We start from the raw sequence: 57,671 nt of genomic DNA, 5'->3' as shown, positions 1-57,671 counted from the left end.
CGCTTTCCGCAATGTGGCGGTGCAGGTGGTGACAGTGGTGGCGCTTTCGTATGCATTTTTACTCGAAGGTGCAGTATTAACTGAAACTGTCTTCGCCTGGCCGGGCTTTGGCCGTTACCTGACCAACGCCATGCTGGCTGGAGACATGAACGCCGTAGTCGGCTGTTCGCTGCTGATCGGCGTGATTTTCGTCGTGCTAAACCTTATCTGCGACCTGCTGTATCGAATTTTCGATCCGCGCACCCGCCAGGAGCAATCATGACCGATTCTGCGAAAACTCAGGTTGACCGCTCTGCCCGTCGCTCACTACGCAGCTGGCTAGACGCGCCCATTCCTTCCACGCCCTGGCAGGCAAGGGTTCAGCAAAGCCTTGGCCAATGGCGACGCTTTCGACGCAACACTTCGGCGATGTTTGGTCTGATCGTCATCGTGATCATCGCCTTCGCGGCAATCTTTGCCCCTTGGCTGACCACCCATAATATTTATGCCCAAAATCTGCAAATTCGCCTGGCTCCACCAAGCCACGAATATTGGCTTGGCACCGACGAGCTGGGCCGCGATATCTTCAGTCGACTGATTTATGGCGCGCGCATCACTCTCTACATCACCTGCCTGAGCGCGCTGATTGTCGGCCCGATTGGCCTGCTGGTCGGCACTATCGCTGGCACCGTTGGCGGCTGGACCGATACCGTGCTGATGCGCATCGTAGATATTTTCCTCGCCTTCCCCAGCCTGATTTTGGCGTTGGGGTTCGTGGCGGCGCTGGGTCCGGGTATCGAAAACGCCATTATCGCTATTTCGCTCTCCGCATGGCCTCCCATCGCCCGTCTGGCAAGGGCAGAAGCCTTGTCGATTCGTAAAATGGACTATGTCGCGGCGGTGCGTTTGCAGGGCGCCTCGCAAATGCGCATTATTCTGCGGCACATTATCCCGATGTGCCTGCCGTCAGTCGTGGTGCGCCTGACGCTGAATATGGCGGGAATTATCCTTACTGCATCGGGCCTCGGCTTTCTCGGCCTTGGCGCGCAGGCACCCAGCCCGGAATGGGGCGCGATGCTGTCATCTGGTCGCCAATTCATGATGACTAACTGGACGATTGCCGCGATCCCCGGCCTGTCGATTCTTTTCACCAGCCTGGCGTTTAACCTGTTTGGTGACGGCCTGCGCGACGTATTGGACCTGCGACATGACTGAAAAATTGCTGGAAGTCGAGAATCTGAACGTGGTGTTCAAAGGCCATCGTCAGAATCATCACGCCGTGCGCGATATTTCTTTTTCCGTCGGGCGTGAAAAGGTCGCGATTGTCGGCGAGTCCGGTTCCGGCAAGTCGTTGACCGGACGCTCGCTGTTAAAACTCACTCCGCGCGGCGCTACCGTTAGTGCAACGAAAATGCGTTTCGGTGATATCGATCTTTTAAAATCCTCGGAGCGCGAAATGCGCAAGATCCGAGGAAAAAGGATTTCGATGATCATGCAGGATCCGAAATTCTCGCTGAATCCGCTGATGCGGGTGGGTCATCAAATTACCGAAGCCTATCGCATACACTTTAGCGTTAGTGAAAAGGACGCACGGATCAAGGCGATGCAGATGCTGGAAGCGGTAAACATTCGCGATCCGCAGCGGGTTTTCGAGCTTTATCCACACGAAATTTCCGGCGGTATGGGGCAGCGCATCATGATTGCGATGATGCTAATCCCTGAACCGGATTTGATCATTGCCGACGAACCCACTTCAGCCCTCGATGTCACAGTGCGCCAGCAGGTGCTTTCCGTGCTCGACGCATTGCTTGAACGCCGTAAAACCGGGCTGCTATTTATTACCCACGACCTGAGCCTGGTCTCAAGCTTTTGTGACCGTGCGCTGGTGATGTACGCCGGACGTATTCTCGAAGAAATCGCCGCCGACCAGCTGCATCTCGCTAAGCATCCTTATACCCGCGCCCTGCTGGCGAGCCAGCCTGACTTGCATCATCCGGTAGATATGCTGTCGATCCCCGCTCGTGATCCCGCCTGGTTGACCGGCCCGGTGTATCGCTATGGAGAAGCCCTATGAATAGTTTGGCCGAAGAAGCTAAACCGGTGTCAGATGAAGAGGCCAAGGCCGTCCCGCTGGCAGTCGACCGAATGATTGAAACCGTAGATTTAAGCATCGCTTTCGGAAAAGGCCATCGCCGACGTTTGATTGTCGATAAAGTTTCCTTGAACATTGCGCGCGGTGAAAGCTACGGGCTGATTGGCGAATCGGGCTGCGGAAAATCGACCATTTTACGCACCTTGACCGGGCAGAATACTCAGTACGATGGCGCGATACTTTATCAAAATCGTGAACAGCATCCGGTGCGCGATAAAGCCTATTATCGGCAAATCCAGATGGTATTTCAGGACCCCTACGCCTCGCTGCATCCGCGAAAAATGGTCTATCACACGCTGCTCGAGCCGCTGGTCATCCACGGTATGGACCGCCGCGAGGAGCGCATCAGCGATGTCCTCACCTCCCTCGGTCTTAGCGACGCTTTTCGCTACCGCTACCCGCACCAACTTTCTGGTGGTCAACGCCAGCGCGTTGCTCTCGCCCGCGCGCTGATTATCGAACCCCAGGTGCTGCTGCTGGATGAGCCAACTTCTGCGCTGGACGTTTCAGTCCAGGCCGAAATTCTTAACCTGCTGAAAACCTTGCGCCGCCAGCGCAATCTGACCTATCTGATGGTGACTCACGATTTAGCCGTGGTCACGCACTTGTGTGACCGCGTGGCGATAATGCATCAGGGAAAACTGCTGGAAGAGATGACCGCGGACGAGATCCGTCGCGGCGCGGCAACCCAGCCTTATACACAACAATTTTTGGCGGCGAGTAGCCACTAAGCTTCAGGACACATCCATGACTCACAATTTAATGCCCCGAAACGGATGGGAAGGGTTGCTGCGGCTGTGTGAAAACAGCCAATGCGATGCGCTGCTGGTGATTCAGGGCGGCGAAACGCGTTTTACTTACGGCGATATGCAGCAGCGTTTTCTTTGTCATTCAATGCGTAAAAGCTTTCTCAGCGCGCTGATTGGTATTCAGGTGGCGCAGGGGAATTTTGATTTATCGCTGACTTTGGCCGAACTTAAAATCAATGATATCGACCCGCTGAGCGAGGTTGAACTCAGCGCCACGCTGTACGATTTACTGGTCGCTCGTTCAGGAATATTTCATCCCGCCAACTATGAAACTCCGTGGATGACGCGCATCAAACCGCCGCGTCACAGCCAGCCGCCGGGTTGCCTGTGGAGCTATAACAACTGGGATTTCAATGCGCTGGGCACTGCCTTTCGGCAAATGACCGGCTTGGATATTCATCAGGCTTTTCTCGAGCAAATCGCCCGGCCATTGGGAATGCAAGATTACCGCTACAGCAACGAACGCCGAGATGGCTGGCTGGAATCTGGCGAAAAATCGCAGCATCCCGCTTATCCGTTCCGGCTTTCAACACGCGATTTAGCCCGCTTTGGTCAGCTTTATTTGCAGCAGGGAATGTGGGGCGGCAAAGAAATTCTGCCCGCCTCCTGGGTTCGCCAAAGCCTGATGCCCTATTCCGACGCGGGCGATCGCGGCGCCTATGGCTACATGTGGTGGCTGGCTCGTCAAGGCATCGCCTTCCCCGGCTGTGAACTGCCAGAAGGCAGCTTTTATGCCTACGGCGCGGGCGGGCATTACTGCCTGGTGATGCCTGCGCTGGACGCCGTGGTGGTTCACCGCGTGAACACTGACATCGCAGGGCGCAGCGTCAATCGGTTCCAGGTCGGCAAACTCATGGACCTGTTACTTTCCTGAATTTCATAACAATTTAAGCAGGTATCAAAATGAACGTGATTGAAGCCATTGCCGACTGGAGTTGCCGTCAAGACCAGTTTAGTCCGCGCGCAAGAGAGTTGGCGCGGATTGCCATTACCGATACGCTGGCCTGTCTCTATGCCGGACAAAATGATTTTTCGAGTCTGGCCGTGCGCCGGGCGTTCGAGGACTATCTCAATCCTGATGCTGGTGCCAGCGTGATTGGCGGCGGCAAAGCTCCGGCCGCGATCGCCGCACTGCTCAACGCCACCGCGGCCCACGCCATCGATTATGACGACAATTTCCAGCCGGGCATGAGCCACGCCTCGGCGGTGCTGGTTCCCGCCCTGTTGGCCGTTGCCGATGAAACTAATGCCAGCGGCAGCCGGCTGATCGATGCCTATTTGATCGGTTTGCAAGCTCAGGCTTTTGTCGGCATGGGCGTTGGGCCTTCGCATTACACCGCAGGCTGGCACGGCACCTCGACCGTGGGCTGTATCGGCACCGCGGCGGGCGTGGCTTGGCTGATGGGCCAGGATGAGGCAGGCATCTCGCGAACGCTGAGTAACGCGGTAAGTTTTGCCTCCGGCACCAAGGGGCAATTCGGCACACCGATCAAACCATTACATGCAGGATGGGCAGCCCGTAACGCGATAGATGCGGCGCGTTTTGCCGATCAGGGCATGCGCGGGCGCATCGACATTTTGGAAGCCCCGCAGGGATTTATGGAAATGTTTGGCGGCGCGTCGGCCACGGGTTGGGACATTGCAGCCATTCTTTCCACACAAAAACACGTCATTGAAACCACGGGAGTCATGCCAAAACGCCATCCGTGCTGCGGCTCCACGCATATGATTATCGATGCGTTGGCCGATCTGCGCGAACAGCACGATTTTGCCGATGCCGAGGTAGTCAGCGTAGATACGCTGGTCGGCATCGCCAATCAACGCAATCTGGCCTATGAGCTGCCTCAGGACGAAATGCAGGCTCGTTTTTCGATGCAATACTGTGTCGATACCGTGCTGCGCAATGGCGCATTAGGGGTCCGAGATTTTACGGCGGAGCGGGTTGCCCAGTTGACCGATCCTGCCAGATTGGCCCGCATCACCATGCGTGCCTACAGCGCCGAGCAGGAAAAGGATACCCCACCGGCTGAGCGCCTGCCGCATCGCATTACTGTCACCCTTAAAGATGGCCGCGTGCTGGAAGCCGAACGCAAACTGGCGAAAGGCAGCCTTGTAGAACCTTTCACCTCTGCCGATCGCCTGCAAAAATTTGTCGACTGCTGCGCCGCTCTGCCCAATGCCAGAGCCTTGTTTATGCAGCTTGAGATGCTGGACCAGCAGGAAGATTTGGGATTCTTGACAGACCTGTATTCTTAATGAGCAATATCGTAACGACAATGACATTACACGATGCTATGATTGAGCCAAATATCAGGAGGCTCAATCCATGCCGTCATTAAATATACAGCCTTATAAACGAGAGGCTTTAAACCTTCGCATCAAAGCAGAAGACCGGGATCTCATCGACCGGGCAGCGCAGATTAAAGGTAAAAATCGTACTGATTTCATTCTTGATGCAGCAAAATCTGCGGCGCAGCTCGCATTGTTGGATCAATCCGTCATCATGGCTAACCCAGAGGCCTACGCAGAGTTTATAGTGCAGCTCGATGCTCCTGCACAAATCAATCCAGCATTGCAGAAAACACTAGCCACTCCAGCACCTTGGGATGAATAAATATGACATTGGATGCTCCCTTACCGCTGAAGGAACAGCATAGGCTTAGTGATTTTGACTGTGGTGAAACAAGCCTGAATGAATGGTTAAACAAAAGGGCAAAGAGTAATCAAATTAGTGGGGCTTCAAGAACGTATGTCGTTTGTGACAACGGCAAAGTCGTGGCTTTTTATTCGTTGGCCTCGGGTGGGGTGACTAGCCTTTCCTGTTCTGGAAATATAAAACGCAACATGCCCAATCCGATCCCTGTGGTCTTCCTTGCACGTCTGGCTGTGGCAAACAGCCACAAAAGACGAGGAATAGGTCGGGCATTAGTTCGCGATGCCGTCATAAGAGTCGTAGCCGCTGCCGAAACTATTGGCATACGAGCCTTCGTTATCCATGCAATTGATAGTCATGCCAAAGAGTTTTACCAAAGCCTCGGTTTCGAATCTTCTCCGCTCGATCCATTGATGCTAATGGCTACTTTGACGAGTCTTCGTCTCAATCTTGTTGAGAAAATCTAAAATCTTCTCCCGGCGCTAAACGGCTGCATATCGATCTGCGGTTTTTCGCCGGTCATTAGCGCGGCTAAAAGCTCGCCGGTAGCGGGCCCGAGAGTGAATCCCTGATGGCCGTGACCAAAGGCGCACCACATTCCTGGCACATCTGGCACAGCACCGATCACTGGCTTCATGTCAGGCATACAAGGTCGTGCGCCTTTCCACGGCTCCGGGTCCACGCGATCGCCAATCGGCAGCAGGTCACGAGCAACGGCCTCGCAGTCGATTAACTGTTTCGGCGTTGACGGGCTGTCAATCAGCGCCAGCTCCGCACCGGTCGTTAAACGTAAACCGTTTTTCATCGGCGCAATCAGATAGCCGCGCTCTTCATCCAATACCCAATGGTTTAGCTTGCGATCGGGCAAGGCAGCGTAATGCATATGGTAACCGCGTTTAACGAACATCGGCGGTGCGAAGCCAAAACGTGCGGTCAATTTGGTGGTCCACGGACCCAGCGCAATCACTACCTCGGCAGCCGTCACTGTTTCGCCATCACGCGTGCGAACCTGCCAGCCAGCAGCGGTTTTCTCAAGGGTTAACGCATCGCCGAACAGCATCTCGCCTCCGCGCCGATTAAACAACTCGGCATAGGCTTTCACCAGATCGCCAGGACTGCGCAGCGTCCACGGATCGGTCCAGTGAACTGCTCCCACCAGCTGCCCTTTGGCAATGCCAGGTTCCAGTTCGGCCAGCTGTTGTTGATTCAATTTGCGATGATTTACCCCATGCTCCCGTTGCAGAGTGTCAGCCTCGGCATAGGCAGCCGCAAGGTTTTTCTGGCTGCGCATCAGCATCAACCAACCCTGCTTTTCAACCAGAGACTCGGCCTGTGCCGCCTTAATTAAATCGGCGTGGGTATCAATCGACATGGCGATCATTGAGGCATAGTCTGCCGCAATCTTCTCATAAGCTGCCGGAGCCGAATGGTTAAAATAGCGCAACAAAGGGCCAGCGACGCGTGGCAGCGCCGAGGCGTGATAACGCACGTCGAGACGACGATTGGTGGCGGCAGTGCCAATCACCGACAACGCCCGAGGAAAACTGTAAGGCCGCGCAGCTTCTCGCTGAATAATTCCGGCATTGCCAAATGAGGTTTCCTGCCCGGCTTCCTGGCGGTCAAACAGCGCAACCGATTTTCCTTTTGCCTGCAAATGCAGGGCGCAACTGACGCCCACCATTCCGGCGCCTAACACCAATACATCGTATTTCATGCCTTCAGACCCCATAAAACCATGCCATCAAATTCCATAAACTTGCTTGATGAGACACTGTAAAACGCCGCCTCTCACCGCCAAAAACAATGACGATTAGGCTGGAATTTTTGCTATCACCGTAATTTCCATTTTCGCGCCTTCGGCCATCATCCCTGATTCCACGGTAGTTCTGACCGGCAACGGTGCAGTGAACCAGCGGGCATAGGCTTTATTGAATTCGGCAAAATAGGCTTTGTCGGTCAAATAAACGGTGCAGGAAAATACGTCTTGCAGGCTAAGGCCATTTTCTTCCAAACGAGCTTTGACGCGACCCATCATGGTATCGGTCTGTTGAGTGACGTTCGAAGCAAAAGTGCCGTCGGCTTCAAACGCCACTTCACCGGAAAGATAGGCCAGGCCGTCAACGATGCGGATTGGCGAGAAAGGCAGATTGGTAGGAATACTCATGAAGTTGCTCCTTAAAGTAAATTAATTGCCGACCGGCAGATAAAAGTCAGGCATCTCGGCGATCGGACGTGTTGTTTTAAGACCTTCAATATTCGGCACTGGCCGACGAGTTTTTGCATCGTCTTTCAACTGCTCTTGCAGCGCATAAGCCATGCGCAACAGTTCGACATCGCCACCCCGTGGGCCGATGATTTGCAAACCAAAAGGCATTCCGTAACCGTCAACGCCCACCGGCAAAGAAATCGAAGGCAGTCCGCCAATGGTCGAAGCATAGGCCAGCGCCAACCAATGGTAATAGGTTCGTGTCGCCTGCCCGTTGATTTCTTTAGGATAAAGCTCAGTCCAGGCGCGCGGGCTGATAGTCACCGATGGTGCGAGCATAAAATCATAATCATCAAAGAAGGTCTGCCAGCGGCGATAAATCTGGGTTTGCAGATCCAGGCCACGGGCGATGTCCTGCGCGGTATAGCGCAGCCCCTCTTCAACGTTGAGTCTGACATTTTCCCCGACCTGGCTTGGATCACGCTGATAAAGCTCGCGCGTGCCGGTCAAAAACATCAGCGAGCGGATCTTTTCGAACGCCTCGTCAGTGCCGCTGCAATCAGGGGTGGCGTATTCAGCGCTTTTGAAAACATGACTGAAAAGATTAGTTTTATCAATAAAAGTCTCTGCCACGCCTTTTTCGGTTGGCGCAAAACCGAAATCAGTGGTCAGCGCCACTCTCTGGCGGGATAAATCCAGCGGTGCAATCGGGGTAAATTCTGCGGCATTGCGCATCTGTCGGCCGTGAACGGTATGCGAAAGCGGATCGCTTTTGTCTTCCCCCATCATCACGGTAAACAGTGTTGCCACGTCTTCCACAGTGCGCGCCATCGGCCCGAGTGTGGAGATTTGTAACCAGGCAGTGCCACGTTTTTCGGCCGGAATAAGTCCTGCAGTCGGTCGGAAACCAACAACGCCGTTAAACGCTGCGGGATTACGCAAAGAGCCGCCGGTATCAGAACCGGTGGCAATCGGGAACATGCCGCTGGCCAGGCCCGCAGCCGAGCCACCCGACGATCCCGCTGCTGATTTAGTGTTATCAAAAGGATTGCCGGTGGTGCCGTAGACCGGGTTACGCGAATTACCGCCCGCGCCCCACTCAGGCACGTTGGTTTTACCGATAATGTTGGCACCGGCTTCGCGCAGCACTCTGACCAGCCGCTCATCTTTTTCCGGAATGAAATTCTTGCGCGACAGGCTGCCGCAGCTGGTCGGTAAACCAGCGGCGTCGATCATGTCTTTAACGCCCAACGGCAAACCGTGCAATGCACCCAACTCATCGCCGCGTAATACTGCCTGCTCCTGTTGGCGCGCGGCGCGGCGGGCGGCGTCGAAATCATGGGCGACTACCGCATTAATCGCCGGATTCACCTGCTCAATACGGCGGATACAACTCTCAGTCAGCTCGACGGGTGAAATTTTTTTTTCCCAATCAAACTGCGGGCTTCGGTAGCCGACAGATCGCAAAGTTCGGTCATGACATCTCCTTATCGAAAATCATCTTAAGCGGGATTAAAACTGCCCTGCTTTAATCTGTTTACTGGTCGGTGTGCGCAGGGTCACGCTGATAATTACCGAGCAAGCGGCGGCTGCCATCAGGAATAGAAACGCCGCGGAATAACTAAAATGCTGTACTAAAATACCGATCGCCAGAGGAGCAACAAAACCCGCCGCCTGACCACCAAAGTTAATAATTCCGATCCCTGTTCCGACCATTTTTTCTGCCAGAATTTTAGTGGGCAAGGCAATAGCCACCGCAAAGACAAAGGATTTAAAGAAATAGACACAGGCCTGAGCGGCGATCACCGCCGAAATTGACTGCGCGCCGTACATAAAATAGAGGAAAAAGGCAGTCAGCGCGGCGCTCACCATCAGCATGTATTTTTCTTTACCGTCGAAGAATTTAATCATTACCCAACCGCCGATCATCGTGGCAATGCCCGCGGTCAAATACGGTATCGGTAATAAAATTCCCACAGCCTTAAGATTCATCCCGCGCTCGGTCATCAGGTAAATTGGCATCCATGAATCCAGCCCTTTATTAATCAGGCTAAGCCCAAACCATACGGCGGCCAGTTTCCACATTAAAGGTTTTCTGAGTAGCTCCTTGAGGTCGGCACCGTTCATGCGTTGATGAGCCTGAGTAGTGCTTTCTTTGCGACGGACTGTAAAGCCGTAAACCAGCACAAATAGAATGCCGAGGCCGCCAATCATCATAAATACGTGACGCCAGCCGAAATGAATTAATAACGGCGCAATTAACAATGGGGCAAGCATGCTGCCGATGTAATTGGAAGACATCAGGAAAGAAGACATTTTAGGCTTGTCTTCCAGACTGAAATTCTCGGTCACGCCTTTTATAGACGCCGACGGGAAAATCCCCTCGCCTATACCAAATAGCAAACGGATCGCCAGTAGCGAAGTCAGCGACCAGGCCGTGCCGGTGAACAAGGTAAATAGCGACCAACAGCCGATGCCGATCATCACGATCACTTTCGATCCAAAACGGTCAGCCAACCAACCGCCCGGCAGTTGCATCAGCCAGAAACCAAAATAAAATATACTTAAAACCAGGCCAATTTCGGTAGGTGAAAGACTCAACTCTTTGGCGATTGCCGGGGAGCTGAAACTCAGTACTACGCGGTCGATAAATGCGATGCACCAGGCGGTGTAAAGCAGGCCAAGTACCCAATACTTATTGTCTTTTGCTGTCTTATCAATAACTGCATCTACCATGTTCATTTTCTCCGTGCGGATGAAATAAGAACCCGTTTTGATTTAACAGTCGACCCAAGCAATGCTGCATGATTTTATTATTAATTGACCTTTTTAGGCCTGATTGCATCCTATCCAGCCCTCAGCCATACTTCCAGTTCAACTTTTTGAACACTTCATTGCCGAAACGGCAAACTTTGAGGCCCCACATTCATGAGCTCACGTATTCTTCAGGACACGGCCATCCGCTATTTTCTGGAAGTCGTGCGCTGCGGGTCGATTAGTGAGGCAGCCATTAAACTAAACGTTGCCGGTTCTGCCATCAGCCGCCAAATCAGCGGACTCGAAGCCAGCCTGAATACTCAGCTGTTTGAACGACGCAAGCGCGGCATGATCCCCAGCGCCGCAGGCGAGCTATTGGCCGCCTATGCATTCAAAAATCAGCTCGAAACCGAGCGCGTCAGCAATGAAATCATAGAATTACAGGGTATGAGGCGCGGCGAGGTGCGAATGGCCAGCACCACCGGATTTTCGATCGATTTTCTGCCGCAGGCGATTAGCGAATTCCGTGAGCGTTACACCGGCATTCATTTTCATCTTGATGTGGTCAATGCTAAAGAAGTTACCCGGCGGCTTCTCGAAGGGGAAACCGATATCGGCCTGACTTTTAGCCAAACGCCCGAGCCAAATATCAACGTGCAGTGTCGCCGAAGCGCGCCGATTTATGCAGTCATGAATCAGGCACATCCGTTGGCTGGAAAGCAGAGTTTGCGCCTCTCACAGCTTGCAGGTTACTCACTGGGCATGCCGACGCGTGAAATCATGATGCGCAGCGTGATTGATGCCTGCTGTAGTCGCCAGGGTTTGCTCATTGAGCCAACTTTCACCACAACGTCGATGATCTCGCTGCTATCTTTTGCCAGTTTGAATGGCGGGATCATTTTTTCCACTGAATTATTGGTTCGACACTATCTTGAAACCTACAAACTGGTGGCAATCCCCATTTCTGATCGTGATATGAATTCTTTAAACATGGAACTGCACACCCTGGCAGGCCGAACCCTGCCTAAGGCAGTCTCCAGTTTTGTCGATCTATTACAACAACGGCTGCAGCAATAAGCTGTTTAAGAAACGAATTTTCTCCACCGCTTCCGATTCCTCCTAATCCCAGCCACTAGCGTGGCATACCTCGGCATGACTGCTAGGCTTAATACTGTCCTGCTTTTTGTAGGGTCTTTGTTGAATAAACAACCACACAGAAAAGATAAGGAGCATGTCGTGGCATTTAAAAAAGCAATCAAGCTCTCGGAGCTGGGGAACAATCAGCTTAAACAGGTAGAAATCGACGACACCAAAATCGTGCTGGTCCGTCAGGACGACAGCGTGCATGCGTATCAGGCAAATTGCCCGCATGCAGGTGCGCCACTGGCCGAAGGCGCTGTGTGTGAAGGTAAGCTGGTTTGCCCTTGGCACAAAGCCGTGTTTGATCTTAACGATGGCAGCCTGGAGCAGCCACCTGCGCTCGAAGGTTTAAAACAGTACGCGGTGAAAATCAGCGGCGGAGTAGTGATGGTCGACCCTGATGGAGTGAGTCAGCATACTCACCTGCAAGCCGGTGATGACAGCGATCAGATAGTCATTCTGGGTTCGGGTGCAGCGGGTAGTGCCGCGCTGAGCACCCTTGAAGAAAGTGGTTATCACGGCAGAATCGTGGTTATCGATCAGGAAAAAAATGCCGCATACGATCGTACCGCACTGACTAAATTTGTGCCCGACGGCAGCATGGATGTTTCTGACGTTCCCTCCTTGCTCGACGATGGCGCCTTTAGCAAGAAAAACGTGCAACGTATCGTCAGCACGGTCACCAGCATTGATCGCAAAAAGAAAAAACTGCTTCTGGCCAACCAGCAGCACGTGTCTTTCAAAAAATTGCTGATTGCCACCGGTGGATCGCCTAAACGCCCTGAACTGCCCGGCGGTGCACTGAGCGGGATCCACGTTTTACGTAATTTGCAGCAGGAGAAAACGCTGCTTTGTGCCGTCGATGAGTTAAAGCAGCTGGTGATTATCGGTAACAGCTTTATCGGCATGGAAATGGCCGCGGCGCTGCGCAAACGTGATATCGCCATCAAGGTAATTGCTCCTCATCCACTGCCGTTTGAAACACAGTTCGGCGAGAAAATTGCGCAATATTTCCGTGCGTTGCATGAACATAACGGCGTTGAATTTATCGATGGCGAGGTAGTAGGCTTTAGCGGCGATCGTCGGGTAGAAGCGGTAAAATTGAAAGACGGTTCCAGCGTAAAAACCGACGTCGTACTGTTGGCAACGGGTGTCGAACCCGTGACCTCATTTGTTCACGATTTACCGCTTAACGATGACGGCAGTTTGCAGGTCGATGAATATCTACGCGCTGCCGAAGATATCTATGCGGTTGGCGACATTGCCAGTTTCCCGCTGGACGGCAAGTCTACGCGCATCGAACACTGGCGCGTGGCTCAACAGCAAGGGCGTACAGCGGCTAAAAACATGATTGGCGAACACGAAGCCTTTGATCGCGTTCCCTTTTTCTGGACTCAGCACTTCGGCACTCGTTTCGAGCATTTGGGCAACCCACAGCGATGGGACAAAATCGAGATTATCGGTTCACTTGAAGATCAGGATTTTGTCGTGCTGTATGGCCTGAAAAATCATCTGGTTGGCGTAGTCGCAACCGGTCGTGAACGCACTACCGGCAAGCTTTTACTGCAAATGCAGCATGATTTGACGTTGAAACAGGCGCACAAACTGGTGGATGAAACAGAAGAAGGCTGATCCACCGCCCCTCATCCACATCCTGAAAAGGGATTAACCTTCACGTAATCCGTGGATGTGGGGTTGCTCAGCCACTTCGTGCAGGCATCGCCCAATCAGCATATGCAGCGGCGATTGCCTGTTCGCGTGGCGCATCACTACTATCAACTCCCGGTTGAAAGTAAATTCGCCCAGCGATATCACCCGCAAATCTGCTTTTCTTTCAAGCCATAGCCCGGCGAGTGGCACCAGCGCGACGCCCAATCCGCTTTCCACCATTTTTACAATTGCATCAATCTCATCGATTTCCAGCGCGACCTTAGGTTCCAGCCGATGGGTACGCAAAAACTGACTCACCATACGGCCACCAAACGACGTGCGATCGTAACGGATAAACGGCTGTTCCCGAATTAGCGTAAAACAATCATCCCCCGCAGTTTTCGAAGGTGCAATCAACACAAACGGCTCGCGAGACAAGGTTTCGCTATGCAAATCCTTGGCCAGAGGAAATCCCGGTTTGATAACAATCGCCAAATCGATATTTCCCGCATCGACCTGCGTTAACAGATTGAAAGACACACCCGGAACGAGCTTGGTTTCAAGTGCCGGAGCATTCTGATGCAGTTTAACCAGCACTTTCGGCAGCAGCCCGGTCTGAAAAGTCGAAATTGCGCCAATCTTTATCACCCCACGAAAATCACTGAGGCTTTCCGGCTTTGACATGCTGGCAAAGATCTCGATAATTTGCTCAGCCATAGGCAGCACGCGGCTTCCGGCGGCATTGAGCACGGCGGTTCGCCCGGTGCGGTCAAACAACGCCATACCGAGATAATCTTCCAGCCCTCGGATTTGGGCACTGACCGCCGATTGCGTCAGGCCGATGCGCTGGCCGGCGGCAGCGAAGGTGCCATCCTGCGTTACTGCAATAAACGTTTTTAGCTCACGTAACATCGCCGCCCCACTCATCTATTTTATTAATGAATCACAACAATAATATTTGTTTTTAATTAAAAATTTTATCGATAAGAATGGATGAACACAACCTAACCTTACATTTCCTCCGTCATTGAAGTCTTATCGCGCTGCTTTAAGTTCGGCAAGCCAGTAAATCTCCGATGAATCTAACCGTCTCAGATTTGCCGGGAAAAAGCTGCACAGACTTGAGTTACCACGAGGATCAGGAGTAATAACATGGCGTTAAGTCCGTTCCATCTTGCAATTCCAGTTTACGATTTAGCAACCTGCCGCGCTTTTTACGGCGAAACCTTTGGACTCGCTGAAGGCCGTTCAAGTGAGCATTGGGTAGATTTTGATTTTTATGGTCATCAGTTGGTGATTCACGAGCATCCAAAGACTGTGACGCAAGAATCTGCGCATACCAACCCGGTGGACGGCCACGACGTGCCGGTTCCGCATTTTGGTATCGTGTTGGGCTGGCAAGAATGGGAAGCACTGGCGGAAAGGCTGAAGTCCTTCAACATCAAATTCGTGATCGAACCTTACGTGCGTTTCAAAGGCCAGGTCGGCGAGCAGGCCACCATGTTCCTGCTTGATCCCTGCGGTAACGCGCTAGAATTCAAGGCATTTAAGGATATGAGCCAGCTGTTTGCCAAATAATCGATAGCTGTCGATAAGGCGGGGATAAACATTTATCTTCCGCCTTTTAGCTCCCTCTCAGACTAAAGCTAATAAATTTTGAGCTACGGGAAGGCTGAAAGCGGAGTTACTGCCTGCGATACGCCAAATAGCAAAAAACCCGCGAGCCATAAGCTTGCGGGTTTTTCTAAATGTGGTCGGCGAGAGAGGATTCGAACCTCCGACCCACTGGTCCCAAACCAGTTGCGCTACCAAGCTGCGCTACTCGCCGAATTGGGCCGCATCTTACTGCCGCTGGTTGTGGCCGTCAATCCCTTTTTAGCCCCATTTCGTCAACTGCTTATAAAACACGCTAACTGATGCTAAAACGGTGATTTTTACCGCTAAAGAGAACAATTTTACTTGTTGAAGTACTCAAAATAATAAAAAGGGAGGCATTTGCCTCCCGATAATAACTGTGACTTTTTAACGGATTTATTTAACGGTCAGAGTCACGTCAATATTGCCGCGAGTAGCGTTTGAATAAGGGCAAACCTTATGCGCTTTCTCAACTAAAGTTTCCGCTACGCTGCGTTCGATACCTGGCAGGGTAATATCCAGCGCGACTTCGATACCGAAACCACCTGGGATCTCACCAATACCGACTGCGCCTTCAATTTTTGCATCAGCAGGAATACGTACTTTTTCCAGTGAGGCAACGTGTTTCAACGCGCCGAGGAAGCAGGCCGAGTAACCCGCAGCAAACAATTGCTCAGGGTTGGAAACTTCGCCACCTGCGCCGCCCATTTCTTTTGGCAGACCCAATTTCACATCCAGAACGCCGTCTGATGAGGTTGCACGGCCATCACGACCACCGGTAGCTGTAGCATGTGCGGTATAAACAACTTTTTCGATAGACATAATAATTTCCTTTAAACGATGAGTTCGATTATTTGTGATTGGCTAACCAATCGATGCTTGATTTGGAAAATAAAAACATTCTTTCATGAAATACGCTATTAAATCGTGCGCTATATTTATGAGTGTAGCAGAGGCGCAAATTCTTGCACCTTCACTCACTCAAAATCTTTTAGGCTTTCTTGTGCAGATGGCCCCTCAGGGTCTGCAATTGTTGCTTGATCGCCGTCATTTCTTCAACGCTGCATTCAGAGGCACAGGCAACCGCCTCAGGAATACTCAACGCTTTCTGCTGCAATGCGCGTCCCGCATCGGTCAGGGTGATAATCACCTGACGCTCATCGACCTGCGCACGGCGGCGAGTCAAAAGGCCGGCAGTTTCAAGACGCTTTAATAAAGGCGTCAGCGTTGCCGAATCCAGAAATAACTTTTCACCGATATCCGAGACCATCAGTTCGTCCTGCTGCCACAACACCAGCATCACCAGATACTGGGGATAAGTCAGATCAAGCTCGCCAAGCAGTTTGCGATAGACTTTATTCAACGCCAGATTGGCGGAGTACAGCGCAAAGCACATCTGCTGATCGAGATGGAGCATGGATGGCGATGTGTTGTCGGAATCAGTTTTTGTGTTCATGAACACAATATAGATAGCGCGCGATATTATAGCAAGCATATTTACAATTGGTGCTTTTGGTGCACGACGTGCTATAACAATTCAAGGCGTATTGATAGAGGAAAAGCGATGAGCAGCTTAGTCGATAAAGCAAGACGTTATGCCAGTAAAGCGCACGCTAGCATCGATCAGCGGCGAAAATACACTAATGACCCGTATATTGTGCATCCGCAGGCGGTGGCCGATATTGTCAGCAGCGTGCCGCATTCTGAAGAAATGCTCGCCGCAGCCTGGTTGCACGATACCGTGGAGGATACCTCAACGACTCTGGATGACATCAGCAACCATTTTGGCTCGCAAGTCGCTGAATTAGTGGGCATGTTGACCAATGTCAGCGTCAACTGCGCGGGCAATCGCATTGAAAAGAAAAATCTCGACCGCTATCACAGCGCCAAAGCTTCTGCCGATGCAAAAACCATCAAACTCGCCGACCTGATCGATAATCTCCGTTCGCTGGTCACTCACGATCCGGATTTCGCTAAAACTTACCTGATTGAAAAGCGTTTGTTGCTGGCGGTGTTGAAAGAAGGCGATCCCACGCTGTGGCGACAGGCAGAACACATCATTAATGACAGCCTGCAACGCCTCCACCAGCCGCCACACAACGTCCCCAGCAGCTGGTTTCAGGGCACCGAGCAGGCATATTTAGCAGCGAAATAATGTGGGTCATCAATGGCCTTTTGAACCTGTTCACGGAACCACCTGTCGTGAGCCATGCTATTCATAATAAGACCAGCGGGTAATCCTCCTTCACTGATTACAAATCATTTGAATGACAAAAACCCTTATAAATCGCCGATTAGTTGCCCTGAAATTGTACAAATGCCCCGCAGTGGGGATGCATGTTATCGTGCAATTTATCGCCCATCTTTTTAATATTCATTAAAATCATAAAGTTAAAAAATGGCACGCCGCTTGCTTAGATGAATTCAATCTTGTGTACTAGATGGAATTCAACTCATGGCCTCAGTATCGACTCCTTACACCGGTTTTCAGTTACGTGATTGGCAACACCATTATCAAAGCGCGCCGGACAGCCTGCGCAGTTCATTGGGTATCGTCCTTGGCAGCTTAAGCGCCGATGATAATGCCTGGCTTTATCGCGCCACTCCCGCCCAGCTTGAAGAGCAAATTACCCAACTTGAAACCTTGCGCGATCAGTCGGGCGGATCTCTCGCCGCGCTGCCGCTGTTTGGCGTACCGTTTGCAGTAAAAGATAATATCGACGTCGCGGGCTGGCCGACCACCGCCGCCTGCCCGGCTTTCGAATATATTGCCGAGCAAGATGCTGCTGTAGTCGCCAACCTCAAGGCCAAAGGCGCGGTGGTGATTGGCAAAACCAATCTCGATCAGTTCGCTACTGGTCTCGTCGGCACCCGCTCCCCTCACGGCGCGGTAAAAAATACCTTTAATCCTGAATACGTTAGCGGTGGATCCAGCTCAGGCTCTGCCTCGGTACTGGCACGCGGTCTGGTCGCCTTCTCACTTGGCACCGACACCGCCGGTTCTGGTCGCGTGCCAGCCGGTTTCAATAATATCGTCGGCCTCAAACCAACCAAAGGCTGGCTGTCGAATCGCGGCGTAGTTCCCGCCTGCCGCCTGAATGACGCCGTCTCCATTTTCGCCCTTACCGTTGCCGATGCCTATCAGGTCGCCACTGCGGCCGGGGGTTACGATCCACAAGACGCCTATTCTCGGGCCAATCCGCACACTGCTCCGGCGGCAATGTCTTCCCAGCCGCGCTTCGCCATACCGGATACGCTGGAATTTTTTGGCGATCGTGAATCTGAAAAAGCCTTCCAACAGGCTCTGGATAAGCTGGTCAGCAACGGTGTCAGTCTGGTGAAAATCGACTTTACGCCATTTAAAGAGTTGGCCGAGCAGCTGTATTACGGTGCATGGGTCGCAGAGCGCACCGTGGCGGTAGGCAAAATTTTTGAAGAAACGCCAGAGGTGATGGACCCGGTAGTGCGCGGCATCGTCGCTAACGGGCTGAAATATTCCGCTGTCGATGCGTGGAAAGCAGAATATCTGCGCGCCGAGCTGTCCCGCCAAATCAATCTTGCGCTGGAAGGTTTCGATGCGCTGGTGGTGCCGACCTCGCCGACCATCCGCACCCTCAAAGAGATGGCACAGGAACCGGTGCTGTTTAACTCGCAGTTTGGCACCTATACCAATTTCACTAATCTGGCTGACCTGAGTGCGCTGGCACTGCCCGCTACCCTTCGCGATGACGGTTTGCCATCTGGCATCACCCTTATTGCCCCAGCCTGGCACGATGGAGCCCTCGCCGCTTTTGGCCGCCAGTGGCAGCGCAGTCTCTCACTGCCTTTAGGCGCGACCGGCAAAACCCTCAATGCCGACAACGCGATGACCGGCCCTGTCGCAGCAAGCGGCGATCACGTCCGCGTTGCCGTCGTTGGCGCACATCTCACCGGCATGCCGCTGAATTTCCAGCTGACGACTCGCAACGCCGTTCGCGTCGAGCAAACCCGCACTGCCAACGATTACAAACTCTATGCCCTCGCCAACACCCAGCCGCCGAAACCGGGCCTGGTGAAGGCCGAAGGCGGTAGCAGCATTATTGTTGAACTGTGGGACATTCCACTGGCGCGCTTTGGCGAATTTGTGGCTGAAATCCCTGCTCCGCTGGGCATTGGTATCCTGCAACTGGCCGATGGTCGCAGCGTGAAAGGCTTTATCTGCGAGCCGTGGGCGATTGCCAGTGCCACTGATGTGACCTCGTTCGGCGGCTGGAGAAGCTATGTCGAGCATCTGAAATCAACCGCTGCCAAAAACGCCTGAGGAGCCACGAACATGTTCAATACTGTCCTGATTGCCAACCGGGGTGAAATTGCCTGCCGCGCCATTCGTACCTTGAAACGACTGGGTGTGACCAGCGTAGCGGTTTATTCCGATGCCGACAGCAATGCGCCACACGTTACCGATGCCGATATTGCCGTCGCACTCGGCGGTGAAAAAGCCAGTGAAAGCTACCTGCTGATTGACAAAATTTTGGCCGCCGCCAAAGAAACCGGCGCGCAGGCGATTTATCCGGGCTACGGTTTTTTATCCGAAAGCGCCGAATTCGCCGATGCCTGTGAAGCCGCGGGGATCGCGTTTATCGGCCCGACTGCGCATCAAATCCGTGAATTCGGCCTCAAGCACCGCGCCCGTGAACTGGCAGCCATTGCCGATGTGCCGATGACGCCCGGCACAGCCCTGTTAGACAGTATTGAAGAAGCCGTCACCGCTGCGGCGAATATCGGCTATCCGATTATGTTGAAAAGCACCGCAGGCGGTGGCGGGATTGGTTTAACCCGCTGTGACGATGAAGCCGCGTTGCGTGCCGCATGGGACAGCGTAAAACGCCTCGGCGAGCAGTTTTTCCGTGACGCCGGTGTGTTCCTCGAGCGTTTCGTCGATCGCGCCCGTCACGTGGAAGTACAGATTTTTGGCGACGGCAAGGGCAACGTGGTTGCTCTCGGCGAGCGTGACTGCTCTTTGCAGCGCCGCAACCAGAAGGTGGTCGAAGAAACTCCCGCGCCGAATCTGCCTCAGGCGACTCGCGAAGCCCTGCATCGTTCAGCGGTCAAGCTGGGAGAATCAGTAAACTATCGCAGCGCCGGTACAGTGGAATACATCTACGATGCCGCGCGCGACGAGTTTTATTTCCTCGAGGTCAATACCCGCTTGCAGGTTGAGCATCCGGTGACCGAGATGGTGACCGGTCTGGACCTGATCGAATGCATGCTGCGCGTCGCCGCCGATGAGCCGCTGGACTGGCCGCGTATGCAGCAGCCGCCGAAAGGCGCATCGATTGAAGTGCGTATCTACGCTGAAGATCCGCTGAAAAACTTCCTGCCATGTCCGGGTGTATTGACCGAAGTATTCTTCCCGGAAGATGTTCGCGTCGATGGTTGGGTTTCTACCGGCAGTGAAGTCTCGGCGTTTTATGACCCGATGATCGCCAAGCTGATTGTTTACGGCGACAACCGTGAGCAGGCGTTGGAAAAAATGTCTCAGGCACTGGCGGCCACGCGTTTGCACGGCATTGCCAGCAATATCGATTATCTGCGTCAGGTAGTGGCAACTCCGCTGTTCCATCAGCGCGAAATGTGGACTCGCATGCTCGACAGCTTCGTGTACAAACCACAGGCCGTAGAAGTGATCTCTCCCGGTACCTACAGCAGCATTCAGGATTACCCGGGCCGCCTCGGCTACTGGGATATTGGCGTGCCGCCTTCGGGTCCGATGGACGATTTTGCCTTCCGCCTCGCCAACCGCATCGTAGGTAATCACCTTGATGCCGCAGGTCTGGAATTTACTCTGCAAGGCCCGACTTTGCGTTTCCACTGCGATGCCACTATTGCACTGACCGGCGCGGCGTGTCCCGCCGATCTGGACGGCAACGAGGTTGCCTACTGGCAGCCGATTGATATTAAAGCCGGGCAAGTATTAACCCTTGGCCGCGCCACCAGCGGTTGCCGTACCTATCTCGCCGTGCGCAACGGGTTCGACGTGCCGGTGTATTTGGGCAGCCGCTCGACCTTTGCTCTCGGCCAGTTTGGCGGTCATGCTGGTCGCACTTTACGTGTCGCCGATATGTTGACCGTTTCGCAGCCAGAGCTTGCCGCCTGCACCACCCCGGCACCGGTAGATTTACCGCAGGCCGCTGCCGCTCATATCGTCCCGGCTTACGGCGATGACTGGAGTATCGGCGTGCTTTACGGCCCGCACGGTGCACCGGATTTCTTCACCAAAGAGTCAATCGACACGTTTTTTGATTCTGAATGGCAGGTGCATTACAACTCAAATCGCCTCGGCGTGCGTCTTACCGGTCCAAAACCGCAGTGGGCGCGGCTGGACGGCGGCGAAGCGGGCTTGCATCCTTCCAACGTTCACGACTGCGAATACGCGATTGGCGCAATCAACTTTACCGGCGATTTCCCGGTGATCCTGACCCGTGACGGACCGAGTCTCGGCGGTTTCGTTTGTCCGGTGACTATTGCCAAGGCCGAGCTGTGGAAGGTCGGTCAGGTGAAACCGGGCGATCGTATTCGCTTCCATCCGATCAGCTTCGAACAGGCGCAGGCGCTGGAAATGGCGCAACAAGGCACTATCGACTCGTTAATGCCGATTGAAGCGATGGAAATGCAGGTACCGTCTTTACTGCCCGCCAAGACGGCTTCTGCGACTATTTTAGCCGAGCTGCCAGCCAGCGAAGACCGCCCTTGCGTGGTTTATCGTCAGGCCGGTGACGGCTATGTACTGATCGAATACGGCGATAACGTGCTGGATTTGGCGCTGCGTCTGCGTATTTATCTGTTAATGAAGGCGATTCGCGAAGCCGCCGAGCCGGGAATTGAAGAACTTTCACCGGGCGTGCGCTCGTTGCAGGTTCGCTACGACAGCCGCGTACTGCATCAGTCAGCGTTGCTGAAACACCTGCTGGCGTTGGAGCTGCAGCTGGCCGACGTCAGCCAACTGAAAATCCCGACCCGCATCGTACACATGCCGATGGCTTTTGAAGACACCGCCACACTGGCCGCCGTCGAGCGTTATCAGCAAACCGTGCGCACTGAGGCACCGTGGCTGCCAAACAACGTTGATTTCATTCAGCGCACCAATGGTTTAGCCAGCCGTGAAGAAGTCAAAGACATCCTGTTCAACGCCAGCTATCTCATTCTTGGGTTGGGGGATGTATACCTCGGCGCACCTTGCGCGGTGCCGATTGATCCACGTCATCGCCTGCTGAGCTCGAAATATAACCCGGCCCGAACCCATACCGCCGAGGGCACGGTAGGTATTGGCGGCATGTATATGTGCATTTACGGCATGGACTCACCGGGGGGCTATCAGCTGGTGGGCCGTACACTGCCAATATGGAACAAATTCCTTAAAAACGAACAGTTTGAACAGGGCGAACCGTGGCTGTTGCACTTCTTCGACCAGGTACGTTTCTATCAGGTCACCGAGGCCGAGCTTGAAGAGCAGCGCGACGCTTTCCGCGAAGGGCGCGCACAGGTTCGCATCGAGCAGACTGAGTTTGATTTCGCCGAATATACCCGTTTTATTGCCGATAATGCTGAAGATATCGCCGATTTTCGCCAGCGTCAGCAAAGCGCATTTATCAGTGAAGTGGCTCATTGGCAGGCGCAGGAAAGCGCGGCGGTTGATGCTGCCGTCAACGGTGCGCCACCGGTTGAAGACCTCGCCGATCAGCCGGGCCAGCTGGTGAGCGCTGATTTAAACGGCAACATCTGGAAAATTCTGGTTGAACCCGGCCAAGTCGTTGAGGCGGGTCAGCCGCTGATTGTGGTTGAGGCAATGAAAATGGAGCTGTCTGTTAATGCTCCTTGTGCAGGCACAGTGCTCAAGATCGCTTGCCAGCAGGGCCGTCCGGTGGGTCCCGGCGATGCGCTTCTATGGATCGATAAAGATGGGATCGATAAAGACAGCATCGATAAAGATGCCATCGGTAAAAACGAGTCCGACAACGTTTAACAAGGATTATTTATGCAGCTTACCGGCGCACGAAGCGGACGCAGCAAGGCCCGCCCGGAAGGATTGGCAGAGCGGATTTATCTACAGCTGAAAGACGATATTTTTAGTTTTCGCATGCTGCCGGGCGACCGCTTTAGCGAAAACGAAGTCGCAGAACGCATGGAAGTCAGCCGCACGCCGGTGCGTCAGGCGCTGTTCTGGCTTGAGCGCGAGGGTTACGTGGAAGTGTTTTTCCGCAGCGGCTGGCAGGTGCGCCCGTTCGATTTCGAGTATTTCGAACAGCTCTATGACCTGCGCATCGTGCTGGAACTCGAGGCGGTAAAACGCCTTTGCGCTCAGGCAGAAACGCCCGAAGCTCTGCTGCCTCTCAAGAGTTTCTGGATAGACGAGCCAAGGCTGGAAGACGGTCAAATCGTTTCACGTTTCGACGAAGAATTTCACATGGCGCTGGTAGCGGCGGCGGGCAACGGCGAGATGGCAAAAATCCATCGCGACCTGACCGAGAAGATCCGCATTATCCGGCGGCTGGACTTTACCAAGGACGCGCGCGTCAACGCGACCTACAGCGAACACGCGAGCATCTTGCTCGCCATCATGCAACGCCAAACCCAGGAGGCACAGCGCCAACTACAAGATCACATTGCCGTCAGTAAAGCCGAGGTGCGCAAAATTACTTTACACATGCTGCACCAGGCGCGACCAGAAAACGATGTCGATACCCCGTCATCGTGACTTTTTTTAAAGTGGTTTTTCTCAAAGTAGCTTTTTAAAAACAGCACGCCCTATAGATTTTATGGTGCAGAGAGCGGCAAGCGGGCAAATCATCGAGAGCTTACTTAAGTAAGTGACAGGTGTGAGACTGCGCAGGTAACGCATCTGCAACGTGAAAGATGACGGGCCCAGTACTTAACAGGGGACTTATATGCAACGTCGTCGCTTTATCAAAGCTTTTGCTCTCTCGGCAACCGTGGTCAGCATGGGTCTGGCATTCACTGCACAGGCCGCCGATACCATCAAGGTGGGTATCATGCATTCGCTTTCAGGCACCATGGCCATTTCCGAAACGCCTCTGAAAGATGTCGCGCTAATGACCATTGACGATATCAATGCTCACGGCGGTGTGTTGGGTAAAAAACTCGAACCGGTGGTGGTTGACCCAGCTTCAAACTGGCCGCTGTTCGCTGAAAAAGCGCGTCAGCTGTTAACTCAGGACAAAGTTGCCGTTGTGTTCGGCTGCTGGACCTCGGTTTCGCGTAAATCCGTGCTGCCGGTATTTGAAGAGCTGAACGGCCTGTTGTTCTATCCGGTGCAGTACGAAGGCGAAGAGATGTCGCCAAACGTGTTTTATACCGGCGCAGCGCCAAACCAGCAGGCAATTCCGGCGGTACAATACTTGATGAGCGAAGACGGCGGCGGTGCCAAACGCTTCTTCCTGCTGGGTACAGATTATGTTTATCCACGCACGACCAACAAAATTCTGCGCGCATATCTGCATTCCAAAGGCGTTCAGGATAAAGACATCGAAGAAGTGTATACGCCGTTTGGCTACAGCGATTATCAAACCATCGTTTCTAACATCAAGAAATTCGCAGCTGGCGGTAAAACAGCAGTTATTTCAACCATTAACGGTGACTCCAACGTTCCATTCTATAAAGAGCTGGCCAACCAGGGCGTGAAAGCCACCGACGTACCGGTTGTTGCCTTCTCGGTTGGTGAACAAGAGCTGCGCGGGATTGATACCAAACCACTGGTCGGTGATTTGGCGTCATGGAACTACTTCCAGTCGCTGGATAATCCAACCAACAAAGCTTTCGTCGCTGAATGGAAAGCCTATGCCAAGGCGCATCACCTGCCGAATGCCGATTCTGCTGTAACCAATGACCCGATGGAAGCGACTTATGTCGGCATCCACATGTGGGTGCAGGCGGTGCAGAAAGCTGGCACAACCGACGTCGACAAAGTTCGCGCCGCGATGGCAGGTCAAACCTTCAAAGCACCAGATGGCTACACCCTGACCATGGATGCCACCAACCATCACCTGCACAAACCGGTAATGATCGGCGAAATCCAGTCCAACGGCCAGTTCAACGTCGTTTGGCAGACCGACAAACCTATCCGCGCCCAGCCGTGGAGCCCGTATATCCCAGGCGACGACAAAAAGCCTGATTATCCGGTGAAAACCACTCAGTAGTTAATCTGGCTCTCCACCAAGGCCTGCACCTTGGTGGAGAGTAAGTTTATTAGTGATTTTTAGAAGCGGTGATGACCATGATGAAACTCTTGCGCCTCCTACGTTTGCCACTCAGCCCCAGGCCGAGCATGCGAACCCTCACTTTCCTGCTTTGCTGCCTGCCGCTGTGGGCCAAGGCCGGTCCTGCTGACGATTTTGCAGCAGCCAACCGCTCGGAGCAGGCTACGCTGCTTCAGCAGTGGGCAAGCGATCCGCAGCCAGAACGGTTGCCACTGTTAGAGGCATTAAAGCAGGAAGATGTCGTGATTGATGAAGCGCACCACGCGTTTGTTCAGCAAGGCAATGTACTGACACCGCTGGAAGGGACCGCAAAACCGCAGGGTGATGTCAAACCTGTGTGGCTTAACAATCGGATACGAAATCTGATCAACAATGCCCTCTCTGCCCATCGTCTGGTCAGCAAAGACAGCGCAGTGCGTTTGCAGGCTGCCAAAACCTTGCAGCGCGAAGCACAGGCCGACCAATTACCGCTGCTTACCAAGCGTTTGGCGCTGGAACAAGACAGCGTAGTACACGAAGCGTTAAGCATTGCGCTGGCCAATTTACAGCTCGCTGACCCGAATCCTCAGGTTCGCCTGCACGCTGTCGAGCTGCTCGGCGCGTCGTCGGACCCGGATACTCAGGGGCATTTACAGCCGCTGACCGACCCGAAAATTGAAGCTGACGCCACGGTGCGCACCGCCGCGTTGGCAAGCCTGAAGGCCGTGCAGCATCGCCTGATGATTGGCGACTGGCTGGGGCAGGCTTTTACCGGACTTTCACTAGGATCGATTCTGCTGCTGGCAGCATTGGGTCTGGCAATTACCTACGGCCTGCTCGGCGTTATCAATATGGCGCACGGCGAGATGCTGATGCTTGGCTCCTATTCCACCTACATGGTGCAGTCGCTGTTTCAACATTACGCGCCCGGGCTGCTGGCGATATACCCGCTGGTGGCGCTGCCGGTGGCGTTCTTTATTACGGCTGGCATCGGCATGCTGCTCGAGCGCACGGTGATCCGCCATCTATATGGTCGTCCACTGGAAACTTTGCTGGCAACGTGGGGTATCAGCCTGATTCTGATTCAAGGCGTGCGGGTGCTTTTTGGCGCGCAAAACGTCGAGGTTGCCAACCCGAACTGGCTGTCTGGCGGTATTCAACTGCTGCCGAATCTGGTGCTACCGTACAACCGAATCGCGGTGATCGTTTTTGTATTGCTGGTGCTGGCATTGACCTGGCTACTGTTGAATAAAACCCGTCTCGGTATGAATGTTCGCGCTGTAACACAGAATCGCGCAATGGCGGCCTGCTGCGGCGTACCGACGGGTAAGGTCGACATGCTGGCGTTTGGACTCGGCTCGGGCATTGCCGGTCTGGGCGGCGTAGCGCTGTCGCAGCTGGGTAACGTCGGCCCCGAGTTGGGCCAGGGTTATATCATCGACTCCTTCCTGGTGGTGGTGCTCGGCGGCGTCGGTCAACTGGCGGGAACCGTGGTCGCGGCGTTTGGACTGGGTATCGTCAATAAAATCCTCGAACCGGAAATCGGTGCAGTATTGGGCAAAATCCTGATCCTCGCGCTGATCATCCTGTTTATCCAAAAACGTCCGCAGGGACTCTTCGCCTTCAAAGGCAGGGTGATTGACTGATGACGCAACCATTGACGATTACCGGCGTGCAGAAAGCGCCGCGCGTGGCGATAAGCGTGGGCATACTGGTGCTGATTGCGCTGCTGATCATGCCATTTTTGGCGCTGCTGCCGCAGACCAATCCTCTATCGATTTCAACTTACACCCTGACACTGGTGGGCAAGATCCTGTGCTATGCGATCGTCGCGATCGCGCTGGATCTGGTTTGGGGCTATGCAGGCTTGCTGTCTCTCGGCCACGGACTGTTTTTTGCCCTCGGCGGTTATGCGATGGGGATGTACCTGATGCGCCAGGCCTCAGGCAGCGGCCTGCCAGACTTTATGTCGTTCCTGTCATGGACTGAACTGCCGTGGTTTTGGGCCGGAACCCAGCATTTCGCCTGGGCTTTGTGTCTGATTGTTTTAGTGCCCGGCGCGTTGGCTTTTGTATTCGGCTATTTCGCTTTCCGTTCGAAAATAAAAGGGGTCTATTTCTCAATCATGACCCAGGCGCTGACTTACGCCGGTATGTTGCTGTTTTTCCGCAATGAAACGGGCTTTGGCGGCAACAATGGCTTTACCGGCTTCACCACCCTGCTCGGTTTTCAAGTCACCGCCACCTCGACCCGCGTTGGACTGTTTATCACCACCGTTCTGCTGCTGGTTGCCAGTCTGGCCTTGGGTTTTGCACTGGCGCGCAGCAAGTATGGCCGCGTTTTGACGGCAGTACGCGATGCCGAGAACCGTCTCATCTTCTGCGGTTACGATCCAAAAGGCTTCAAACTTTTCGTGTGGACCGTCTCGGCGATGATTTGCGGCCTCGCCGGGGCTTTATATGTCCCGCAGGTTGGCATTATCAATCCCAGCGAAATGTCCCCGACCAACTCGATCGAAGCAGCGATTTGGGTCGCTCTGGGCGGTCGCGGCACACTGATTGGCCCCATTCTGGGCGCTGGTATCGTTAACGGTGCTAAAAGCTGGTTCACTGTAGCTATCCCTGAATATTGGCAGTTTATTCTCGGCGCAATGTTTATCGTCGTGACTTTGTTCCTGCCAGAGGGCGTAATTGGCCTGCTGCGTAAGAGGAAAGCGCAATGAATTCAATGACAATGGATCTCTTTACTCAACAACAGCCTGCGGATCAACATCGCGAGCAGACCGATCCAATTTTGATGCTGGATAAAATCAACGTCAGCTTTGACGGTTTTAAAGCCCTGACTGACCTGTCGATGCGGATCGGCGTTGGCGAACTTCGCTGCGTAATCGGCCCGAATGGCGCGGGAAAAACCACGCTGATGGACGTGATCACCGGCAAAACACGTCCGAAATCAGGGCAGGTGCTATATGACCAAAACATCGACCTGACGCGGTTGGACCCGGTGCGTATCGCGCAGTCGGGCATTGGCCGAAAGTTCCAAAAACCCACGGTTTTCGAAGCGCTAACGGTGTTTGAAAACCTCGAAATTGCCCAGAAAACCAATAAATCTGTCTGGGCCTGTCTATGGGCCAAAATGAACAGCGAGCAGCGCGATCGCATCGACGAGATGCTGAAAACGCTGCGTTTGCAGGGCGAGCGCCATCGCATGGCGGGTATGTTGTCCCACGGCCAAAAACAGTTTCTGGAAATTGGCATGCTGCTGGTGCAGGAACCGCATCTGCTATTGCTTGATGAACCCGCTGCGGGCATGACCGATGCAGAAACCGAATACACCGCCGAGCTGTTTAAATCTCTGGCAGGTAAGCATTCGCTGATGGTGGTGGAACACGATATGGGTTTTGTGGAAACTATCGCCGATCACGTCACCGTGCTGCATCAGGGCCAAGTATTAGCAGAGGGATCGCTACGCGAAGTGCAGGCCAACGAGCAGGTTATTGAAGTTTATCTGGGCCGCTAAACTGCGTCGCAGGGAGAGAATCATGTTGCAAGTCAATGAGCTAAATCAGTATTACGGCGGCAGCCACATCCTGCGCGGGTTATCCTTCGAGGCAAAGATCGGCGAAGTGACCTGCCTGCTGGGCCGCAACGGCGTGGGCAAAACTACCCTGCTAAAATGCCTGATGGGGCTTATCCCGGCCAAGTCCGGCACCATTAGCTGGAACGGCGCGGTGATTAATAACCGAAAACCGCATCAGCGCGTGCAGTCGGGCATTGCCTATGTCCCGCAGGGACGCGAAATTTTTCCGCGCTTGACGGTCGAGGAAAATCTGTTGATGGGGCTATCGCGCTTTTCAGGAAGTCAGTCGAAAACGGTGCCGGATGAAATTTACCATCTTTTCCCCGTGTTGCTGGAGATGAAGCATCGGCGCGGTGGTGACCTTTCCGGCGGGCAGCAACAACAGCTGGCGATTGGCCGCGCGCTGGCCTGTAAGCCGAGCCTGTTAATCCTCGACGAACCCACCGAAGGCATTCAGCCGTCAGTAATCAAAGAGATTGGCGCGGTTATCCGCCAACTTGCGGCACGCGGCGATATGGCAATTCTACTGGTCGAACAATTCTATGATTTTGCGGCGGAATTGGCTGACAGTTATCTGGTGATGTCGCGGGGGAATATTATCAAGCGCGGACCGGGCAGTGAGATGGAAGCAGAAGGCGTAAGAGGATTAGTAGCCATTTAGAGTGGAAATAGATAAAAATCAATAAGGCGATAATGCCATCGAATGCATTATCGCCTTATAATTTACTGAGTAATTATTTGGATAAAGCGTTATGCCGTGGTATTAATCCCGCAAACTGCCAGCAATAATTTTTTCCAATGAAGCTCCCGAAAAATTGCAGCAACGTGCGTTGTATTGTTGAGGTTGTAAATCTCGCGACCGTTAATATCTCTTTGCATCTGCTCGATATTTTCAGGGAAGAATATCGAAACGCCCTGGGAATTTATATTTAACAGCTTTCCATCAACCAGCTTTTCGGCAACAGCTCCGTTGCTGTAAGAATGGACAATATAATTTCTGAGAGCAGCCTGTACAGCAGCGAGTTCGGTATGTAATTCACTGGCCTGAACACAATTTTCCGCCATAAAATCAATCCAGGATTTAAGATCAATCATCGCGGTCATGCCATTGCCATAGGTTGAAAAATGACTGCGCGCCTGTTTGGCTAATGCGATATTTTTCGGATCCGCCAGCAAGGTATCAATCAGTTTATTAAATGGCCGAGTCAGCTTGTGCAAAGAATGTTGTACCAAAACCGACAGGCAGATGTGTTGCTTTTCAGCCGCACTTTTCCCTTCGTTAATAGAGTAATACTTATCTTTATAGCTAGCGACAATAATCTTACTGACTTCAATAGGTACAGTGGCGAGTTTTTCAGATAACTGTTTTAGAAAACCATAGTTTAAACCGGTTTGCGGCATTTCAGATTCACTGGCAACCAGATATTTGCATTTAAATTCAATATCGTAACTGGTTTCAAGCGATGCCATTTGTGGATTATCGAAGGCGATAATGTCATTGATACTATTGAAATTCACCTTGGCAATATCGACGGAATCCAGACAATGATGGATGCTTTTATCTGTTATAGGATTAACTTTATGCCATCCCTTGCGGTCATCCCAGATAATGAGCATGGTATGCGCGGCAGGGTACTTTTCCTTGCCCCAAGTGGTGAAATTAGCCAGGGTTGCGACCTGATTCATATCTACCAGAGGAAGGTCCATTAGTGCATTAGCGGCGTCGGGTTTCATGCCTTTTTCGACACGGAATCTTTTTACTCCTGACCAATTCAGAGGCGCAGCCAAATTTTTCTGGTTGCCAATTTGCACTATGATATTCAGGCGTTCAGAACTTCCCGTTTTAGCCATTTCTTCCCAGTTTTGAAGCATAAATTCCGCACGATCATTTTGACCATTCATATAAACCAATACGGTCCATGTGTCGTCGAGATCAATACCCCAGACATCATGGAGAAAAGCTGGCCAATGACTATCTTTAACAAAAGCTACAGGATGATCGTTGTTGGAAGGGTAATATCCGTTTCGATTAGCACCAGAAATATTTTGCTGAGCAATATCTTCTGGAAAGTAGATCGCTAAACCTTTAGCGATGCAGTTCAACATCTTGCCAGACTGAAGTAATTCTTCCGTATTTATATTATTCGTATAACAGTAATTAACAATATTGCCAATTGCCTTTCTGGCATTAATAAGGGCCATATTCAGTGGGGTATTTTTCACGCAATGTTCTAATGAATAATCAAGCCACGAGAGTAAATCCAAACTGGTCGTGCAATTCCCGCAAAAGGTAGAGAAATGACTGCGTGCTTTTTTTACGAGTGCAATATTTTGCGGATCTTTACCAATCAACTGCGTCAACTCATCTAACGCTTTTACGCCAGCCTCGGCAAAGTGCAGATCAAGAACGGCAATGTTAATGTTTTGTTTAAATTTCTCCGCAACTCCGGGTGCGTAAGCCTGTTTCTTCGCATAGGCATCAGCAATCATTCGACCCAGCTGTGCCTCACTGCTATCAGGCTTATCCGTTAGTTGATTAATAAATTTATAACTTAAACCAGTGCCGGGCATTTCTGTTTCACTGGCGATAATATAGTTAACCTGTTCACGCAACTCATAGCATGTTTCCAGCATCGCCATGAGGCAGGCATCAAAACAAAGTATCTCGACTTTGCCTACAGTATCTTTGATCGCCTGTTTGAGATCGACATTATATAAGCAGTGGCCAGTGACATCATCGAATGATGATGAAAGGAAACGCCAACCCTGGCCGTGATCCCAGATAACCAGCATGGTTTTTTGAGCCGGATAATTCTTTTTACCCCAGTTAAGAAAATCTTTAAGGCAATCGATGCTACCCATATCAGTAATAAGACCTGACTCTTGCAGGTCAGAAAGTTGATTCGCAGCCAAAGGCTGCATGCCTTTTTTCACTAAAAAGCGTTTTACGCCCTTCCAGTTATTGGGCGCTTCTGCGACTGACACGCGCCCCATTTGGACAACCACATTAACATCGGCAGTGCTGCCCACCTCTGCCATCTCTTCCCAGTTTTGCAACATCTCATCTTCGAGATTATTTTTACCATTCATATAAACCAGAATAGTCCACTTAGCATTAACAGTATTATTCATTGACACTAGATCAGACATGACTTGCCCTTAATTTCATTAATTAATTTTGACGTTTTTTTTAAAATATCTTTATGAAAACGCCGCTAGAATAAACGGCGCCTTATACTTAATTAAATAGTTTTAATACCCCAGATTTCGCTCAAGAACTTCTGCCAATGTACCTGTGTCAGAAAGTATATTAGATATTTCTTACTGGTTTGGTTGTAAATTTCATGAGTATTAATATCCCTTCCCTGCTGATCTTTATTTTCTGGGAAGTAAATAGACAACCCTCTCGAGTCAACCTTCAAAGGTTTACCATGTACTTTTTTATCAGCAACAACGCCATTGCTGTAATTATAAATAATTAGATTGTCTACAGCGTTTCTTGTTGATTTAACTTGGGTATAAAATAAACTCGTTTTATCACAGCTTTTTTCTAACTCATTGAGCCAGGATGCAAGATCAACGATAGCTGTCATATCATCGTCATAGCTAGTAAACAGGCTGCGGGCCTTTCTAGCCAATTCAATTTTCTTTGGATCAGCTAGAATAGCGTCAATCAGATTATTCATAAGTACAGTGAGGTATTTTATTTTCCCTTTATCAAGCAATGATAAAGCGATGTGTTGTTTCTCTTCGCCAGATTTTCCCTGATTGATATTCAGATATTTGTCTTTATAAGCATCAATAATCATTTTTCCGGCATTTAAAGCATTGGTAAAAAGCTTCTGAGAAAGTTCGGAAAGGAATCCATAATTAAACCCGGCAGCAGGTACAGTAGATTCGCTGGCGACCAGATAGTAGGAACTCTGCGAGAGCTGATAGAGCGATTCAACCATGCCCATGTAATTATTATCAATAGCAATGAGGTCCAATGGATTTCCAATCAACGCTTTCTGAATATCCAGATAATCAAGCTTGTGCTGTGCTTCGTCCCCGGTTAGCGGATAATTTTGATGCCAGCCTTTCCTTTCATCCCAGATGATCAGCATGGTATATGCCGCCTTATAATTTTCACGTCCCCAATGAACGAAATCATTTAACGTCTCGATTTTGTTCATATCAGTGCTAAGGCCAGCTGATTTGAGATCTAAAAGCTGATTTTTACTATCTGCAGTCATGCCTTTCTTGACCAGAAAACGCTTGGCTCCAGTCCAACCCTCTTTATTGGCAGAATTTGTCAGACGCCCCATCTGCACCACAATATTGAGATGTTTAGCGCCATCAGTTTTAGCAATTTCATTCCAGGCCTGCTGCAACTGACCTTCCCGAGCATTTTGACCGTTCATGTAGATGAGCACGGTCCAGGAATCGTTAAGCTCAATTCCCCAAATATCATGAAGAAACTGTGGCCAACAGCTGTCCTTAACAAAGGCAATCGGATGATTATTATTGGAAGGATAATAACCATTACGCAATTCAGCCGCTCTATTCTGCTGGGCAATATCTTCAGGGAAGAAAATAGCAATACCCTTAGAGATACAATTGAGCTGCTTACCATTCACGGTGTCATCAGGATTCACTTCATTGGTATAAAAGTAATGAACAATTTTACCAATGCTGGAGCGAGCATTTTGCAGTGCAATATAAAGTGGCGAATCTTTTTTGCTAAGCTCGATTGAATACTCCAACCACGAGAGCAGGTCTAAACTGGTCAGAGTGTTGCGAAAATAAGTAGAGAAATTTGCCCGCGCTTTTTTGACCACAGCGATGGATTCAGCATCTTTACCAATAACTTTGGTCAGTTCATCCAGAGCCTTCACTCCGGCGGTTACGAACTGTAAATCCAGCGCCGATATGTTAATCTCCTGCTTGTCTTCTTCAGGAACGTCGATATCGTAAGCTTGTTTAATCGCGTAAGCATCAACGATCATTTTGCTTAACTGTGATTCGTTTATTGCCAGTGTTTCTATTAAGGATTTAAGATACTGATAACTCAGACCGCTGTTAGGCTCGAGGGTTTCACTACCAACAATATAGCTGGCTTGGTCACGCATTTCGTAAGCCGTTTCCAGCATTGCCATCAGACAGGCGTCAAAACAAAGCACATCAATTTTACCGAAAGTCTTTTTAATAGCCTCTTTGAGCTCGACGTTATATAAGAAATTCCCAGTCTCATCATCATAGGATGAGGAGTAAAAACGCCATCCCTGTCCGTGGTCCCAAATAACCAGCATCGTTTTTTCTGCCGGATAGTTTTCTTTTCCCCAAGACAAAAATTCGGTCAGGCATTCAATACTGCCCATATCAGTATTCAGTCCAGACTCATGTAAATCCGCCAGCTGATTCTTAACCGTGGGCTTCATACCCTTTTTGACGAGAAATCTTTTGACGCCGGTCCAGTCGTTAGGTGCCGCACCACCTGCAATACGCCCCATCTGGACTACCACATTTACGTCAGCAGAACTGCCGACTGCAGCCATTTCATTCCAGTTCTGCAGTAATGCCTTTTCAAGATTATTTTTACCATTCATGTAAACAAGAATGGACCATTTAGCATTTACAGTTTTATTCACGGCGATTACTTCAGACATAAAATTCTCATTAATTGATAAGTTTAATTTAATTAAATACCAGCGAGATGCACTGGGTCCCATTCAAACTGGATGAATGATTGCTTTAATTCTTATCAATGGACAAATCAAATCTGAATAATTTATTTAAATCTATATTTAATGATAGAGAATAATTTAATTTAAAATAAATCCAGCCTCTTAAATGAGATTTATTACATACCATTAAGCATATTGAGCCCAGAATTCTCTACAAGGATAAAATTCGCCTAAAATATTGAAATAAAAAAAGCCGCGACATGGCGCGACTTTTTCTGATGCTCAATCGTTCGACTAAGAACGAATTTTACGATAGATAAACAGTACGACAATCGCACCGATCACTGCGACAACAAAGCTGCCAAAGTTGAAGCCGTCTACACGACCGTGGCCAAAGAAAGTACTAATGTAACCCCCTACAACCGCACCAACAATCCCCAGGATCACGGTCATAATAAAGCCGCCACCGTCTTTACCCGGCATGATCCACTTAGCCAGAATACCTGCAATCAGACCAAAAATAATCCAGGATAAAATACCCATTTTGACGTCTCCTAATACATTTAAAAACCGTGAAATTTGTTCAGCCAATCAGGCTAAACGAATGGAAATTCCTTTCCAATGCGTCGGTCTGCTACGTAGTGTTACAGACCCTTTTTGTCGTACTCGGTTTCTATTTTAGCAGACTTAAACAAACCCGCTCAAAATCAGTGACAAACAGAAAACCACCTACCTTTAGCGTTCGAAAGTAAACCGCTGGCAACTGATGTAAAGCTCTACCTTTGAATAAGTAAAAATGCGTAAAAGTTGAACAGTTATTTTGAAAGACTTTCTCAAATCAATCCGTTTTTCATTGTCTCGCAATCGGCCTAATATCACCACATCGAAAGGCAACCACCTTTCATCACGACTTAACTGATTAGGAATGACATCATGAAAAGCATCAAATATTTTGCAGTAGCAGCTACTCTTTCTTTAGCTTCATTCGCAACTTTCGCTGCCCAAGAGGTTTCTCAACCTACTGATGGCGCGCAGAAAATTGGCGTCGTCACTGCCAGCGGTGCGACCACCCTGGACTCTCTCGAAACTGACTTGGCTAATCAGGCAAAACAAGCTGGGGCTTCGTCTTACCGCATCACTTCAGTGACCGGCAATAACCTGATGAACGCCAGTGCCGTGCTGTATAAGTAAAAGCTCAAAAATAATCGCGTTGTTCAATTTCATTTGAGCGCCGCCAAGGCCGATAAAATTCTCCTTAAGAGCGATTTTATTGGCCTTTTGCTTTTCTGAAAAACATTCTTAACGCAGCCATTGCATCCCTTCCCGCCGATTAATATCCTGTCTCTTTCCTCTTCAAGGAACAGATCATGACTCTTACCGACTCGCTCGTGTCATTTAGCTTTGCAATTACCTTGCTGACGCTGACCCCCGGACTCGACACAGCTTTGGTATTGCGAACCGCCGCCAGTGAAGGCAGCAAAAAAGCCTTCCAGGCTGCAATGGGCGTCAATGCGGGTTGTATAGTGTGGGGCGCGGTAGTCGCGCTGGGTCTGGGAGCATTGTTGACGGCATCTGAGCTGGCATTTGACGCGCTCAAGTGGGTCGGCGCGGCCTATCTCTGCTGGCTTGGCCTGCAAATGTTGATCAAACCGCGTAATAAAATGGCTGCCGAAGCATCAGAAACAGAAATATCGGCACGAAAAAATAGCAACTGGTTCATTAAAGGGCTTTTCGGAAACATACTTAACCCTAAAGTCGGCGTATTTTATGTCACCTTTTTACCGCAGTTTGTGCCTACAGGTTATCCGGTAGCCGCCTTCACTTTCGGTTTGGCGATGATCCATGTTTTGATTGGCACCCTGTGGTCATCAACCATGATCGCCGCCACACGCCCGCTTTCGCGCTGGTTACAACGCCCGGCAGTGGTTCGAACGATGGATCGCCTCACTGGAATGGTGTTTATCGCCTTTGCAGTTCGTTTAGCGACCAGTAAACGTTAATGTTATAACTTTTTAGTTTTAAACAAGGGAATGAAAATGAATGTGAAAACCCGTATCACCGCAACGCCCACTCATGATGATATCGAAGCAATTAAAGATGGCCTGCGGGGCTACAATAAAAACTTTATTCCTCCAGCCTCTTTTAAGGAGTTGGCCGTTTTTATTGAAGACGAAGCTGGAAATAAAACCGGTGGTTTAATCGCCGAAACCGTGGGTAACTTTCTAAATATAAAATTTCTGTGGGTTGATGAGTCGCTTCGTGGCAAGGACTGCGGCACGCTATTGATGCGTCAGGCGGAAGAAGAGGCGTTTGCACGCGGATGTCGTTACGCGCTGGTTGATACTTTTAGTTTTCAGGCGCGCCCATTTTATGAACGTCTGGGCTATGAATGCAAAATGACGCTTGAGGATTATATCGAAGATATTCGTGCCCCAGAGGGGGTTGAATCTACACATCTTCGCTATTTCCTGACCAAAAAGCTGGGCTGATAAAAGAGTTTTATCCTGCTGATTTAGCATCAAATACAATAATAATTACGCATTGTCTTACCTTTATGGGTTGAACAATGCGTGACTAATGGATGTTATAAAACCACCGCGCGATTTTACATCAACGCGGTGGTGACAATTTTTATTCAGGTTTCGATAAAGCCAACCATTCTTTGACCGAATCGCGCTGCCACTGGTGCTGAACGTATTCGACCAATTTTTCGGGCAGAGTATCACCGTTAAGATACAGTCGGTTAAGCATCAGCGCCAAATCGGTATCAGCAATGCTCCATTCACCGAACAAATTATTACGGTCACCCAGCAAGCGTATTGCTGCAGTAATTAACTTCTCTGCGGCTGCCTGTCCAGCTTCGGTCAGCGCGGGACGTTTCTGTCCGGCAAAAACAATTTCGGTTGAACGTTCTGCACGTATTGGCATTAAGTCACTGCGCAACCAGGCTTGGACTTCACGAGCTTTAGCGCGATCTTCGGGATTTTCGGGATATATCGCAGAAAAGGTCGGTGCCGGAAAAAGCTCTTCAATATATTCATCGATGGCCGAGGATTCAGAAAGCTGAAAACTGCCATTGGAAAGTGTAGGCACGCGTCGCGTGGTTGAAATAGCCGAATAGTTTTCTTGCAGATTTTCGGCCTGCGCCAAATCCACAGTTTCTATTTCAAAAGGAATACCTTTTTCCGTTAAAGCCACAAATGCTGACATCACATACGGACTATAATAATTAGCATCGGAATACAGCGTTAACTTGGGGTCACTCATTTTGCCTCCTGGTAGCGGAATCTCATTTATTCCCTGCTTTGATCTCTGAAACATAGCGTACTCTGTTAGCAATAACTATGAGTCGATTGAATAATTTACCTCCAGGAGGCTCGATGAAGAGATTTATCCTGATTGTGGTCATGCTGCTGTCCGCATTTTTCACCGTACAGACTTTTGCCGCTTCGGCTAAAGAGATCAAAGCAAAATTTAATCGCATGCAGATTGGCGATCGAACACTTTGCCTAAGCGATATTATTTATCCTAATGAGCCGACCATGAAAGTCATTGAAAATGGTTTTCTGGTGAAAAAATCTAAAAATTTATTGGTTTATCAAACAGTTTTGATTTATCTGCTTGGCAATGATGTCACCGTCAACATTCATTCACTCATTACCAGCAAGCTCAACAGAACCTCTTTCTCCAACGAATTCAAAGATACCTTGGTGCAGGTTACCGGCCTTGACCAGCCCGATCAGGCGGTAGCCAAAGCCAATATTCTGAAAAGTTACCAGGAATCGGTAGTGCAGCAGGTTAATAGCGTGCCTTACAGCGCATTGCTCTTAAATGATAAAGGCTACGAAATAAGCCAGCAGGAAGATGAAGTCAGCGAACTGAGCACTTGTTACATCACCCCGATTAAGAACCAGTAATTAACGCTGGTACTTTATAAAGTCTGTCTGAGTGCCGATGCGGTCATAAAGTTTTCTGGCGGTAGTATTTGAGGTCTGCGTCATCCAATAGACGTTAGCCTTATTATTTTGGTCGGCATATTCATACACCGCCTCAATTAGCGCCTGACCCAAGCCAAGTTTTCTGGCATCGGCTGACACATATAAATCCTGCAGATAGACGACTTGCTGAGTTTTCCAACCGTGATCATGGTTGATACAGTTGACGATCCCGAGCAGTTTCCCCTCTGACTCGGCCACAAAGCCGAACATCGCCTCATAGTCTGACTGAGAAAGTTTTTGGAAAGTCTGCTCGTATATATCCTCATTTAACTCGCTCTGATAAAAATCAAGGTATTCACGCCACAACCTTTCCCACTGCTGTTGGTCAGCAGGTGTCAGCGGACGAATAACTGGTTTAGCTAATTGACTCATCGCAAGGCTCCTAACGGTTAAATAAATTGAATTTAAATTCATTTAATTTGAATATTAAGTCAATATATTTTGAAGATTATCAAGCAAATGATGACGGCAATCATGAAACCTAGCGTAAACGTGTTTTTTTGTGACGGTTGTAGCAACCCGTCTGACCCAGAGTGCAACGATTGTGCGCTCTGGCACGCGGTGATAATCTCAGCGCCTTTGATCTATAAAGTAAAAGCATACTCTCTCGCTTTAAGGCTTCCAAGCGGTGTTATCAAATACAAGGTCAGTTGATGAGCTCCTCAAGATTTAGTCTGCAAGATTGGTCGTTTTCAACGATTATCGCCGGTTTTGTTGCCGTCCTCGTGGGTTATACCAGCGCCGCGGCGATAGTTTTTCAAGCCTACCAGTCAGCCGGGGCTAACCTGGCACAAATTGGCAGCTGGTTTACCATGCTCGGCTTCGGCATGGCCATTACCACCATCGGTTTATCGTTCTACTTCCGCACACCGATACTTACCGCCTGGTCCACGCCGGGCGCGGCTCTGCTGGTGACCAGTTTGCCGGGCATCTCGATTAATGAAGCCATCGGCGTATTTGTTTTCGCCAATGGCCTGATCTTGCTATCGGGTATTACCGGGCTGTTTGCCAAGCTAATGCGTTACATTCCACAGGCGCTTTCGGCGGCGATGCTCGGCGGTATTTTGCTGCGCTTTGGGCTCGATGCATTTGTGTCGCTACAGACTAATTTACTGTTGGCGGGCAGCATGTGCCTGACTTACCTGTTGGCACGACGCTATCTTGCGCGCTATGCAGTGATCCTTTCTCTATGCGTTGGATTAGTCATCGCGGCATTACAAGGGGATATTGCTTTCCACGGGCAGGCATTGCATTTTGCAGCACCAATACTGATCGCTCCGCATTTCACCTGGTCGACGTTAATTGGCATTGGCGTGCCATTTTTTGTCGTGACTATGGCCTCGCAAAATGCACCGGGAATCGCCACTCTCTATGCCTCTGGCTATAAGGTTCCCGTTTCTCCACTGATTACCGTGACTGCGCTGGTGACGCTGCTACTTGCACCTTTTGGCGTCTATTCGGTAGGTATTGCGGCAATAACTGCAGCGATTTGCATGGGTAAAGACGTACACCCAGACCCGCAAAAGCGTTATACCGCTGCCGTTGCAGCAGGGGTATTTTATTTGCTGGCGGGTCTGCTGGGCGGCTCGATAGGTACGCTTTTTACCGCCCTGCCTGCGCCGCTTATCCATACCATTGCGGGTCTGGCTTTATTGGGCACCATTTCCGGCAGCTTGCATCGCGCGCTGGGCGAAGAAAAACAGCGTGATGCAGCCATCGTCACCTTTCTGATTACAGCCTCAGGCATTCAGCTGTTTGGCGTGGGTTCGGCATTCTGGGGTTTGGTAGGTGGCGTAATTACGCACTGTATTTTGAGCTTGCCCGCTAAATCTCAGAAAAAAATCAGTAATTAGCATCCTTAAAATGCAATCTGGGTCTCAAAATGTTGAGGCCCTTCATGTTATGCGTAACAGAATTCGGTAACACGTCAATTAGTGACGGCGATCACATTTTACTTGCCGCAAAGCCTCTTTACTGGAGGGATAATTCGCCAGACAAAAGAGCAAAATCAGATGAAAATCGATACCAAATCTTGCGTAGTAACCGGGAAAAAAGACGTCGCCGTGGTGGACCAGCATCTGGATTATCAAGGCACAGGAACATTGGTTAAAGTGACCCGCGGCGGTATTTGTGGCTCCGACTTGCACTATTACGAGCACGGTGCAGTGGGCGATTTCAAAGTTCGTGAAGCCATGGTCCTTGGGCACGAGGTAGTTGGCGTGGTCGAGCAATCCGATAACGCAGCGCTGAAACCGGGCCAGAAAGTAGCTCTTAACCCAAGCAAACCTTGCCATAGCTGCAAATATTGCCTGGCTGGTGAAGAAAATCAGTGTACAACCATGAAGTTCTTCGGCAGCGCGATGTATTTTCCACACATCAACGGCGCTTTTACCCAATATAAAATTGTCGACAGCGCACAATGCATTCCTTTTGATAACAGTGTCAGCGATCGCCTGATGGTGTTTGCAGAGCCGTTGGCAGTCGCTATCCACGCCGTTAATCAGGCCGGTGATGTAAAAGGTAAAACTGTTTTCGTTTCTGGCGTTGGCCCGATCGGCAGCCTGATTGCAGCGGCGGCCAAAGCCAAAGGCGCAAAAGAAGTGGTGTGTACCGATCTGAGCGAGCGCTGTCTTGAAATCGTCAAAGCGATGGGCGCAACGAAAACTCTACATGCCGCCAACGGCGATTTCGCGCCTTATGTTGAACAGAAAGGTTACTTCGACGTCTCATTCGATGCTTCAGGCCACCACTCTTCCATTCGCCGCTGTCTGGAAGTGACTCGCGCCAAAGGGACGCTGGTGCAGGTCGGCATGGGTGGCGCAATTCCTGATTTCCCAATGATGATGCTGATTGCCAAAGAAATTAAATGGGTCGGCAGCTTCCGCTTCACAGAAGAGTTTGTCACCGCCGTCGAGTGGCTCGGCAATAAAGTCATCGACCCGATGCCGCTGCTGTCGGCCGAATATCCGCAAGACGAGCTGACTCAGGCGCTGGAATTTGCGGCCGATAAAACTAAGGCGTCAAAAGTACAGCTGGTATTTTAGGTTCTCAGTAGCACCCCCATTAGCAGGCAGCCTCGCAACGGCTGCCTTTTTTACGTCGTCCCGCCCTGTCAGCATCATGTCCGTTTTTGGCCTTCATCTTTGTAAGAATCCCGCGCAATATAGCTTTATATTAAAAACAGGAGGTCCGAATATGTCTGACAGCGCATTATTGATTATCGACGTTCAGCGTTCTTTTGAGCAGAAAGATTTTTGGCAAGAAGATGACTTCCCTGCATTTAAGCACGCTATCTCACGGCTTATTGATGGCTGCCAAACCCGTGGCGTGACGCTGGTTGATATCTTTCACGCAGAAGAAGGTCCTTTTGCGCTGGAGTCGGGTTTTGTTACGCCGATGTCTTTTCTCAGCCATAAGCCACAGGTCAGCATTTACAAGCATGTACATAATGCGCTCACCGAGTCTGGGCTAGACCTTTGGCTGCATGAGCGAAATATTAAACACTTGATTATCAGCGGTATGCGTACAGAACAGTGCTGCGAAACTACCACTCGTGTCGCCTATGATTTAGGATTTGAAGTGACCTTCGTGACTGAAGCAACACTGACTTTTCCAATGACTCATTCATCTGGGCAAACTTTTAGCACCGATGAAATCAAACGCCGTACCGAGTTAGTATTGGCCGACCGTTTTGCCACTGTCACCGACGTTGATGGTGCTCTGGCTGAGTTAGATTCGCGCCTGTCGCAGACAGAATCGACTATCACCAAGGCCAAGTGGCAGCCCAAACCTTATCTTCCGCGCCGGATTGATCCATTGGCTACCTGGAATCATCAAGGCTGGCAGCTTAAACGCTACGGCATTGAATTTGCAGGCACTTCTTCGCCTACAGATATTTTCGAACGTGCTTACTCACGCGTAGCAAGCTGGTTACCGCCGCGCGCCACCACTGCCGATCGTCCGGGCGTAGGCTGGATGCTGGAACATCGCGGCAAGACGATGGATTATCTGGTGGTCGGATGGTGGGACAATGAAAATGAGTTGCGGATGAAAATATGGGTCACGGAAAATGGTCAATGGCGCGAAGCGTTGACTGAATCGTTCTGCGTCTGGGATATGCAAGTGATGGCCTTTGAGCGAAATGCATTTGTCGAAACTTTGCTGCAAAAAGAGCCTGATATTGCTGCCTATATGAATCAGCATCTAACCATTAGTCTGGAGTGATATGCAGCGGGATGTTTTTTTTATAACTTTGCCCGGCGCGCTGGCGCTAGACCTCACTGGTCCAGCCGAAACCCTGCGCCTGAGCGGCCACTTTCAACTGCATTACATCAGCCCGCTGAATGAGGTTGAGCTGACTACCGGTCTGGTGGTTAGCCGCCTGCTGCCGCTACCCTCCGAGCTGCCGGACGGCAGTATTATCATGGTGCCGGGCGTCAGTGACTCGGCCACTCAGTTTGACACCCACCCCGCCAGGCTTTGCCGTGACTGGCTTGCCGCGCAAAAACCGGCAATTGAACAGGGCCGTCTGCAGTTGGTGTGTATCTGCTCGGGCAGTCTGCTGGCGGGAATGGCAGGACTATTGGATGGTTATCAATGCACCTCGCATCACGATGTGATTTCGCGGCTGCGCGAGCGAGTTCCTGCGGCTTTGGTTAAAGATAATCGAATATTTGTTGAAGACCGCAGCGTGCTGACCAGCGCGGGTATCACTGCTGGTATCGATCTGGCGCTGTACCTCGTCGCTCAGTATCTTGGCCCACAGGCCGCGCTCGACGTCGCACGAGAAATGGTGGTGTATTTCCGCCGTGCCGGTGAAGACCCGCAGCTTTCGCCGTGGTTGCAGCACCGTAATCATTTGCATCCGGCAGTGCATCGCGCCCAGAATATTATTTCCTCGGACCCCGAATCAGACTGGCAGGTCGAAGATGTCGCCGCAAAGGCCCATATCAGCAGCCGCCATCTCACGCGCCTGTTCCGCCAATATCTCGGAATAAGTGTGCGCGACTACCACGAACAGCTACGTATCGCGGTGGCCAGACAGCGCATCCAGCAAGGCCTCGGTCAGGAAAAAGCCGCTCTCGCCGCCGGATTTTCGTCGGGCCGCCAGCTGCGCAGAGCTTTGCTTCGGTGGCAGCCCGAGTAATTCAGCTCACCCAACGCTTACTGTCTACGCGGCCAAGCAGCAGCGCCAATAGTAGCCCTCCGCCAAATCCACAGAGAAACAAATAGCCGATATTCAGCAGCGGAAACTGTGGAAAATCTATATGTTTACCGCGCAGGGCGATGATGATTAATGCATGAAAGCCATAAATAGCCAGAGAATGCCGGGAAACCAGTGCTAAAAAACGCGATTCGCTGCTGGCGAGTAGCTGCTTACCGCAGACAAACAGCGACACCGCCGAGACAAACACCAAAGGACCGCAATAAGTGTAGAAAGTCCCGGCAAAGTTCTGATTAATCAGTGACTGATGGTGTGTCCCGATAGCAACCAAGATACTGCTGGCGAAAAACACCCCTGCCGCCAGCCAGCCGACCCAACGTTTATTCATTTCCAGCGTGCCTAACGCCCTCCCTAACAGGGCGTACAGCAGATAATAAAAAGCATCACCGCTGATATACAGATTGAGAGGCAGCAGGTGAAAACCCTGCCAATTCAGTGCGGGAAGCTGCGGATTTGCGATTATCCCCAAAAGTACAGCAACAATTAACAGGGTTTGCGGCGGTGTTTTTTTGATCTGAATAAACGGAGAAAGCAAGTATATAAGCCCGATCGCGTAGAAAAACCAAAGATGATAAAACACCGGCTTTTGCAAGATATGGCGCAATGAAGGCCAAAAACCTATTTTTGTCATAATCAGGATGTAAACTAGTGATACCGTGCTGTAAAAGGCCAGGCACAGGCCGATACGCAGGAAATGCCGACTTTGGGCACTTTTTTCACCCCAAAATAGAAAACCGGAAATCATGAAAAATAGCGGTACAGACGGCCGTGCGGCTGAATCGAGCAAATTGGCCAGCCACCAAGACCCGGTTCCCAAGGCGCTAAAATCGACGACATGAAAACTGGTAGCGTGAATAATTACCACCATCATACAGGCGATAGCGCGCAGGTTGTCTATCCAGGCTATTTTTTGCTTCATTCCCGGCCAATCCTTAAAATTTATGAAACTTAACACAAGTTTCTGACCGCTTAATCGACTATTTAATGGCTAGCGTGTTAAATAATCACTCTTATAATGTGCTGAACCCTAGAAAGATCATTGCCATTTGCTCAAAATATCGGCAGAATAGCGGCCATTACTGCATCCGCTTGTTAATCCTACTCGGACAGTCCCTATTTTTTTGCTAATTATCAATCCATTAGCACTTTTTTGTGAAATTATTATGCATAACTCTCCGAATACTGCGTCCCTATTGGGTCGGCAGGCGCTACTGTTTCCTCTGTGTCTGGTGCTGTTTGAGTTCGCGACTTATATCGCTAACGATATGATCCAACCCGGCATGCTCGCGGTGGTCGCTAATTTTAACGCCAGCGAAGATTGGGTGCCTACCTCAATGACGGCCTATCTTGCAGGCGGCATGTTCCTGCAATGGCTGCTTGGGCCACTTTCAGACCGTCGTGGGCGTCGCCCGGTCATGCTCGCCGGTGTCGGATTCTTCGTCGTTAGCTGTCTGGCTATTTTACTCGCCCAAACCATAGAACAGTTTATGGTAATCCGCTTCTTTCAGGGGATAAGCCTGTGCTTTATCGGCGCAGTCGGCTACGCCACGATTCAAGAATCCTTTGAAGAGTCGGTTTGTATCCGCATTACTGCGCTGATGGCAAACGTCGCGCTGGCCGCTCCGCTTCTCGGCCCATTGGCCGGTGCCGCTATGGTGCAGTTTGCGCCGTGGCAGGTGATGTTTGTGATTTTTGCCGTGCTGGCGAGCATTGCCTTCTGGGGTCTTAACAAAGCGATGCCAGAAACCGCGTCGCGAATTGGCGAGAAATTCTCGGTCAAAAGCCTGCTTGCCGATTATAAAATTGTGCTGAAAAACCGTCCGTTCCTCTGTGGTTCATTGGCCATTGGCTTTGCCAGCCTGCCCTTGCTGGCATGGATTGCCCAGTCTCCGGTGATCCTGATTAGCGGCGAAGGTCTTTCAGCATTTGACTATGGTTTGTTACAGGTTCCAGTATTTGGCGCGCTAATTATCGGTAACCTGACGCTGGCAAAACTGACCGGCAAACGCAGCGTCGAACAGTTGATCAAGCTGGGAGCGGTGCCAATGGTTATAGGGCTGTTTATCGCCGCGCTGGCGACGTTGCTTTCCGGCCATGCCTATTTGTGGATGACAGCAGGGCTTAGTCTGTACGCTTTTGGTATCGGTGTTGCTAACGCCGGTTTATATCGCCTGACGCTGTTTTCCAGCGAAATGAGCAAAGGCACAGTTTCCGCCGCGATGGGCATGATCAGCATGCTGGTGTTCACATTAGGTATCGAGCTGGCAAAAGTGGCCTACCTCAGCGGCGGAAGTTGGCTGTTCAGCCTGTTCAATTTAATCAGCGGATTGCTGTGGCTTTCACTGGTAGCAGTGTTTATCCGCAACCGCAGACCTGTGGTCGGCGGAGCAGTAGTCTAGGCGGATCCCCCGTTAAAAGCGGGGGAATCTAAATTGCTGTTATTTATCAAATTATATGAAATTTTTACGGCGGCGTGGTGCGGGCAAAGCTCTCACGCTGAAATAACCGCTCGACCAATTTGATTAGCGTTGGCCGCTCGACACACCAGCCCGGAGCAATTCGTCTAAAATTCAAGTAGCCTAGCGTACAGGCTACGCTGATATCAGCGACGTTAAGTCCTTCACCATTGAGCCACTGGCGCTCACTGGCTAACTTCTCCAGCTGATCCAGCCCGCGCAGCACCTTGCCGCGCTGGCGAATAATCCATTCTTCATTTCGCTGCGGCGCTTCACGGCGGTTTTCCAGCACTAGCGCCACGGCAGCATCTGTAACGCCATCGGCCAGCGCCTCAACCTGCTTGACCCGCAAGGCATCCAAAGGCTCCCACGGCAACAGGGTCGGAGAAAGGTTGAGCAACTCGATAAATTGCACGATGATGGGTGAATCATAGAAGATTTCGCCTTCATCAGTGACCAGCGCGGGCACTTTACCCAGCGGATTAAACGCCGTGACTTTACTGCCCTCTGCGGTCGGCGGATCGTTCACAAACTCAAACTTAATCCCCTTTTCAATCAGCATCACCGAAATTTTACGCACATAAGGACTGGTATAGCTGCCAATCAACTTCATCAAACCCTCCTTATCCAAATCCGGGAAAGCTGAAAATACCCATTCATCTTCTATAAAATTAGCAGCCGGGCCACTTTTTACCAGCGATAAGCACAGATTGAGATTCAATTTTAGCGGGCTTAGGTCTACCCTGATTGATAGTCAAAACAGATTTCAGCTCAGCGGATAATCCCTTGAATAACCCCGATAGCCGTGCTTCAACCTCTCCCGATAATCAGCCGGGCCTGCAACAGCGCCATGTCGTTCAGCGACGCAGTCTGGACAATAGCCAGCCAGACTGGGTGGCGGAAGAAGTGCCGGTAGCGCTGGTTTATAACGGAATTTCTCACGTGGTGATGATGGCCTCGCCAAAAGATCTCGAGGCGTTTGCGGTGGGATTTTCACTGTCGGAAGGCATCATTAAATCAGCGCGTGATATTTTTGGTCTCGACGTGACACGAAACTGTCACGGTATTGAGGTCAATATAGAGTTGTCGAACCGTCGTTTTGCTGGACTAAAAGAACGCCGTCGAGCGATGGCTGGGCGAACCGGCTGTGGCGTGTGCGGCATCGAGCAGCTCGACGACCTGTTTCGCCCGCTGGCAGCACTGCCGTTTACCCAAACTTTTTCCATGGGCAATCTCGACAAAGCGCTGGAACAGTTGAAATCGATTCAACCCGTAGGCCAACTGACCGGCTGCACTCATGCCGCAGCGTGGGTAAACTCTCAGGGGCAACTGCTCGGCGGGTGTGAAGATGTCGGGCGGCACGTCGCTCTGGATAAAATGCTTGGCATCAAGGCGCGGGAAGCCGACTGGATTGCTGGTGCGGCGCTGGTTTCCAGCCGAGCCAGCTATGAAATGGTTCAGAAAACCGCGATGTGCGGCATAGAGATTTTGTTTGCGGTTTCAGCTGCAACGTCGCTGGCAATCGATGTCGCCGAATGCTGCAATTTAACCCTGGTTGGCTTTAGTAAGCCCGGACGTGCTACGGTCTATAGTCATCCGCAACGATTGACCGAATGAATAACCAAATGCAAAAGCCTCATTAAGTGAATGGTTAAATGGCGACTTTTTCGCTGCTAGAGTACCTAAAAAGCCTTAGAAGATTTTGCATTTTGGTTAGTTAATCTTGCTCTAAGCCCCGAATTACAGGGGCTTAGAAATACCCACACAGAGTGTGCAGCATAGATAATCATTTTCAATATCAATTTATTAACTATAATGATCCGACTGATTATGCGGTGTTCACCCTAATCTGCACCGCCCAACTAAAATGGAGCTGATGAACATGAGTTATTCACTACCATCCCTGCCTTACGCTTACGACGCTCTTGAGCCACACTTCGACAAAGAAACGATGGAAATCCATCACACCAAACATCACCAGACCTACGTTAACAACGCTAACGCAGCACTGGAAAGCCTGCCTGAACTGGCTGCATTGCCGGTTGAAGAGCTTCTGAAAAACTTCGACAAAGTTCCAGCTGACAAAAAAGTTGCCCTGCGTAACAACGCTGGCGGCCATGCAAACCACAGCTTCTTCTGGAAAGGCCTGAAAAAAGGCACCACCTTGCAGGGCGACCTGAAAGCCGCTATCGAACGTGACTTCGGCAGCGTTGACGCTTTCAAAGAAACCTTCGAAAAAGCTGCGACCACTCGTTTCGGTTCAGGTTGGGCATGGCTGGTCAAGAAAGACGGCAAACTGGCTGTAGTTTCTACTGCTAACCAGGACAGCCCGCTGTTAGGCGAAGCAATCTCTGGCGCATCTGGTACCCCAATCGTGGGTCTGGACGTTTGGGAACACGCTTACTACCTGAAATATCAGAACAAACGCCCTGATTACATCAAAGCCTTCTGGGATGTTGTAAACTGGGACGTAGCGGCAGAAAACTTCGCTAAAGCTTAATGATGTTTCTGGCGGAGTATTTGAGGGCCTCCTACTGAGGTAGGAAAGCCTAAAAAAAGCCGCAAAAAAACCGACGGAGCCAGCTTCGTCGGTTTTTTTATGCCTGCAATTCAGAGCTTGACTGACTGGGGTCAGAAAGCCTTTTTCGCAAAGCCGGTGACTGCTTTCAGGCCCATCTCGCGACCCAATGCTGTCATTGGATGAACAACGATCACGCCGCGCACCGCTTTCTTGAACGAGCCCATATCAGCCTGTTCTTTCTTGGTAATTTCACGGCTAAACAGCTTGGTGAGCTTCTGGGCTTCGGCGCTCAGCTTCACTTCACGCACACCGCGCAGACGTTCGATTTCCGCAGCCAGCTTCTCTTTTTCTTTCATATGCTCGTCAATCTGCTCGGTCACGCCTTGCTGAATAACGGTAGCATCTTTGTGGTTCAAGGCGTCAAGCATGTCGCTCAGACGCTTAATTTCTGCTTTTTCTTTCTCGATCATTTCGATAACCCGTATGCCATCAGGCGCCGCGAGATTGCGGGGCAGGATAGCGAAAAATTAAATTCAGGCTGTAGTGTAACAGGAAGTCGCCTATTCAGCAGCCTGTGTAACGATTCCTGGCGGTAATCCACTCATCTCGCAGGCTTGACGGCCCACTCTTGCCAGAGCGTCAGTATAGCGAGCATTAAAAGGATAGCAGCAGGAAAGCCGCAGCGCGTTGCGATAACGCCCGCTGGGTGAATACAAGGTTCCCGGCGTCATGCAGATTTTTTCCTTAAGCAGTAGCTCAAACAGTTTAACCGTATCAACACTCGCCGGAAAATCCACCCAGAAAACAAATCCGCCCTGCGGCTGTGTTGCCCGCGTGCCCTGTGGAAAATAGCGCATAATCAGAGATTTGGCTTCATCGACCAGCGCGGCATAGCGTCTTCTTAAAGTGCGAAGATGGTGATCAAAACCGCCAGATTCTAAAAATACGGCCAGCGTTTCTGATAACAGCGCCGATTCGGACATTGAAGAAACCGCTTTCAGCTGTCGCAGCTGTTCGGAAAAACGTCCCCCGGCAACCCAGCCGATTCGAAAATCCGGTGCCAGCGTTTTAGTAAAGCTGGTGCAGAAAATCACCCAGCCATTTTTATCAAACGATTTTACCGCGGGAGAAAGCGTTGGACCAAACTGAATCTCGGCGTAAAGCCCATCTTCAATCAGTGGCACGCGATGATCGTTCATCAGGCGGGCAAGCCTTTTTTTGGCCGCCAGAGGCATGGTGAATCCCATTGGATTTTGCGCTGTCGGCATTGCAATAACGGCGTTGAGACGCTTTTCATCAAGCATCAACTCCAGCGCATCAAGAGATAATCCATTCTGGGGATCGGTAGGAATTTCAACCGCTTTCAGGCCCAGACTGGCCAACAATGGCAGCAGGAAAAAATAGGTAGGCGTTTCAAGACCCACACTGTCACCAGGTTGGGTTGTCACTCGCAAAGCAAGCTGCAAAGCTTCCATGCAGCCATGGGTTAGCGTGATGTCCGTAGGCTCAAGCATCATGCCCAGTGACATCGAACGGCGTGCTATCTGCTGGCGAAGATGGAGATTACCCGGCGGCAACGCATACTGTGAAATCAGCTGCGGCTGGCGGCGCAGCAAAGAGGACATAATACGCCCCAGTTTCCCACCGGGATAAAAATCGGTGGTCTGCGGGCAAGCCAGCGAAATATTGGTATACGCAGGATTGGTTTGCGCCGCGAACACAGTATCAATCAGTTCCAGCACTTCATCAGCTGGACTGGCGGCCAACGAGTGCTCCTCGACGCGACTCTCCAACACTGGCAGCGCATTGCTCACATAAAATCCCGACTGCGGGCGCGCCTCAATTAAACCGCGATCCTCCAGCCGGCGATAGGCAGCCACCACGGTATTGATACTAACCTGATAAATTTCGGCACTGCGGCGCACCGAAGGCAGCCGACTACCGGGCAACAGTGTCCCGCGAGCAATCGCCTCGGCCAGCTGATCGGCCAGCTGGTTGTATCGCGTCTCGGTGGTCGTTTCTATCACGCCATCCCGGAAGGTTTCAGGTAACAATTCAGCCATGGTGTCAGTTCCCGTCATTGATATGGATACAGTTCATATTTTAACCCACTGTAACCATAACAATAGCTGATATCTGGCTCTGTATCCTAATTCTTTATCGTCCTATGCTAATCACTCATTCGCTCTGCGGAAACATCGCACTTTTATGATTAGGACAACCCGATGCTTGATACTGCCTTTGTAAGTTACGTGACCGTGATGTCTATAACACCGGGTCCGAATAATCTGCTGCTGGCCTCCTCCGGAGTTAATTTCGGGCTGCGCAAAACGCTGCCGATGACCTTCGGAATTACTTTAGGCTGTGCGTTGCAGTGTGCTTTAACCACCACTTTGCTGGCGGTGCTGTTGAGCTGGATGACAGTAATCCGCCTGCCGATGGCGGTGATTGGCTGTAGTTATCTGTTTTGGTTATCCTGGAAAATTTTCCGCTCGTCTACACCACAAAATAAGGCCGAGCAGCATCCAATGCGATTAATCAGCGGCGCGCTGTTTCAGGTAGTCAATCCTAAAGCCTGGCTGATGGCGACTAACGTGGCGATTCTGTTTACACCGCCAGGAGGCAATATGCTCCACCACACGCTGACCAACTGCATTGGTTTTGCTGTTTTTAACTTCCCTTGCGTCTTTATTTGGGCGTTGATGGGCGACAGGCTGCGCCAGGCTTTACAGGTGGAATGGAAGCTTAAGATATTTAACACCGTGATGGCCGGGCTAATGGCGCTCACCGCGCTGTGGCTTATCGTCGATGAGATAAAGAATGTCACTATCCATTGAGTGGTTCGGGATTTTTTAGTACTTTAAAAATACCTATTATCATCGGGTTAACGGTTTTGCCCTTAATGTTTAACCCGGTGATAAATTAATATTTTTAGAGAATCAAGATGGCAAAGGCATATTTTTTAACTGGATTTGGGTTTTTATTCGCACTGCTCGGATATTTCTCGCTGGATATTTTAGTGTCTCAATACCTTGGCGATCATAAAGGCGCAATTTTAGATTTACAGGCTTTTATAATTCTGCCGATCACTCTCGCGGTAGAATATGTCATTTACTTTATGGTGACGTATTTCCTGTTTGATAAAATCAAACCTTTATCCCTCAAGCAAGACAGTATTTTTCAGTTTGCATCGCTGGTAATTAATGCACTGTTCCTTTTCCTGTTCACTTATTTATTCAGCCACACAATCAAAGATTCGATTGGCGCTGACGTGGCGCTTCGCGTTGATGATTTTCCGGCGACTAAAATTTATATTTCCTCAATGATCGTCTCTCTGCTGATATTAATCGGTGTACGAAAATTCTGGCGACCAGTCAGTAGATGAGTAAATTAACGTTTAACGGGCGAAAGTCGAGACGGTTGCTGATTGCTGATGTGGGCAATCAGCCCGGTAATGGAAAGGACCATAGTAGAGCGGACAATCTGCTGGTAACGCTGGCGCTGCATGGCAATTAATGACTCGTCAGCCTCGCCCGATTTGAGAAAGGTCGGGGCTGGTGGAAGAGTTGCTACACAGTGCAGTTCGCCAAAAGGCCCGAGAATTTCGTCATCGGTAAAACGGTATTCGCTACCGTCGTAATTTAGCTCTTCGCGCAGCGCCATCAGCAACTCGGCATCTTCATACTCATTGCGACTTATCACCCCAAGCGCATAAATCAGTTTCAAGCGCACTGCCAAATCACCAAGCGGGCCATTGCCGGTAAGCAATGGTTCTACGGCATACTTCACCGCATAATCATCTTTGCGAAAAACCTGAACGACCAGAATATCCAGCGCCTCAGCCAATAGCTCGACAGCTGTCATCAGAAAACTGCGCACGGTTTTTCCCGCATTCAGCTTTTCCAACACTCGGTTCTCAAATGCCTGTGCTTTTTCCATGGTCGCTATTCACGATATTTAGTGAGTCTTTCAACGCCCACGGCGTCATCCTTGATTTGTACTCATCGGACAGCATTTGTGCCGTCCAATGAGACGTTTACATCGGGTGTTGGAATGCGTGTTGAGCCAACACGTCACTGATTGTTAAAAATGACAGACTGTTTAGTGCATTTTCTCGTAAGCGCTGACAACCTGAGCCACCACTTCACTGTCGGCCTGCAGACCGGAAACCTCGACGAGCGTGGCTTTCGGCCCTTGTGTGGTCAACGATTCAACCAGCTCTTGCGCCTGAGGATCTTGCTCGCTGCGATAACGCATCGCGGCAGCAATACCGATCACCAGATTAGCATGCGGCAAGCTGTATTCCTGGGTTCCCAACAGCGGCTTGATCAGACGGTCGCCCGCGCTGAGTTTGCGCAATGGCTGACGGCCAACGCGTTCGACATCGTCATGCAAATACGGGTTTTCAAAGCGAGAGAGGATTTTCTTGATGTAGGCCGCGTGTTTATCAGCATCAAAGCCATAGCGCTTAATAAGCACCGCACCGCTTTCTTCCATCGCGCCTTTCACCACTTCGCGCACTTTAGGGTCGAGGATAGCATCACGAATTGTTGCGTGGCCCGCCTGTTGGCCGAGATAGGCGGTGATCGCATGGCCGGTATTCAGGGTAAACAGCTTGCGCTCAACAAAGGCCATCAGGTTATCGGTGAGCTCCATGCCTTTGATATCAGGCAGCGGACCTTTGAACTGAGTTTTATCAACAATCCACTCGCTAAAGGTTTCAACGGTGACTTCCAGCGGATCGGTTGAACCTGCAGCCGCCGGAGGAACAATGCGGTCTACGGCAGAATCAACGAAGCCAACGTGCGCTTCTACCCACGCTTTTTCATCTTCTGGCAGGGCATTGAATACATGCTGTTTGAACTGGCTTGTGCCACGCACCATATTTTCACAGGCGATGATATTCAGCGGGCTTTCATTCCCCTGCCGATGGCGCAATACCAGGCCTTTCGCCACGTTGTGAGCGATTTTTTCCAGCACGGTTGGACCAACAGCAGTGGTCATCAAATCAATCTGGGCGATCAAGTCGATAGCTTCCTGACCGGTGCTGTTAACAATACTGACATTGGAGACTGGCTCAACGGTGGCTTGCTCGCCGACCACGTTAACGTTGTAACCCTTACGGCGGCTTAGCTCTTCCAGCAGAACAGGATGAACATCGGCAAAGGTCAGTTCAACCTTGGCATCGGCAAGCAGTTTGCCAATAAATCCACGGCCAATGTTACCTGCTCCAAAATGTAAAGCTTTCATGATGACTCCCTAAAACGGTGACAAGAACCAGGAAGCTCTGGGCTTCGAATCAACAACCGGGTCTGCTACCCGACAAACGTTGGATAAGTGCAGACCCGGTTAGTAACGTTCTCAAATTTACAATTCGACAACCCGAAGATTATCGACCAATTAACCTTAACCGCGAATGATCTGCAGCACTTCCTCAACACTTGTGGTGTTGGCCAGGCGGTCGATAACGCCATCTTCATCCAACGCGGTGGTCAGTTTAGTGATCACGTTGATGTGCTCATTATTACGGGCTGCAATACCGATAACCAGACGGGCAGAATCGTCTTCGTCCTCGCCCCAGCGGATACCTGCCGGATACTGGCAGAACACGATACCTGTTTTCAGTACGCGATCTTTAGCTTCGATTGTGCCGTGCGGAACTGCGATCGATTCCCCCAGATAAGTTGAGGTAAGCTGTTCGCGTGCCAGCATTGCATCGACATACTCCGGCTGTACATAACCGCCTTTCACCAGCTGCTCACCGGCAAAACGAATCGCCTGCTCTTTGCTGCTGGCAGTCAGACCGAGGAAAATATTCTCCGGGCTCATGCGGAACAGATTGGCATTGTCTGCTTCTGAAACCAGGCTATCGTTTAACGTGGTGTTCACTTTGTCTTTGTATTCACTGGTCTTGTTCACTTCAACCAGACGAGCAACCAGGTCGGTATAAAGGCCGCTATCGAGGAAGTTGGTCAACGAAATATGCTGAGCGTGCGGCACCTGACGCATCGCGCGCTCGGTGAGGTCACGGTGGGTTATTACCAGATCTACATCGTCGGGCAAATTGTTGATGGCAGTATTGGTTACTGCAACGTGGGTCAGCCCCGCGTCCTGCACTTTCTTACGCAGTACACCAGCCCCCATGGCGCTTGAACCCATACCCGCATCACAGGCAACAATGATTTTGCGCACGGTGGACAGGTCACCGGCAACGCCAGCTACCGCCGGTTTGCCGCCCTTGGACTGCGCTTTCATATCCTGCACGCGACGGGTCGCTTCTTCAAGGTCGTCTTCGTCTTTCACTTTCGAGCTTTTCAGCAGGATTGAAGACACGATGAATGACACCAGGAATGCCAGCACGATCGCCGAAATGTTGGCGAAATAGGCACCTTTTGGCGTCATGGCCAACACAGCGATAATTGAGCCCGGTGATGCAGGAGAGACCAGACCGCCGTTCAGTACGGTCAGTGTGAACACGCCGGTCATACCACCGAGGATAACCGCCAGCAGCAGGCGCGGGTTCATCAACACGTATGGGAAATAGATTTCGTGAATACCACCCAGGAAGTGAATGATAGCCGCACCGCCTGCAGACTGTTTGGCGTTACCGCGACCAAAGATCATGTAGGCAATCAGCACGCCCATGCCCGGACCTGGATTGGCTTCGATAAGGAAGAAGATTGACTTCCCGGCTTCGGTGGCCTGCTGGATGCCCAGCGGTGAGAAGATACCGTGGTTGATAGCGTTATTGAGGAACAGGATTTTAGCTGGTTCTACAAAAATAGAGGCCAGCGGCAGCAGGTTATGAATAACCATGATGTGTACGCCGGCGGCCAGCAATTTAGACAGCGCTTCTACCAGCGGACCAATCGCCAGGAACGAGAGCACGGCCAGCAGCATGCCGATGATACCGGCGGAGAAGTTGTTAACCAGCATCTCGAAGCCGCTTTTGATTTTGCCGTCTACCCAACGGTCAAAACGTTTAATACACCAGCCGCCCAATGGACCGGCAATCATCGCACCGAGGAACATCGGCATATCAGCACCGACGATCACACCCATGGTAGTGATAGCACCGACCACACCGCCGCGATCGCCACCGACTAAACGGCCTCCAGTGAAACCGATCAGCAAAGGCAGCAAATAGGTGATCATTGGACCGACTAATTTAGCCAGTGTCGCATTTGGGATCCAGCCCGTTGGGATAAACAGCGCGGTAATAATACCCCAAGCGATAAATGCGCCAATATTCGGCATTACCATATTACTCAGGAAGCGGCCAAAGTTTTGAACTTTAACCTTAACGTCTGGTGAAAACATAAAACACACCCCTATTGATACGCGCTAACAATAAGAGCGCGTTATACGTGGTAGTTATTGGGACGGTATTTTTCCCCTGATGGAGATTCCGTCGAATTGCTGTCTGCAAGGCGAACTCTAGCACGTCATTATGACCGCGCGTAGTCAGGGCCGAGCGCGTGATTACGATCACGGGCTACCCCCCTCCCCACCCCTCATTTTAGTGATACTCATCACAGAAAAGCCTTGTAACTTAAGCACAAAGAGCAAATTTCGTTCACGAATGTGAAATTATTGTGACCAACATCACGTTTTATCGAGCTTAATTTGTCGCAAAAACGTGATGAAGATCACAATTTATTTTTGGCCTGCTGATTAAATTCCGCCTAAAAAGACATCAATAGCCGTTTAGAGTTTTTAAACAAGGTGTCAGGTGGAGAATTGAAAGAAAGTTACAATGAAGTCAGTGCCATCTAAACAGAGTGAAACATTAAAAAACCTTGAATTTATATAAAAGTATAAAGTTCTTTTGTTACTGATTAAAAAAATAAAAAAACATCACGATGACGCTGGGTGAAATATAATGAGTACTGTCCTCCTGTCATTTCATAACCTATAATATTCCAACCTAAAATTCATAAAATGAGAAACCAATGAGCTCTGACTCGCATTCGCTATTTAATAATATTTTAATAAACAAGGCCATTGAAGAGTTTATAGAAAGAAGATTATTTTCTTTGCTTAATGTTAAATATACCTATGCTGTAATGAGTAAGAAAAACCCCTCTGAATTACTTACCATTTCAAATTACCCAAAAAAATGGGAAATTATATATAAAGAAAATAATTATCAATATATTGATCCTATCGTTAACATTGCATTGAATTCCATCCTGCCTTTTTCCTGGAATGAAAAAATTATAATAAATTCACAACTCAAGCTATCCATTTTTGAAATTGCTAAAAAACATGAAGTTATTAATGGCTATACCTTTGTAACTCATGATTGCGCGAATAATCTGGTGACACTATCAGTACTTATCGATAAAAATAATGAATTGCAAATTTTTTTCTAAAATTGAAAAAAATAAAGAAAAGATTCAAATGCTATTAATGTTAATACATCATAAACTACTTTCCTTGTATCAAGATAAAAATCTAATAAGTAATCTAATTGTGAATTACCGTAAAGATCTTTTTTCTCGCCGAGAAAATGATGTTCTATACTGGGCTAGTATGGGGCGAACTTATAAAGAAATTGCGTCTTTATTAGGTATTACGACAAGCACTGTAAAATTTCACATAGCCAATGTTGTTAAAAAACTGGGGGTAGCTAATGCCAAGCAGGCTATATGTCTTAGTTCTGAACTGAACCTTCAACAACCTGTTTTGGCGAAAATTTAAACATCAATGGCCATGTTTTAAAATCTTCGCAGATAGCTGATTTTTTTAGCTATTCTATAAATCAATGAATCCTGGTTTTTTCATCAAAAATATTAAAAACATATTAATTCAATAACATTATTCACCTCTGTGATACATGATTGTTAAATTCATTAAAATTTCCGCATCAAAAACATAGAGAATATTCTTAGTACCTGAGCAGATCTTCTCCATAAGAAACTCAGCATTCTTGTACATCCTATACCTTAGTACACTTACTATGAATTAGCCGATTAGTTGAATTATTTCCACAAAAATTAGTTTTTAATATA

General features: G+C 50.3%; 51 protein-coding genes, 1 tRNA gene and 3 pseudogenes (1 of these 55 running past the window's edge). 35 read left to right on the top strand and 20 right to left on the bottom strand.

Features of this window, described 5'->3' with window-relative positions:
* The 9 genes and pseudogenes from SPM24T3_RS04855 to SPM24T3_RS04820 all read left to right on the top strand — a co-directional run.
* A protein-coding gene (locus tag SPM24T3_RS04855; RefSeq protein ID WP_009635590.1) for an ABC transporter permease crosses the window boundary here: on the top strand, window positions 1-262 show its final stretch. 821 nt of this gene lie to the left of the window's left edge; 262 of the gene's 1,083 nt are visible here — the last part of the coding sequence; its start codon lies off the left edge, out of view; it ends in the stop codon at window positions 260-262.
* Window positions 259-507, top strand: a pseudogene (locus tag SPM24T3_RS26120) (D,D-dipeptide ABC transporter permease); the annotation flags it as partial. The gene SPM24T3_RS04855 and the pseudogene SPM24T3_RS26120, both read left to right, overlap by 4 nt.
* Before the next feature lie 24 nt (window positions 508-531).
* Window positions 532-1,194: pseudogene (locus SPM24T3_RS04850) on the top strand (ABC transporter permease); the annotation flags it as partial.
* Window positions 1,187-2,053 (top strand): ABC transporter ATP-binding protein, encoded by an 867-nt coding sequence (locus SPM24T3_RS04845; protein ID WP_009635588.1) that lies wholly within the window; start codon window positions 1,187-1,189, stop codon window positions 2,051-2,053. The pseudogene SPM24T3_RS04850 and the gene SPM24T3_RS04845, both read left to right, overlap by 8 nt.
* Before the next feature lie 71 nt (window positions 2,054-2,124).
* Window positions 2,125-2,862, top strand: a complete 738-nt coding sequence (locus SPM24T3_RS04840; RefSeq protein ID WP_037377659.1) for an ABC transporter ATP-binding protein — start codon at window positions 2,125-2,127, stop codon at window positions 2,860-2,862.
* 16 nt (window positions 2,863-2,878) lie between these two features.
* Window positions 2,879-3,814: a serine hydrolase gene (locus tag SPM24T3_RS04835; RefSeq protein ID WP_009635586.1), complete on the top strand. Its 936-nt coding sequence runs from the start codon at window positions 2,879-2,881 to the stop codon at window positions 3,812-3,814.
* Between the two features lie 29 nt (window positions 3,815-3,843).
* Window positions 3,844-5,196, top strand: a complete 1,353-nt coding sequence (locus SPM24T3_RS04830; protein ID WP_009635585.1) for an MmgE/PrpD family protein — start codon at window positions 3,844-3,846, stop codon at window positions 5,194-5,196.
* Between the two features lie 70 nt (window positions 5,197-5,266).
* On the top strand, window positions 5,267-5,554 hold the full coding sequence (locus tag SPM24T3_RS04825; RefSeq protein WP_009635584.1) for a DUF1778 domain-containing protein: 288 nt from the start codon (window positions 5,267-5,269) through the stop codon (window positions 5,552-5,554).
* A 2-nt stretch (window positions 5,555-5,556) separates the two neighbouring features.
* Window positions 5,557-6,060: a GNAT family N-acetyltransferase gene (locus SPM24T3_RS04820; protein WP_009635583.1), complete on the top strand. Its 504-nt coding sequence runs from the start codon at window positions 5,557-5,559 to the stop codon at window positions 6,058-6,060.
* Here the strand turns inward: SPM24T3_RS04820 and SPM24T3_RS04815 are convergent.
* From SPM24T3_RS04815 to SPM24T3_RS04800, 4 genes are all read right to left on the bottom strand, one after another.
* Window positions 6,057-7,322: an FAD-binding oxidoreductase gene (locus SPM24T3_RS04815; protein ID WP_009635582.1), complete on the bottom strand. Its 1,266-nt coding sequence runs from the start codon at window positions 7,320-7,322 to the stop codon at window positions 6,057-6,059. The genes SPM24T3_RS04820 and SPM24T3_RS04815 overlap by 4 nt on opposite strands.
* 81 nt (window positions 7,323-7,403) lie before the next feature.
* Window positions 7,404-7,757 carry a RidA family protein gene (locus tag SPM24T3_RS04810; RefSeq protein WP_009635581.1) on the bottom strand — a complete coding sequence of 118 codons (354 nt, stop codon included), beginning with the start codon at window positions 7,755-7,757 and terminating at the stop codon, window positions 7,404-7,406.
* A 21-nt stretch (window positions 7,758-7,778) separates the two neighbouring features.
* Window positions 7,779-9,266: an amidase gene (locus SPM24T3_RS04805; protein WP_009635580.1), complete on the bottom strand. Its 1,488-nt coding sequence runs from the start codon at window positions 9,264-9,266 to the stop codon at window positions 7,779-7,781.
* Between the two features lie 45 nt (window positions 9,267-9,311).
* A complete protein-coding gene (locus SPM24T3_RS04800; protein WP_009635579.1) occupies window positions 9,312-10,535 on the bottom strand; it encodes an MFS transporter in 1,224 nt (407 codons plus the stop codon).
* Window positions 10,536-10,727: 192 nt separating this feature from the next.
* Between SPM24T3_RS04800 and SPM24T3_RS04795 the strand changes: the two genes are divergently transcribed.
* Window positions 10,728-11,633 carry a LysR family transcriptional regulator gene (locus SPM24T3_RS04795; RefSeq protein WP_009635578.1) on the top strand — a complete coding sequence of 302 codons (906 nt, stop codon included), beginning with the start codon at window positions 10,728-10,730 and terminating at the stop codon, window positions 11,631-11,633.
* 159 nt (window positions 11,634-11,792) lie between these two features.
* On the top strand, window positions 11,793-13,328 hold the full coding sequence (locus SPM24T3_RS04790; protein ID WP_009635577.1) for an FAD-dependent oxidoreductase: 1,536 nt from the start codon (window positions 11,793-11,795) through the stop codon (window positions 13,326-13,328).
* A gap of 33 nt (window positions 13,329-13,361) precedes the next feature.
* Here the strand turns inward: SPM24T3_RS04790 and SPM24T3_RS04785 are convergent, their stop codons facing one another.
* Complete coding sequence (locus SPM24T3_RS04785; protein ID WP_009635576.1) at window positions 13,362-14,258, bottom strand: LysR family transcriptional regulator; 897 nt, start codon at window positions 14,256-14,258, stop codon at window positions 13,362-13,364.
* A 240-nt stretch (window positions 14,259-14,498) separates the two neighbouring features.
* Here SPM24T3_RS04785 and SPM24T3_RS04780 point away from each other — a divergent pair, with 240 nt between their 5' ends.
* Complete coding sequence (locus SPM24T3_RS04780; RefSeq protein WP_009635575.1) at window positions 14,499-14,924, top strand: VOC family protein; 426 nt, start codon at window positions 14,499-14,501, stop codon at window positions 14,922-14,924.
* 173 nt (window positions 14,925-15,097) lie between these two features.
* On the opposite strand, the gene SPM24T3_RS04775 is transcribed toward SPM24T3_RS04780, so the two are convergent.
* The 3 genes from SPM24T3_RS04775 to SPM24T3_RS04765 form a co-directional block, all read right to left on the bottom strand.
* Window positions 15,098-15,174, bottom strand: a tRNA-Pro gene (locus SPM24T3_RS04775).
* Window positions 15,175-15,377: 203 nt separating this feature from the next.
* Complete coding sequence (locus SPM24T3_RS04770; protein WP_009635574.1) at window positions 15,378-15,803, bottom strand: organic hydroperoxide resistance protein; 426 nt, start codon at window positions 15,801-15,803, stop codon at window positions 15,378-15,380.
* 169 nt (window positions 15,804-15,972) lie between these two features.
* Complete coding sequence (locus tag SPM24T3_RS04765) at window positions 15,973-16,437, bottom strand: MarR family winged helix-turn-helix transcriptional regulator (RefSeq protein ID WP_009635573.1); 465 nt, start codon at window positions 16,435-16,437, stop codon at window positions 15,973-15,975.
* Between the two features lie 108 nt (window positions 16,438-16,545).
* On the opposite strand from SPM24T3_RS04765, the gene SPM24T3_RS04760 reads away from it, so the two are divergent.
* The 9 genes from SPM24T3_RS04760 (at window position 16,546) to urtE (ending at window position 29,453) form a co-directional block, all read left to right on the top strand.
* Window positions 16,546-17,136 carry an HD domain-containing protein gene (locus tag SPM24T3_RS04760; protein WP_009635572.1) on the top strand — a complete coding sequence of 197 codons (591 nt, stop codon included), beginning with the start codon at window positions 16,546-16,548 and terminating at the stop codon, window positions 17,134-17,136.
* Between the two features lie 300 nt (window positions 17,137-17,436).
* Complete coding sequence (atzF, locus tag SPM24T3_RS04755; RefSeq protein WP_009635571.1) at window positions 17,437-19,281, top strand: allophanate hydrolase; 1,845 nt, start codon at window positions 17,437-17,439, stop codon at window positions 19,279-19,281.
* Window positions 19,282-19,293: 12 nt separating this feature from the next.
* Window positions 19,294-22,983: an urea carboxylase gene (uca, locus tag SPM24T3_RS04750; protein WP_009635570.1), complete on the top strand. Its 3,690-nt coding sequence runs from the start codon at window positions 19,294-19,296 to the stop codon at window positions 22,981-22,983.
* A 12-nt stretch (window positions 22,984-22,995) separates the two neighbouring features.
* Window positions 22,996-23,715 carry a GntR family transcriptional regulator gene (locus SPM24T3_RS04745; RefSeq protein ID WP_009635569.1) on the top strand — a complete coding sequence of 240 codons (720 nt, stop codon included), beginning with the start codon at window positions 22,996-22,998 and terminating at the stop codon, window positions 23,713-23,715.
* A 190-nt stretch (window positions 23,716-23,905) separates the two neighbouring features.
* Entirely contained in the window at window positions 23,906-25,174 is a 1,269-nt protein-coding gene (gene urtA, locus SPM24T3_RS04740) for an urea ABC transporter substrate-binding protein (protein ID WP_009635568.1), read from the top strand.
* Window positions 25,175-25,302: 128 nt separating this feature from the next.
* Window positions 25,303-26,859 carry an urea ABC transporter permease subunit UrtB gene (urtB, locus tag SPM24T3_RS04735; protein WP_037377614.1) on the top strand — a complete coding sequence of 519 codons (1,557 nt, stop codon included), beginning with the start codon at window positions 25,303-25,305 and terminating at the stop codon, window positions 26,857-26,859.
* The gene (urtC, locus tag SPM24T3_RS04730) at window positions 26,859-27,935 is read left to right on the top strand and encodes an urea ABC transporter permease subunit UrtC (protein WP_009635566.1); all 1,077 of its coding nucleotides are present in this window, start codon (window positions 26,859-26,861) and stop codon (window positions 27,933-27,935) included. Before urtB ends, urtC begins: the two co-directional genes overlap by 1 nt.
* A complete protein-coding gene (gene urtD, locus SPM24T3_RS04725; protein WP_009635565.1) occupies window positions 27,932-28,732 on the top strand; it encodes an urea ABC transporter ATP-binding protein UrtD in 801 nt (266 codons plus the stop codon). Before urtC ends, urtD begins: the two co-directional genes overlap by 4 nt.
* Before the next feature lie 22 nt (window positions 28,733-28,754).
* Window positions 28,755-29,453 carry an urea ABC transporter ATP-binding subunit UrtE gene (urtE, locus tag SPM24T3_RS04720; protein WP_009635564.1) on the top strand — a complete coding sequence of 233 codons (699 nt, stop codon included), beginning with the start codon at window positions 28,755-28,757 and terminating at the stop codon, window positions 29,451-29,453.
* An 89-nt stretch (window positions 29,454-29,542) separates the two neighbouring features.
* Here the strand turns inward: urtE and SPM24T3_RS04715 are convergent, their stop codons facing one another.
* The 3 genes from SPM24T3_RS04715 to SPM24T3_RS04705 form a co-directional block, all read right to left on the bottom strand.
* The gene (locus SPM24T3_RS04715) at window positions 29,543-31,942 is read right to left on the bottom strand and encodes a clostripain-related cysteine peptidase (RefSeq protein ID WP_009635563.1); all 2,400 of its coding nucleotides are present in this window, start codon (window positions 31,940-31,942) and stop codon (window positions 29,543-29,545) included.
* Window positions 31,943-32,034: 92 nt separating this feature from the next.
* Entirely contained in the window at window positions 32,035-34,440 is a 2,406-nt protein-coding gene (locus SPM24T3_RS04710; RefSeq protein ID WP_009635562.1) for a clostripain-related cysteine peptidase, read from the bottom strand.
* Window positions 34,441-34,752: 312 nt separating this feature from the next.
* On the bottom strand, window positions 34,753-35,001 hold the full coding sequence (locus SPM24T3_RS04705) for a GlsB/YeaQ/YmgE family stress response membrane protein (RefSeq protein ID WP_009635561.1): 249 nt from the start codon (window positions 34,999-35,001) through the stop codon (window positions 34,753-34,755).
* A gap of 390 nt (window positions 35,002-35,391) precedes the next feature.
* Between SPM24T3_RS04705 and SPM24T3_RS04700 the strand changes: the two genes are divergently transcribed.
* The 3 genes from SPM24T3_RS04700 to SPM24T3_RS04690 all read left to right on the top strand — a co-directional run bounded on the left by SPM24T3_RS04700 (window position 35,392) and on the right by SPM24T3_RS04690 (window position 36,947).
* On the top strand, window positions 35,392-35,649 hold the full coding sequence (locus tag SPM24T3_RS04700; RefSeq protein ID WP_009635560.1) for a YdgH/BhsA/McbA-like domain containing protein: 258 nt from the start codon (window positions 35,392-35,394) through the stop codon (window positions 35,647-35,649).
* 176 nt (window positions 35,650-35,825) lie between these two features.
* On the top strand, window positions 35,826-36,458 hold the full coding sequence (locus SPM24T3_RS04695) for a LysE family translocator (RefSeq protein ID WP_009635559.1): 633 nt from the start codon (window positions 35,826-35,828) through the stop codon (window positions 36,456-36,458).
* A gap of 36 nt (window positions 36,459-36,494) precedes the next feature.
* Window positions 36,495-36,947 (top strand): GNAT family N-acetyltransferase, encoded by a 453-nt coding sequence (locus SPM24T3_RS04690; protein WP_009635558.1) that lies wholly within the window; start codon window positions 36,495-36,497, stop codon window positions 36,945-36,947.
* Between the two features lie 142 nt (window positions 36,948-37,089).
* On the opposite strand, the gene yfcF is transcribed toward SPM24T3_RS04690, so the two are convergent.
* Complete coding sequence (yfcF, locus tag SPM24T3_RS04685) at window positions 37,090-37,725, bottom strand: glutathione transferase (RefSeq protein ID WP_009635557.1); 636 nt, start codon at window positions 37,723-37,725, stop codon at window positions 37,090-37,092.
* Window positions 37,726-37,838: 113 nt separating this feature from the next.
* On the opposite strand from yfcF, the gene SPM24T3_RS04680 reads away from it, so the two are divergent.
* Entirely contained in the window at window positions 37,839-38,375 is a 537-nt protein-coding gene (locus SPM24T3_RS04680; protein WP_009635556.1) for a hypothetical protein, read from the top strand.
* Here SPM24T3_RS04680 and SPM24T3_RS04675 read toward each other — a convergent pair whose 3' ends face one another.
* Window positions 38,376-38,828, bottom strand: coding sequence for a GNAT family N-acetyltransferase (locus tag SPM24T3_RS04675; RefSeq protein ID WP_009635555.1), 453 nt, complete (start codon window positions 38,826-38,828; stop codon window positions 38,376-38,378).
* Between the two features lie 281 nt (window positions 38,829-39,109).
* Here SPM24T3_RS04675 and SPM24T3_RS04670 point away from each other — a divergent pair, with 281 nt between their 5' ends.
* The 4 genes from SPM24T3_RS04670 (at window position 39,110) to SPM24T3_RS04655 (ending at window position 43,602) form a co-directional block, all read left to right on the top strand.
* Complete coding sequence (locus SPM24T3_RS04670; RefSeq protein ID WP_009635554.1) at window positions 39,110-40,309, top strand: benzoate/H(+) symporter BenE family transporter; 1,200 nt, start codon at window positions 39,110-39,112, stop codon at window positions 40,307-40,309.
* A gap of 159 nt (window positions 40,310-40,468) precedes the next feature.
* Window positions 40,469-41,500 carry an L-idonate 5-dehydrogenase gene (gene idnD, locus SPM24T3_RS04665; protein ID WP_009635553.1) on the top strand — a complete coding sequence of 344 codons (1,032 nt, stop codon included), beginning with the start codon at window positions 40,469-40,471 and terminating at the stop codon, window positions 41,498-41,500.
* A 151-nt stretch (window positions 41,501-41,651) separates the two neighbouring features.
* Complete coding sequence (locus SPM24T3_RS04660; protein WP_009635552.1) at window positions 41,652-42,680, top strand: cysteine hydrolase family protein; 1,029 nt, start codon at window positions 41,652-41,654, stop codon at window positions 42,678-42,680.
* Window position 42,681: 1 nt separating this feature from the next.
* Window positions 42,682-43,602 (top strand): GlxA family transcriptional regulator, encoded by a 921-nt coding sequence (locus SPM24T3_RS04655; protein WP_009635551.1) that lies wholly within the window; start codon window positions 42,682-42,684, stop codon window positions 43,600-43,602.
* A 1-nt stretch (window position 43,603) separates the two neighbouring features.
* Here the strand turns inward: SPM24T3_RS04655 and SPM24T3_RS04650 are convergent, their stop codons facing one another.
* Window positions 43,604-44,599 carry an acyltransferase gene (locus SPM24T3_RS04650; protein ID WP_009635550.1) on the bottom strand — a complete coding sequence of 332 codons (996 nt, stop codon included), beginning with the start codon at window positions 44,597-44,599 and terminating at the stop codon, window positions 43,604-43,606.
* Between the two features lie 244 nt (window positions 44,600-44,843).
* Between SPM24T3_RS04650 and SPM24T3_RS04645 the strand changes: the two genes are divergently transcribed.
* Window positions 44,844-46,079: an MFS transporter gene (locus SPM24T3_RS04645; protein WP_009635549.1), complete on the top strand. Its 1,236-nt coding sequence runs from the start codon at window positions 44,844-44,846 to the stop codon at window positions 46,077-46,079.
* 64 nt (window positions 46,080-46,143) lie between these two features.
* On the opposite strand, the gene SPM24T3_RS04640 is transcribed toward SPM24T3_RS04645, so the two are convergent.
* Complete coding sequence (locus tag SPM24T3_RS04640) at window positions 46,144-46,749, bottom strand: glutathione S-transferase (RefSeq protein ID WP_009635548.1); 606 nt, start codon at window positions 46,747-46,749, stop codon at window positions 46,144-46,146.
* 173 nt (window positions 46,750-46,922) lie between these two features.
* Here SPM24T3_RS04640 and fdhD point away from each other — a divergent pair, with 173 nt between their 5' ends.
* Together fdhD and sodA are read left to right on the top strand one after the other, a co-directional pair.
* Entirely contained in the window at window positions 46,923-47,753 is an 831-nt protein-coding gene (fdhD, locus tag SPM24T3_RS04635) for a formate dehydrogenase accessory sulfurtransferase FdhD (RefSeq protein ID WP_009635547.1), read from the top strand.
* Window positions 47,754-48,018: 265 nt separating this feature from the next.
* Window positions 48,019-48,636 carry a superoxide dismutase [Mn] gene (gene sodA / locus SPM24T3_RS04630; RefSeq protein ID WP_009635546.1) on the top strand — a complete coding sequence of 206 codons (618 nt, stop codon included), beginning with the start codon at window positions 48,019-48,021 and terminating at the stop codon, window positions 48,634-48,636.
* A 131-nt stretch (window positions 48,637-48,767) separates the two neighbouring features.
* On the opposite strand, the gene SPM24T3_RS04625 is transcribed toward sodA, so the two are convergent.
* Entirely contained in the window at window positions 48,768-49,127 is a 360-nt protein-coding gene (locus SPM24T3_RS04625) for a YibL family ribosome-associated protein (protein ID WP_009635545.1), read from the bottom strand.
* 90 nt (window positions 49,128-49,217) lie between these two features.
* Window positions 49,218-50,720, bottom strand: a complete 1,503-nt coding sequence (locus tag SPM24T3_RS04620; RefSeq protein ID WP_009635544.1) for a PLP-dependent aminotransferase family protein — start codon at window positions 50,718-50,720, stop codon at window positions 49,218-49,220.
* A gap of 162 nt (window positions 50,721-50,882) precedes the next feature.
* Between SPM24T3_RS04620 and SPM24T3_RS04615 the strand changes: the two genes are divergently transcribed.
* Together SPM24T3_RS04615 and SPM24T3_RS04610 are read left to right on the top strand one after the other, a co-directional pair.
* The gene (locus tag SPM24T3_RS04615) at window positions 50,883-51,494 is read left to right on the top strand and encodes a LysE family translocator (RefSeq protein ID WP_009635543.1); all 612 of its coding nucleotides are present in this window, start codon (window positions 50,883-50,885) and stop codon (window positions 51,492-51,494) included.
* Window positions 51,495-51,601: 107 nt separating this feature from the next.
* Window positions 51,602-52,042, top strand: a complete 441-nt coding sequence (locus SPM24T3_RS04610; protein WP_009635542.1) for a hypothetical protein — start codon at window positions 51,602-51,604, stop codon at window positions 52,040-52,042.
* Window positions 52,043-52,047: 5 nt separating this feature from the next.
* Here SPM24T3_RS04610 and SPM24T3_RS04605 read toward each other — a convergent pair whose 3' ends face one another.
* The 3 genes from SPM24T3_RS04605 to SPM24T3_RS04595 all read right to left on the bottom strand — a co-directional run bounded on the left by SPM24T3_RS04605 (window position 52,048) and on the right by SPM24T3_RS04595 (window position 55,977).
* On the bottom strand, window positions 52,048-52,596 hold the full coding sequence (locus tag SPM24T3_RS04605; protein ID WP_009635541.1) for an MltR family transcriptional regulator: 549 nt from the start codon (window positions 52,594-52,596) through the stop codon (window positions 52,048-52,050).
* Window positions 52,597-52,758: 162 nt separating this feature from the next.
* Window positions 52,759-53,907: a mannitol-1-phosphate 5-dehydrogenase gene (locus SPM24T3_RS04600; RefSeq protein ID WP_009635540.1), complete on the bottom strand. Its 1,149-nt coding sequence runs from the start codon at window positions 53,905-53,907 to the stop codon at window positions 52,759-52,761.
* Between the two features lie 156 nt (window positions 53,908-54,063).
* Window positions 54,064-55,977, bottom strand: coding sequence for a PTS mannitol transporter subunit IICBA (locus SPM24T3_RS04595; protein ID WP_009635539.1), 1,914 nt, complete (start codon window positions 55,975-55,977; stop codon window positions 54,064-54,066).
* A gap of 632 nt (window positions 55,978-56,609) precedes the next feature.
* Here SPM24T3_RS04595 and SPM24T3_RS26115 point away from each other — a divergent pair.
* Window positions 56,610-57,360 (top strand): annotated as a pseudogene (locus tag SPM24T3_RS26115) (autoinducer binding domain-containing protein).
* Window positions 57,361-57,671 lie beyond the last annotated feature (311 nt).

The organism is Serratia sp. M24T3 (genome assembly GCF_000257645.1).
Lineage (GTDB): Bacteria > Pseudomonadota > Gammaproteobacteria > Enterobacterales > Enterobacteriaceae > Rouxiella.
This window is presented reverse-complemented; position numbering and strand designations above follow the sequence as displayed.

Bases quoted from the DNA above. Each gene is read 5' to 3' on its own strand.
- SPM24T3_RS04625 (WP_009635545.1), bottom strand. From the start codon at position 49,127: ATGATCGAGAAAGAAAAAGCAGAAATTAAGCGTCTGAGCGACATGCTT.
- SPM24T3_RS04785 (WP_009635576.1), bottom strand. From the start codon at position 14,258: ATGTTACGTGAGCTAAAAACGTTTATTGCAGTAACGCAGGATGGCACC.
- SPM24T3_RS04800 (WP_009635579.1), bottom strand. From the start codon at position 10,535: ATGGTAGATGCAGTTATTGATAAGACAGCAAAAGACAATAAGTATTGG.
- SPM24T3_RS04715 (WP_009635563.1), bottom strand. From the start codon at position 31,942: ATGTCTGATCTAGTGTCAATGAATAATACTGTTAATGCTAAGTGGACT.
- urtA (WP_009635568.1), top strand. From the start codon at position 23,906: ATGCAACGTCGTCGCTTTATCAAAGCTTTTGCTCTCTCGGCAACCGTG.
- SPM24T3_RS04650 (WP_009635550.1), bottom strand. From the start codon at position 44,599: ATGAAGCAAAAAATAGCCTGGATAGACAACCTGCGCGCTATCGCCTGT.
- uca (WP_009635570.1), top strand. From the start codon at position 19,294: ATGTTCAATACTGTCCTGATTGCCAACCGGGGTGAAATTGCCTGCCGC.
- SPM24T3_RS04660 (WP_009635552.1), top strand. From the start codon at position 41,652: ATGTCTGACAGCGCATTATTGATTATCGACGTTCAGCGTTCTTTTGAG.
- SPM24T3_RS04640 (WP_009635548.1), bottom strand. From the start codon at position 46,749: ATGAAGTTGATTGGCAGCTATACCAGTCCTTATGTGCGTAAAATTTCG.
- sodA (WP_009635546.1), top strand. From the start codon at position 48,019: ATGAGTTATTCACTACCATCCCTGCCTTACGCTTACGACGCTCTTGAG.
- SPM24T3_RS04835 (WP_009635586.1), top strand. From the start codon at position 2,879: ATGACTCACAATTTAATGCCCCGAAACGGATGGGAAGGGTTGCTGCGG.
- SPM24T3_RS04845 (WP_009635588.1), top strand. From the start codon at position 1,187: ATGACTGAAAAATTGCTGGAAGTCGAGAATCTGAACGTGGTGTTCAAA.
- urtB (WP_037377614.1), top strand. From the start codon at position 25,303: ATGCGAACCCTCACTTTCCTGCTTTGCTGCCTGCCGCTGTGGGCCAAG.
- yfcF (WP_009635557.1), bottom strand. From the start codon at position 37,725: ATGAGTGACCCCAAGTTAACGCTGTATTCCGATGCTAATTATTATAGT.
- SPM24T3_RS04605 (WP_009635541.1), bottom strand. From the start codon at position 52,596: ATGGAAAAAGCACAGGCATTTGAGAACCGAGTGTTGGAAAAGCTGAAT.
- SPM24T3_RS04830 (WP_009635585.1), top strand. From the start codon at position 3,844: ATGAACGTGATTGAAGCCATTGCCGACTGGAGTTGCCGTCAAGACCAG.
- SPM24T3_RS04710 (WP_009635562.1), bottom strand. From the start codon at position 34,440: ATGTCTGAAGTAATCGCCGTGAATAAAACTGTAAATGCTAAATGGTCC.
- SPM24T3_RS04770 (WP_009635574.1), bottom strand. From the start codon at position 15,803: ATGTCTATCGAAAAAGTTGTTTATACCGCACATGCTACAGCTACCGGT.
- SPM24T3_RS04815 (WP_009635582.1), bottom strand. From the start codon at position 7,322: ATGGGGTCTGAAGGCATGAAATACGATGTATTGGTGTTAGGCGCCGGA.
- SPM24T3_RS04600 (WP_009635540.1), bottom strand. From the start codon at position 53,907: ATGAAAGCTTTACATTTTGGAGCAGGTAACATTGGCCGTGGATTTATT.
- atzF (WP_009635571.1), top strand. From the start codon at position 17,437: ATGGCCTCAGTATCGACTCCTTACACCGGTTTTCAGTTACGTGATTGG.
- SPM24T3_RS04700 (WP_009635560.1), top strand. From the start codon at position 35,392: ATGAAAAGCATCAAATATTTTGCAGTAGCAGCTACTCTTTCTTTAGCT.
- SPM24T3_RS04825 (WP_009635584.1), top strand. From the start codon at position 5,267: ATGCCGTCATTAAATATACAGCCTTATAAACGAGAGGCTTTAAACCTT.
- SPM24T3_RS04745 (WP_009635569.1), top strand. From the start codon at position 22,996: ATGCAGCTTACCGGCGCACGAAGCGGACGCAGCAAGGCCCGCCCGGAA.
- SPM24T3_RS04760 (WP_009635572.1), top strand. From the start codon at position 16,546: ATGAGCAGCTTAGTCGATAAAGCAAGACGTTATGCCAGTAAAGCGCAC.
- SPM24T3_RS04675 (WP_009635555.1), bottom strand. From the start codon at position 38,828: ATGAGTCAATTAGCTAAACCAGTTATTCGTCCGCTGACACCTGCTGAC.
- SPM24T3_RS04820 (WP_009635583.1), top strand. From the start codon at position 5,557: ATGACATTGGATGCTCCCTTACCGCTGAAGGAACAGCATAGGCTTAGT.
- SPM24T3_RS04780 (WP_009635575.1), top strand. From the start codon at position 14,499: ATGGCGTTAAGTCCGTTCCATCTTGCAATTCCAGTTTACGATTTAGCA.
- SPM24T3_RS04795 (WP_009635578.1), top strand. From the start codon at position 10,728: ATGAGCTCACGTATTCTTCAGGACACGGCCATCCGCTATTTTCTGGAA.
- urtD (WP_009635565.1), top strand. From the start codon at position 27,932: ATGAATTCAATGACAATGGATCTCTTTACTCAACAACAGCCTGCGGAT.
- SPM24T3_RS04765 (WP_009635573.1), bottom strand. From the start codon at position 16,437: ATGAACACAAAAACTGATTCCGACAACACATCGCCATCCATGCTCCAT.
- SPM24T3_RS04810 (WP_009635581.1), bottom strand. From the start codon at position 7,757: ATGAGTATTCCTACCAATCTGCCTTTCTCGCCAATCCGCATCGTTGAC.
- SPM24T3_RS04610 (WP_009635542.1), top strand. From the start codon at position 51,602: ATGGCAAAGGCATATTTTTTAACTGGATTTGGGTTTTTATTCGCACTG.
- urtC (WP_009635566.1), top strand. From the start codon at position 26,859: ATGACGCAACCATTGACGATTACCGGCGTGCAGAAAGCGCCGCGCGTG.
- SPM24T3_RS04705 (WP_009635561.1), bottom strand. From the start codon at position 35,001: ATGGGTATTTTATCCTGGATTATTTTTGGTCTGATTGCAGGTATTCTG.
- SPM24T3_RS04670 (WP_009635554.1), top strand. From the start codon at position 39,110: ATGAGCTCCTCAAGATTTAGTCTGCAAGATTGGTCGTTTTCAACGATT.
- SPM24T3_RS04595 (WP_009635539.1), bottom strand. From the start codon at position 55,977: ATGTTTTCACCAGACGTTAAGGTTAAAGTTCAAAACTTTGGCCGCTTC.
- urtE (WP_009635564.1), top strand. From the start codon at position 28,755: ATGTTGCAAGTCAATGAGCTAAATCAGTATTACGGCGGCAGCCACATC.
- SPM24T3_RS04690 (WP_009635558.1), top strand. From the start codon at position 36,495: ATGAATGTGAAAACCCGTATCACCGCAACGCCCACTCATGATGATATC.
- SPM24T3_RS04615 (WP_009635543.1), top strand. From the start codon at position 50,883: ATGCTTGATACTGCCTTTGTAAGTTACGTGACCGTGATGTCTATAACA.
- SPM24T3_RS04655 (WP_009635551.1), top strand. From the start codon at position 42,682: ATGCAGCGGGATGTTTTTTTTATAACTTTGCCCGGCGCGCTGGCGCTA.
- SPM24T3_RS04680 (WP_009635556.1), top strand. From the start codon at position 37,839: ATGAAGAGATTTATCCTGATTGTGGTCATGCTGCTGTCCGCATTTTTC.
- SPM24T3_RS04645 (WP_009635549.1), top strand. From the start codon at position 44,844: ATGCATAACTCTCCGAATACTGCGTCCCTATTGGGTCGGCAGGCGCTA.
- SPM24T3_RS04620 (WP_009635544.1), bottom strand. From the start codon at position 50,720: ATGGCTGAATTGTTACCTGAAACCTTCCGGGATGGCGTGATAGAAACG.
- SPM24T3_RS04840 (WP_037377659.1), top strand. From the start codon at position 2,125: ATGATTGAAACCGTAGATTTAAGCATCGCTTTCGGAAAAGGCCATCGC.
- SPM24T3_RS04695 (WP_009635559.1), top strand. From the start codon at position 35,826: ATGACTCTTACCGACTCGCTCGTGTCATTTAGCTTTGCAATTACCTTG.
- idnD (WP_009635553.1), top strand. From the start codon at position 40,469: ATGAAAATCGATACCAAATCTTGCGTAGTAACCGGGAAAAAAGACGTC.